Source organism: Kitasatospora sp. NPDC004240 (assembly GCF_053603215.1).
Genome location: NZ_JBSGFD010000042.1, coordinates 1 through 53,468, shown reverse-complemented (window position 1 = coordinate 53,468; position 53,468 = coordinate 1). Strand labels below are relative to the sequence as shown.

General features: G+C 75.4%; 40 protein-coding genes and 1 riboswitch. Of the genes, 22 read left to right on the top strand and 18 right to left on the bottom strand.

Translation table 11 applies throughout. The annotated features are described in order from the left end of the window. Both ACWEQL_RS14205 and ACWEQL_RS14200 read left to right on the top strand, forming a co-directional pair. A partial coding sequence (locus ACWEQL_RS14205) for a BTAD domain-containing putative transcriptional regulator (protein ID WP_452150514.1) occupies positions 1 to 2,774 on the top strand: 2,774 nt, incomplete at its 5' end. A gap of 304 nt (positions 2,775 to 3,078) precedes the next feature. Then, on the top strand, positions 3,079 to 5,157 hold the full coding sequence (locus tag ACWEQL_RS14200) for a hypothetical protein (RefSeq protein WP_452150513.1): 2,079 nt from the start codon (positions 3,079 to 3,081) through the stop codon (positions 5,155 to 5,157). A gap of 106 nt (positions 5,158 to 5,263) precedes the next feature. Here the strand turns inward: ACWEQL_RS14200 and fabG are convergent, their stop codons facing one another. The 3 genes from fabG to ACWEQL_RS14185 all read right to left on the bottom strand — a co-directional run bounded on the left by fabG (position 5,264) and on the right by ACWEQL_RS14185 (position 8,559). Continuing rightward, a complete protein-coding gene (gene fabG, locus ACWEQL_RS14195; RefSeq protein WP_452150512.1) occupies positions 5,264 to 6,022 on the bottom strand; it encodes a 3-oxoacyl-ACP reductase FabG in 759 nt (252 codons plus the stop codon). Positions 6,023 to 6,071: 49 nt separating this feature from the next. Next, a complete protein-coding gene (locus ACWEQL_RS14190) occupies positions 6,072 to 7,259 on the bottom strand; it encodes a thiolase family protein (RefSeq protein WP_452150511.1) in 1,188 nt (395 codons plus the stop codon). Between the two features lie 121 nt (positions 7,260 to 7,380). Beyond that, the gene (locus tag ACWEQL_RS14185; protein ID WP_452150510.1) at positions 7,381 to 8,559 is read right to left on the bottom strand and encodes an acyl-CoA dehydrogenase family protein; all 1,179 of its coding nucleotides are present in this window, start codon (positions 8,557 to 8,559) and stop codon (positions 7,381 to 7,383) included. Between the two features lie 194 nt (positions 8,560 to 8,753). On the opposite strand from ACWEQL_RS14185, the gene ACWEQL_RS14180 reads away from it, so the two are divergent. Further along, complete coding sequence (locus ACWEQL_RS14180) at positions 8,754 to 9,383, top strand: TetR/AcrR family transcriptional regulator (RefSeq protein WP_452150509.1); 630 nt, start codon at positions 8,754 to 8,756, stop codon at positions 9,381 to 9,383. Between the two features lie 4 nt (positions 9,384 to 9,387). Here ACWEQL_RS14180 and ACWEQL_RS14175 read toward each other — a convergent pair whose 3' ends face one another. From ACWEQL_RS14175 to ACWEQL_RS14135, 9 genes are all read right to left on the bottom strand, one after another. Further along, the gene (locus ACWEQL_RS14175) at positions 9,388 to 10,497 is read right to left on the bottom strand and encodes a nitric oxide synthase oxygenase (protein ID WP_452150517.1); all 1,110 of its coding nucleotides are present in this window, start codon (positions 10,495 to 10,497) and stop codon (positions 9,388 to 9,390) included. 328 nt (positions 10,498 to 10,825) lie between these two features. Then, on the bottom strand, positions 10,826 to 12,250 hold the full coding sequence (locus ACWEQL_RS14170; protein ID WP_452150516.1) for a sugar porter family MFS transporter: 1,425 nt from the start codon (positions 12,248 to 12,250) through the stop codon (positions 10,826 to 10,828). 144 nt (positions 12,251 to 12,394) lie between these two features. Next, complete coding sequence (egtD, locus tag ACWEQL_RS14165) at positions 12,395 to 13,366, bottom strand: L-histidine N(alpha)-methyltransferase (protein ID WP_452150508.1); 972 nt, start codon at positions 13,364 to 13,366, stop codon at positions 12,395 to 12,397. Between the two features lie 46 nt (positions 13,367 to 13,412). Then, positions 13,413 to 14,150, bottom strand: a complete 738-nt coding sequence (egtC, locus tag ACWEQL_RS14160; RefSeq protein WP_452150507.1) for an ergothioneine biosynthesis protein EgtC — start codon at positions 14,148 to 14,150, stop codon at positions 13,413 to 13,415. Beyond that, positions 14,150 to 15,496, bottom strand: a complete 1,347-nt coding sequence (egtB, locus tag ACWEQL_RS14155) for an ergothioneine biosynthesis protein EgtB (RefSeq protein ID WP_452150515.1) — start codon at positions 15,494 to 15,496, stop codon at positions 14,150 to 14,152. Before egtB ends, egtC begins: the two co-directional genes overlap by 1 nt. Then, positions 15,493 to 16,809, bottom strand: a complete 1,317-nt coding sequence (gene egtA / locus ACWEQL_RS14150) for an ergothioneine biosynthesis glutamate--cysteine ligase EgtA (protein ID WP_452150506.1) — start codon at positions 16,807 to 16,809, stop codon at positions 15,493 to 15,495. The genes egtB and egtA overlap by 4 nt, the downstream gene beginning before the upstream one ends. Positions 16,810 to 16,975: 166 nt before the next feature. Continuing rightward, entirely contained in the window at positions 16,976 to 18,136 is a 1,161-nt protein-coding gene (locus tag ACWEQL_RS14145) for a MalY/PatB family protein (protein ID WP_452150505.1), read from the bottom strand. 9 nt (positions 18,137 to 18,145) lie between these two features. Beyond that, the gene (locus ACWEQL_RS14140) at positions 18,146 to 18,589 is read right to left on the bottom strand and encodes an SRPBCC family protein (protein ID WP_452150504.1); all 444 of its coding nucleotides are present in this window, start codon (positions 18,587 to 18,589) and stop codon (positions 18,146 to 18,148) included. 9 nt (positions 18,590 to 18,598) lie between these two features. Further along, positions 18,599 to 20,386: a glycoside hydrolase family 15 protein gene (locus tag ACWEQL_RS14135; RefSeq protein WP_452150503.1), complete on the bottom strand. Its 1,788-nt coding sequence runs from the start codon at positions 20,384 to 20,386 to the stop codon at positions 18,599 to 18,601. A 185-nt stretch (positions 20,387 to 20,571) separates the two neighbouring features. Between ACWEQL_RS14135 and ACWEQL_RS14130 the strand changes: the two genes are divergently transcribed. From ACWEQL_RS14130 to ACWEQL_RS14075, 12 genes are all read left to right on the top strand, one after another. Next, positions 20,572 to 21,378, top strand: coding sequence for an SAM-dependent methyltransferase (locus ACWEQL_RS14130; protein ID WP_452150502.1), 807 nt, complete (start codon positions 20,572 to 20,574; stop codon positions 21,376 to 21,378). A 137-nt stretch (positions 21,379 to 21,515) separates the two neighbouring features. Further along, complete coding sequence (locus ACWEQL_RS14125; protein ID WP_452150501.1) at positions 21,516 to 23,519, top strand: putative bifunctional diguanylate cyclase/phosphodiesterase; 2,004 nt, start codon at positions 21,516 to 21,518, stop codon at positions 23,517 to 23,519. A 468-nt stretch (positions 23,520 to 23,987) separates the two neighbouring features. Next, positions 23,988 to 24,809, top strand: coding sequence for a glycosyltransferase family 2 protein (locus tag ACWEQL_RS14120; protein ID WP_452150500.1), 822 nt, complete (start codon positions 23,988 to 23,990; stop codon positions 24,807 to 24,809). Further along, positions 24,806 to 26,122, top strand: coding sequence for a glycosyltransferase (locus ACWEQL_RS14115; RefSeq protein WP_452150499.1), 1,317 nt, complete (start codon positions 24,806 to 24,808; stop codon positions 26,120 to 26,122). The genes ACWEQL_RS14120 and ACWEQL_RS14115 overlap by 4 nt, the downstream gene beginning before the upstream one ends. Before the next feature lie 5 nt (positions 26,123 to 26,127). Further along, the gene (locus ACWEQL_RS14110) at positions 26,128 to 27,414 is read left to right on the top strand and encodes a glycosyltransferase (RefSeq protein ID WP_452150498.1); all 1,287 of its coding nucleotides are present in this window, start codon (positions 26,128 to 26,130) and stop codon (positions 27,412 to 27,414) included. After that, positions 27,414 to 28,844: a lipopolysaccharide biosynthesis protein gene (locus ACWEQL_RS14105; protein WP_452150497.1), complete on the top strand. Its 1,431-nt coding sequence runs from the start codon at positions 27,414 to 27,416 to the stop codon at positions 28,842 to 28,844. Before ACWEQL_RS14110 ends, ACWEQL_RS14105 begins: the two co-directional genes overlap by 1 nt. Then, positions 28,841 to 29,773: a glycosyltransferase family 2 protein gene (locus ACWEQL_RS14100; protein ID WP_452150496.1), complete on the top strand. Its 933-nt coding sequence runs from the start codon at positions 28,841 to 28,843 to the stop codon at positions 29,771 to 29,773. The genes ACWEQL_RS14105 and ACWEQL_RS14100 overlap by 4 nt, the downstream gene beginning before the upstream one ends. Continuing rightward, the gene (locus tag ACWEQL_RS14095) at positions 29,770 to 30,603 is read left to right on the top strand and encodes a polysaccharide deacetylase family protein (RefSeq protein ID WP_452150495.1); all 834 of its coding nucleotides are present in this window, start codon (positions 29,770 to 29,772) and stop codon (positions 30,601 to 30,603) included. The genes ACWEQL_RS14100 and ACWEQL_RS14095 overlap by 4 nt, the downstream gene beginning before the upstream one ends. After that, the gene (locus tag ACWEQL_RS14090; RefSeq protein WP_452150494.1) at positions 30,600 to 32,702 is read left to right on the top strand and encodes a glycosyltransferase; all 2,103 of its coding nucleotides are present in this window, start codon (positions 30,600 to 30,602) and stop codon (positions 32,700 to 32,702) included. The genes ACWEQL_RS14095 and ACWEQL_RS14090 overlap by 4 nt, the downstream gene beginning before the upstream one ends. After that, positions 32,699 to 34,075, top strand: coding sequence for a glycoside hydrolase family 16 protein (locus tag ACWEQL_RS14085; protein WP_452150493.1), 1,377 nt, complete (start codon positions 32,699 to 32,701; stop codon positions 34,073 to 34,075). The genes ACWEQL_RS14090 and ACWEQL_RS14085 overlap by 4 nt, the downstream gene beginning before the upstream one ends. A 74-nt stretch (positions 34,076 to 34,149) precedes the next feature. Then, a complete protein-coding gene (locus ACWEQL_RS14080; protein WP_452150492.1) occupies positions 34,150 to 35,448 on the top strand; it encodes a carboxylate--amine ligase in 1,299 nt (432 codons plus the stop codon). Beyond that, complete coding sequence (locus tag ACWEQL_RS14075; protein ID WP_452150491.1) at positions 35,445 to 36,671, top strand: FAD-dependent oxidoreductase; 1,227 nt, start codon at positions 35,445 to 35,447, stop codon at positions 36,669 to 36,671. The genes ACWEQL_RS14080 and ACWEQL_RS14075 overlap by 4 nt, the downstream gene beginning before the upstream one ends. Positions 36,672 to 36,701: 30 nt before the next feature. Here the strand turns inward: ACWEQL_RS14075 and ACWEQL_RS14070 are convergent, their stop codons facing one another. Further along, a complete protein-coding gene (locus tag ACWEQL_RS14070; RefSeq protein ID WP_452150490.1) occupies positions 36,702 to 37,397 on the bottom strand; it encodes a GTP cyclohydrolase II in 696 nt (231 codons plus the stop codon). A gap of 162 nt (positions 37,398 to 37,559) precedes the next feature. Then, positions 37,560 to 38,336 carry a hypothetical protein gene (locus tag ACWEQL_RS14065; protein WP_452150489.1) on the bottom strand — a complete coding sequence of 259 codons (777 nt, stop codon included), beginning with the start codon at positions 38,334 to 38,336 and terminating at the stop codon, positions 37,560 to 37,562. Positions 38,337 to 38,496: 160 nt separating this feature from the next. On the opposite strand from ACWEQL_RS14065, the gene ACWEQL_RS14060 reads away from it, so the two are divergent. Next, a complete protein-coding gene (locus ACWEQL_RS14060) occupies positions 38,497 to 39,771 on the top strand; it encodes a hypothetical protein (protein WP_452150488.1) in 1,275 nt (424 codons plus the stop codon). Positions 39,772 to 39,803: 32 nt separating this feature from the next. Here the strand turns inward: ACWEQL_RS14060 and ACWEQL_RS14055 are convergent, their stop codons facing one another. Beyond that, on the bottom strand, positions 39,804 to 40,325 hold the full coding sequence (locus ACWEQL_RS14055; protein ID WP_452150487.1) for a DUF2199 domain-containing protein: 522 nt from the start codon (positions 40,323 to 40,325) through the stop codon (positions 39,804 to 39,806). Positions 40,326 to 40,647: 322 nt separating this feature from the next. Here ACWEQL_RS14055 and ACWEQL_RS14050 point away from each other — a divergent pair, with 322 nt between their 5' ends. Beyond that, a complete protein-coding gene (locus ACWEQL_RS14050; protein WP_452150486.1) occupies positions 40,648 to 41,517 on the top strand; it encodes an AraC family transcriptional regulator in 870 nt (289 codons plus the stop codon). 49 nt (positions 41,518 to 41,566) lie between these two features. On the opposite strand, the gene ACWEQL_RS14045 is transcribed toward ACWEQL_RS14050, so the two are convergent. Then, a complete protein-coding gene (locus ACWEQL_RS14045) occupies positions 41,567 to 42,217 on the bottom strand; it encodes a class I SAM-dependent methyltransferase (RefSeq protein WP_452150485.1) in 651 nt (216 codons plus the stop codon). A gap of 293 nt (positions 42,218 to 42,510) precedes the next feature. Here ACWEQL_RS14045 and ACWEQL_RS14040 point away from each other — a divergent pair, with 293 nt between their 5' ends. Continuing rightward, positions 42,511 to 43,419: an NADP-dependent oxidoreductase gene (locus ACWEQL_RS14040; protein WP_452150484.1), complete on the top strand. Its 909-nt coding sequence runs from the start codon at positions 42,511 to 42,513 to the stop codon at positions 43,417 to 43,419. A 68-nt stretch (positions 43,420 to 43,487) separates the two neighbouring features. Beyond that, a complete protein-coding gene (locus ACWEQL_RS14035) occupies positions 43,488 to 44,252 on the top strand; it encodes a VOC family protein (RefSeq protein ID WP_452150483.1) in 765 nt (254 codons plus the stop codon). On the opposite strand, the gene lnt is transcribed toward ACWEQL_RS14035, so the two are convergent. Together lnt and cobN are read right to left on the bottom strand one after the other, a co-directional pair. Further along, positions 44,228 to 45,766 carry an apolipoprotein N-acyltransferase gene (lnt, locus tag ACWEQL_RS14030; RefSeq protein WP_452150482.1) on the bottom strand — a complete coding sequence of 513 codons (1,539 nt, stop codon included), beginning with the start codon at positions 45,764 to 45,766 and terminating at the stop codon, positions 44,228 to 44,230. The genes ACWEQL_RS14035 and lnt overlap by 25 nt on opposite strands. 187 nt (positions 45,767 to 45,953) lie before the next feature. Next, positions 45,954 to 49,571 (bottom strand): cobaltochelatase subunit CobN, encoded by a 3,618-nt coding sequence (gene cobN, locus ACWEQL_RS14025; RefSeq protein ID WP_452150481.1) that lies wholly within the window; start codon positions 49,569 to 49,571, stop codon positions 45,954 to 45,956. Between the two features lie 275 nt (positions 49,572 to 49,846). Continuing rightward, a riboswitch (cobalamin riboswitch) is annotated at positions 49,847 to 49,932 on the bottom strand. 152 nt (positions 49,933 to 50,084) lie between these two features. Between cobN and ACWEQL_RS14020 the strand changes: the two genes are divergently transcribed. From ACWEQL_RS14020 to ACWEQL_RS14010, 3 genes are read left to right on the top strand one after another with little or no spacing between them, the layout of a single operon-like run. Then, on the top strand, positions 50,085 to 51,299 hold the full coding sequence (locus tag ACWEQL_RS14020; protein WP_452150480.1) for a hypothetical protein: 1,215 nt from the start codon (positions 50,085 to 50,087) through the stop codon (positions 51,297 to 51,299). Further along, the gene (locus ACWEQL_RS14015; RefSeq protein ID WP_452150479.1) at positions 51,296 to 51,922 is read left to right on the top strand and encodes a precorrin-8X methylmutase; all 627 of its coding nucleotides are present in this window, start codon (positions 51,296 to 51,298) and stop codon (positions 51,920 to 51,922) included. Before ACWEQL_RS14020 ends, ACWEQL_RS14015 begins: the two co-directional genes overlap by 4 nt. Further along, positions 51,919 to 53,439, top strand: a complete 1,521-nt coding sequence (locus ACWEQL_RS14010; protein WP_452150478.1) for a precorrin-2 C(20)-methyltransferase — start codon at positions 51,919 to 51,921, stop codon at positions 53,437 to 53,439. Before ACWEQL_RS14015 ends, ACWEQL_RS14010 begins: the two co-directional genes overlap by 4 nt. The last annotated feature ends 29 nt before the right edge of the window (positions 53,440 to 53,468 follow it).

Below are 53,468 nucleotides of genomic sequence, written 5' to 3'. Positions count from 1 at the left end.
CGATGACCATGCCGCCGAGCCAGGCGCCCGCGACCCAGGCCCCCGCCACGCCGGCCCCCGCCACGCCGGCCCCCACCACCCAGGACGCCGCCGCGCCCGCCGCCCACACCGAGGCCGCCCCGAGCGACGACTACACCGTCGCCCTCGCCGCCTCCACGGTCGGCGTGCTGCTCGCCGCGATCATGGTCGGCGCGGTCTCCCACAAGCGCGGCAACCAGCAGCGCGTCCGGCGCCCCCGGCACCGGATCAGCCTGCCGGCCGCCCCCGCCGCCGCCTTCGAGGCCGAGCTCAAGGCCCGCCAGGACGACACCGGGCTCGACCTGCTCGACCGCGCCCTGCGCACCCTCGCCCGCAACACCGTGCGCGGCGGCAAGCGGCTCCCCGCGATCGTCGCCGCCCGGATCACCCCGGGCCGGACGGTCGAGCTCCACCTGTCCGGGCCGGCCACGCCGATCGCGCCGTTCCGCGCCGCGCACGCCCCCAACGTCTGGTGGTGCGCCGACGACTCCGGCGACCTCCTCTCGGCCGCGCAGGCCCGCCGCACCAACGCCCCCTACCCGGCCCTGGTCACCCTCGGCTCGGCCCCGGACGGCTCGGTGGTGCTCGCGGACCTGGAGACCGTCCGGCTGCTGCACCTGTCCGGCCACCCCGACGACGCCCGGGACGTGCTGCGCACCCTCGCCATCGAGCTGGCCCACAGCCCGCTCGCCGACCGGCTGCACCTGCACCTGGTCGACCTGGCCGAGGAACTGCCGATCAGCGGCCCGGCCGCCGAACGGATCCATCGGCACGCCACCCTGGAGGCCGCGCTCACCGCGATCGGCCCCCGCAGCGCCAAGGCCCGGGCCACCCTGGTTGCCGCCGAGGCCAGCAGCCCCCGGGAGGCCCGCAGCAAGGGACAGGCCGACGAGTCCTGGATCCCCGAGATCGTGCTCTGCGCCCACCAGCCGGGCGGGGACGTCCCCGCCGAGCTCGGCCGGCTGCTCGACGCCCGGCCCCGGACCTGCGTCGCCGTGATCACCCGAGCCCCCGAGCGCGGCACCGGCCCGGTCGCCCGCTGGACCCTGCCCGCCACCGGCCAGGCCACCATCCCCGGGCTCCACCTCAACCTGGAGCTCCAGCGGCTGACCACCCGGCAGTACGAGCAGGTCGCCGAACTGCTGCGCACCGGCGACGACCTGACCCAGCACCCGGCACCCGCGTGGACCCTCGACGGCCCGGGCCCGGACCTCGAACCGGCTGAACTGCCCGCCGCCGTACCGGTGCTGGCCGCCGTCGGCGCCGGCTCGGGAGGCGGCGGAGGCGGCGCCGAGGGGCCGGAGGCGGCCGGTCCGCGCCTGCTGGCCCGGGTGATCGGCACCGGCGCGAGCCCGTTCGCGGGCACCGATCCGGCCGCGCCCGCCGTGTCCGCGGGGGCTGCGGGGGCCGGGACCGGGCCGGCGTCCCTGGGCCCGGCCGCCCTCGGGCCCGCCGCCACGGGGCCCGCGTCGATGGGTCCGGCGGCCATGGGTCCCGTTCTGCCCGGCCCGGCGTCGACCGTCGCCCGGTACACCGTCAACGGCCTCGGCCGGCAGGCGAACGGGTCCCGCGCCGAGGGATCCGAGCCCGGCGGGCCCGCGCTCGACGAGACCACCCGTGAGCTGTCCCTGCCGTCCGTCCCGGCCCCCGCGGAGCCCGTCCGGCCGGTGCAGCCGGTGCAGGCCCTCCCGCCGGTCACCGAGGCCCCGGTCACCGAGGTCCCGTCCGCCGAGCTCCCGTCCGCCGGGGCCCCGGCGGGCGCCGGCCTGCCGTCCGCCCCCGAGCGGCCCGCCGAACCGCTGCCGACGCACGATCCGGCGCCCGCGCCCACCGGCGCCGACCCGCGGATCCCGGCGCGCCCCGAGCCCGCCGCCGAGCCCGTCACGGCGCCCGAGCCCGGTCCGGCCGCCGCCGCGCCGGTCGGCCGGACCACCTCCGGCCGCAGCGACAGCGACGACCTGCTCGCCATCCTCCGCTCCCCGGAGGCGCACGCCTCGCGCACCGCGCCCCGGGTGCGGCTGCTCGGCCCGGTGGACGTGGTCGGCGCCGCCGGCCAGGTGGAGAACGCCGCGCTGCCCCGACTCACCGAGCTCGCCGCGTACCTCGCGCTGCGCCCGGGGGCCGACCACGCCGCGCTCGACCACGACCTGCACCCGGGCGCGGCCCATCTGGACCCGCACCCGACCGCCGCCGACGCGCGCAGCCCCCTGCCGGCCAAACTCGCCGACCTGGCGGCCTGGTTCGGCACCTCCCACGAGGGCCGGGCGTTCCTGCCCACCGACGACGCAGAGGGCTACACCTTCGCGCCGACGGTCACCTGCGACTGGGACGAGTTCCGCAGCCTCTACCGCCGCGGCATGCGCTCCACCAGCGCGACCGCCGACGCCGCCCTGGCGCACGCGCTCGCCCTGGTCCGGGGCGCGCCGTTCGCCGAGGCGCCGCCGGCCTCCTACGGCTGGGCGGAGGCGGAGCGGCAGGACATGATCGCCGCGATCGTCGACACCGCCCACGAACTGGCCGCCCGTCGCCTCCAGTACGGCGACCACCGCAGCGCCGAGGCCGCCGTCTTCCGCGGCCTCGCCGTCGCCCCGGACGTCGAACTGCTGCACCGCGACCTGTTCTACGCCTACGCCTCGGCGGGCGCCCGCGACCAGCTCGTCCGCGCGGTCAACCGCCTGGACGCGCTCAGCCGCCGCACCGGCCGCTCGCTGGACGCCGACACGGTGGCCCTGCTGCGCGACCTGCTGTCCGGCTGACCGGGCGCCACGGCTGTTCCCGACCGGGCAACGAGGAGGTTCCCGAGCGGCCGTCACCGTGGCCCGGACCGCCCCGCACCCCGCGATCCCGCGGCGTGCGGGGCGGTCCGCTTCCGGCCTCCGGGGAAGGGTGAGGGGGACTCAGGGACCGGCCGGGAGACCCCTCGGGGCAGGCCGCGCCACCCGGCCTGGATCGGGGGGACCGGAACCCCGTAGGGTGGCGCGAAACGGGTGTCGCCACGGCACCACGAGCAGTAGTGGGCAGCGGACGCCGCGGAGCGGCGGGGCGGGGCGGTGACCGGAGATGGCGGGAACGACGGCTGTTCCTGGGAGCCCCGACCCCACGCACGACGGAGCACCGGCGACCCCGCGCAACCCGTACGAGGAGCACACCCCCGGGCCCGCCGCGCTGTACGAGCCGCCCGGCCCGTACGACGCCCCGCCGCTCCCCGCGCCCTCCACCGGATGGACCGTCACCGGCATGCCCGCCGTGACCCTGCCGCCCCCGCCGCCCACCGCCCCCGCCACCCCGGCCGTGCCGCCCGCGCCGGTGCCGTCGACGGCCACCCCGCTGCCCTTCGTGGTGCCCGGGGGCGCGGCCGGCGCCTCGCCGTTCGGGGCCGGCTCGCGCGGGCGGATCCTGGTCGTCGAGGGCGGGTACGGCAACGCCGGCCGCCGCACCTGGGGACGCGGCGGGCCCAGCCAGGCGCCCGTGCTGTCGGCGATGCTCGCCGCCGTCCAGCCGCAGGTGCTGCTCGCCGCCGAATCGGTGGACGCCGTCCACCTGCCCGGCGCCAGCGACCCGCACACCGTGCTCGCCCACCTGCGGGCCGCCGCCCGCCACCCCGGTCCGCTGCTCATCCACCTCGGCGGCCACCTGCTGGCCGACAAGCGCGGCGGACAGCTGCACCTCACCCTGCGCGACTCCAAGCCCGGCAGTGTCCGTCAGGACGGCCTCGCCTGGCAGGCGGTCGCCGCCGAACTGCGCCACCGGCCCGCCGACTGGCAGACCCTGGTGATCGCCGACCTCAGCGCCGACCCGCAGGCCCTCCCGCTGCTCCAGGGCACCGTCTCGCCGCTCACCGAGGGCGTCCCGCTGTGGGCGGTGGTGAGCCCCGACCCCGAGCAGATCGGCACCTTCACCCGCGCGCTGATCGAGGCCCTGCACGGCGGACGCCCGGGCGGCGAACCGGTGCTGGCCCCCGAGCAGCTGCGCCAGCAGGTGTACTCGGTGCTCCGCCCGGACGTGGTCATCCTGGCCACGCACGCCCCCGACCGGCCGATCTTCCGCAACACCGCGCGCCGCGCGGACGGGCTGGTGCTGGACAACGTGCCCTTCGAGGGCCCGCGCCCGGGGGCCGCCCGGCCCCGCCCGGCCGGCCCCGGAGCCCCGGCCGGCCCGGTCGGAACGGGTGGTCCGAGTGGCCCTGGCGCTCCCGGCAGCACCGGTACGACGGCCCCGCCTCCGGCCGGAGCCCCCGCGGTACGGCTGGACAAGCCCTCGGCGCCCCCGGCCGCACCCGTCGCACCCGCACCCGCCGCCGCGCCCGGCCCGGTGGTGCCGGTGAGCCTGGTCAAGGCGGGGGTCCCGGCCACGCCGCCGCGCCCGGCCCGGCCGGTGAGCCTGCTGAAGGCCGGCGACCGGCGACCGGAGGACGCGGTGCCGGTGGCGGACGCCGTCCCGGAGCCGGCGCAGGAGCCCCCGGTGGACGCCGTCCCGGTGGCGGACGCGCTGCCCGAGGACGCGGCCCCGGCAGAGGCGCTGCCCGAGGACGCGTCGCCGCGGCCCAAGGTCGTGCTGGCGAAGGAGCCGCCCCGGGACGCCGTACCCGAGGACGCCGTACCCGAGGACACCGCCGCCGAGCCCGAGGAGGCGTCCCCCGAGGCGGCCCCCGCCCCCGAGGACACCGCGCCCGCCGCCGAGCCCGAGGCCCCCGCCGACCCGATGGCCGCCTACCGCGACACGATCGGCCGGATCGTCCGCAGCGCCGACGCGGGCGACCACGCCGCCGCCGCCGACCTCGCCTACGCCCTCGAACTGGAGGCGATCGGCGAGCACGGCGCGGTCTCCGCCCCGGTGCTGCAGGTCCGTCAGGTCCGCGCGCACGTCTGCCGGCTGGCCGGCCGGCTCGCCGAGGCGGCCGACATCTACCGCGAGGTCGCGCTGACCCTGCTGCGGGCCAAGGGCGCCGACGACCCGGAGACCCAGCAGGCCGCGACCAACGCCGAGGCCTGCTGGCGGGCGATCCCGGACCGTACGCAGGCCCTCGGCCTGGCCCCCGAGATCATCGAGCTGCGCGCCTACCTGCCCGGCCCCGAGGGCCGCAAGCTCCGCGCCGCCGAACGCCACCTCGCCCAGCTCGCCGCCGCCGACCGCGGCTGACACCGGTACGCGGTCGACCCCGGAGGGCCCCGACACACCGGAAGGCCCGCCGGCCCCGGTGACCCGTCAGGTCACCGGCCCCGGCGGGCCGTCGGCGTCGGAGGGCTCAGCGCGCCCCGCCGTTGACGTACAGGGTCTGGCCGCTCACGTACGAGGCGTCCTCGCTGGCGAGGAAGGCGACCACCGAGGCGATCTCCTCGGGCCGGCCGACCCGGCGCAGCGGGGTGCGGGCGGCGACCTCGGCCTGGTGGTCCTCGGCGGTGGCGCCGACCCGCTCGGCCGTGGCGGCGGTCATCGCGGTGGCGATGTAGCCGGGGGCGACCGCGTTGACGTTGACGTTGTACGGGCCCAGCTCGATGGCGAGGGTGGCGGTGAGGCCCTGGATGCCGGCCTTGGCGGCGGCGTAGTTGGCCTGGCCCCGGTTGCCGAGCGCGGAGCGCGAGCTGAGCGAGACGATCTTGCCGTAGCGCTGCTCCACCATGTACTTCTGCGCCACGTGGCTGCAGTTGTAGGCGCTGGTCAGGTTGACCGTCAGGACGGTGTCCCAGTCGGCCTTGGCCATCTTGAAGAACAGGTTGTCCCGGGTGATGCCGGCGTTGTTGACCAGGATGTGCAGCCCGCCGAGGTCGGCGACGACCTGGGCGAACACCTCGGCCACGGCGTCGTAGTCGGCCACGTCGCAGCCGTACGCGCGCGCGGTGCCGCCCTTGGCGGTGATCGCCTCGACGGTGGCGGCGGCCCGTTCGGCGGTGAGGTCGACGACGGCGACCGTCGCGCCCTCGGCGGCCAGCAGCCGGGCGGTAGCCGCGCCGATGCCCTGGGCGGCGCCCGTCACGACGGCGACCTTGCCGGTGAAACGAGTCATGACTGTGAGTTCCTTCGGTGGGAGCGGGAGGGGGGTCGGCCGAACGGGGTCAGACGGATTCGACGAGGACGGCGGTGCCCTGCCCGACGCCCACGCACATGGTGGCGAGGCCGCGCCGGCCGCCGGTGCGGCGCATCCGGTGCAGCAGGGTGGTGAGGATGCGGGCGCCGGAGCCGCCGAGCGGGTGGCCGAGGGCGATGGCGCCGCCGGAGGGGTTGACCAGCTCGGGGTCGAAGCCCAGCTGGTCGACGCAGGCGAGCGCCTGGGCGGCGAAGGCCTCGTTGAACTCGGCCTCCGCGACGTCCTCGACGCTCCAGCCGGTGCGGGCGAGGACCTTGCGAGTGGCCGGCACCGGGCCGAGGCCCATCACGTCGGGGTGGACGCCGGCCGAGGCGCCGGCGACGTAGCGGCCGAGCGGCTGGAGGCCGAGGTCGTTCAGCGCCTCCTCGCTGACCAGCACCAGGCCGGCCGCGCCGTCGTTCATCGGCGAGGCGTTGCCGGCGGTGACCGTGCCGCCGGGGCGGAACACCGGCTTGAGGCGGGCGAGCTTCTCCAGGCTGGAGTCCTCCCGGATGCCCTCGTCGGCGGTGACCACCACACCGTCCGGGCGCTCCACCGGGATCAGCTCGGCGTCGAAGTGCCCGTCCTTGCGGGCGGCGGCGGCCCGCTGGTGGCTGCGCAGGGCGAAGGCGTCCTGGCGTTCGCGGGAGACGCCGTGGCGGGTGGCGACCTCCTCGGCGGTCTCGCCCATGGAGAGCACGCCGTGCAGTTCGGCCATCCGGGGGTTGGTGAGCCGCCAGCCGAGCCGGGTGTCGTACGTCTCGATGCGGTGCGGCAGCGCCTCGTCCGGGCGGGGGAGGACGAAGGGGGCGCGGGTCATCGACTCGCAGCCGCCGGCCAGCACCACGTCGGCCTCGCCGGAGCCGATGGCGCGGGCGGCCAGGGTGACGGCCTCCAGGCCGGAGGCGCAGAGGCGGTTGACGGTGGCGCCGGGGACGCTGTCGGGCATCCCGGCGAGCAGCACGGCCATCCGGGCGGCGTTGCGGTTGTCCTCGCCGGCCTGGTTGGCGGCGCCCCAGTAGACGTCGTCGACGCGGGCCGGGTCGAGGGCGGGGACGTCGGCGAGCAGGGCGCGCAGGACCGTCGCCGAGAGGTCGTCGGGGCGGACGGTCGCGAGGGCGCCGCGCAGCCGGCCGATGGGGGTGCGGCGGGCGGCGGCGAAGTAGACGGGACGCACGTCGTCGGGCTCCTAGTCGAGTGGGTGTCGGGGGCGTGGACGAGGTCGGGGGCGCCGGGGCCGTCGGGGGTGGTGACGGCGCAGGCGGGCCGGGGGTGGAAGGCGGGGTCGGAAGACGGGGTCAGAAGGCGTTGACGCCGGTGAGCGCCCGCCCGATGAGCAGTTTGTGGATCTGGCTGGTGCCCTCGTACAGGGTCATCACCCGGGCGTCGCGCAGGTACTTGCCGACCGGGTACTCGTCGATGAAGCCGTAGCCGCCGAAGACCTGGAGCGCGTTGTTGGCGGCCCGGACGGCGGCCTCGCTCGCGTACAGCTTGGCGACCGAGGACTCGGTGGCGAACGGCAGACCCCGGTCGATGTGGTCGGCGACCCGCCAGGTGAGCAGCCGGGCGGCCTCCAGGTCGACGGCGGTGTCGGCGAGGAGCTCCTGCACCAGCTGGTGGGAGGCGATCGGGGTGCCGAACTGTTCGCGCTCCCCGGCGTAGCGGACGGCGGCGTCCAGGCAGGCCCGGACGATGCCCACGCAGCCGGCGGCGACCGACATCCGGCCCTTGGCGAGGGCGGCCATGGCGACGGTGAAGCCCTTGCCCTCCTCGCCGAGGCGCGCCGAGTCGGGCACCCGGACGGCGTCGAAGGAGAGCTCGGCGGTGGCCTGGCCGCGCAGGCCGAGCTTGCCGTGGATCTCGGTGCGGGTCAGGCCGGGGGTGTCGGTGGGCACCAGGAAGGCGGTGACGCCCCGGTGGCCGGGCCCGCCGGTGCGGGCGAAGACCAGGGCGACGTCCGCCCAGGTGCCGTTGGTGATGAACATCTTGGTGCCGGTGATCAGCCAGTCTCCCCCACTCTTCGAGCGGGAGGTGTCCCCACGCCGCTCGCGGACCGCGCGGGTGGCGAGGTTGGCGGCGTCCGAGCCGGTGCCGGGTTCGGTGAGGGCGAAGCAGCCGAGCGCCTCGCCGGAGGTGAGGGCGGGCAGCCAGTGCCGCTTCTGCTCCTCGCTGCCGTAGGCGTTGACCGACTTGGCGACCAGGCCGAGCGAGACCGAGACGATGCCGCGCACCGCCGAGTCGCCGCGGCCGAGCTCCTCCAGCACCAGGCAGTACGCCAGGTGGTCGCCGCCGCTGCCGCCGTACTCCTCGGGGAGGGTCAGGCCGAGGAAGCCCAGCTTGCCGAGCCTGCCGATGATCGCGCGGTCGACGGACTCGGCGCGGTCCCAGGCGGCGGCGTGCGGGACGATCTCGCGGTCGGTGAACTCGGCCGCCAGCGTGCGGACGGCGGCCTGCTCCTCGGACAGCTCCAGGTTCATGGCGCGGGCACCTCGCGGACGTGGGGTGACGGGGATGGTGAGGTGGGGCGGGCGGTGCGGCGGGCGGTGCGGCGGGGTGGCGATAAACTAGCACTGCAAGTTTTACCGGGACTGTAGCCCCGACCCCACCACGCTGTGAAGAGGCGCCTGCCACAATGGGCCGCCCGACCACCCGAGCGGAGGAACGCACACCGATGGCCCGCCCGCGCACGCCCCTGCTCAGCCGCGAGCGCATCGTCGCCACCGCTCTGCGGCTCATCGACGCCGAGGGGCTGGCCGCGCTGTCCACCCGCCGGCTGGCCACCGAGCTGTCGGTCAGCGGGCCCTCGCTCTACAACCACTTCGCCACCAAGGACGAACTCCTGGACGCCGTGGTGGACAGCGTGATCGGCGAGGTGGACCTCACGATGTTCCGCCCGGGCGCCCCCTGGGCCGAGGCCCTGCGCGACTGGGCCCGCTCCTACCGGGCCGCGCTCGCCGCCCACCCCCACATCGTCCCGGTACTTGCCCAGGGCCCCGGCCGCCGGCCCAACGCGCTGCGCCTGGCCGACGCCGTCTTCGGCTGCCTGGTCGACGCCGGCTGGCCGCGCGGCCAGGCCACCCGGATCGGCGCCCTGATGCGCTACTTCGTCACCGGCTCGGCCCTCGGCTCCTTCGCCGCCGGGTTCCCCGAGGACGCCGGTGTGTACGACTCCGCCGACTACCCCCACCTCGGCGAGGCCCACCGCCTCGCCGGCCACCGCGACACCGTCGACGAGGGGGCCTTCGAGACCGGCCTGGCGGCCCTCCTCGACGGGCTCGCGCTGCGCCACCAGGTGTTCTAGGGCCTCACCACGGCTCGCGGGCCACGAAGGCCGGGCGCAGGGACGGGTCGACCGGGTCGTAGTAGCGGTGGTAGACGGGGGTGAGGCCGCCGGAGACCGGGGGCACGATCCAGCTCCAGTCGGCCGGGGTGGGCCGGCCGAGGCGCTCCTCCTGGGCGACGTGCTTGAGGAACCGCTCCGACTCGGTGTGGTGGTCGGCGATGGTCACCCCGGCCTCCTGGAAGGAGTGCAGCACCGCGACGTTCAGCTCCACCAGCGCGCGGTCCCGCCAGAGCGTGCGCGGGCTGGAGGTGTCCAGGCCGAGCCGCTCGGCGACGGTGCCCAGCATGTCGTAGCGGTCGGCGTCGGCGAGGTTGCGGGCGCCGATCTCGGTGCCCATGTACCAGCCGTTGAACGGCGCGGCCGGGTAACGGATCCCGCCGATCTCCAGCGTCATGTCGCTGATCGCCGGCACCGCGTACCAGCGCAGCCCCAGCTCGGCGAACCAGCCGTGCTCGGGGTGGCTCAGCGCCACCTCCAGCGTGGTGTCGTCCGGCAGTCCGTACCAGCGCGGCTGCTCGCCGGCCCGCTCCTGCACCAGCAGCGGCAGCACCTCGAAGCGCTCCTCGCCGCCCTTCCAGCCCAGGTCCCGGGCGCGTTCGCCGAGCCGCCCGCCCGCCGGGTCGCCGGTCCAGCCGCCGTCCGGGGCGGGGTGGCCGGCGTAGCGGATCAGCTGCTGGTTGACGATCCGGGCGGCCGGGCGGCCCGGGCGGTCGGGGGCGAACACCGAGACCACCGGCCGGATCCGCCCGCCGTTGGCGGCCAGCCGCAGGTGCTCGAAGCACTCCTCGGCGATCGCGTCGGCCGAGGACAGGTGCCGCAGGTCGCGGACGATCAGGCTGCGCCAGTACAGCCGGCCGATGCAGCGGGCCGCGTTGCGCCAGGCCAGCCGGGCCCCGTACGCGAGCTCGGCGGGCGTGTGCCCGTAGGTGCCGGTGCGCTCGATCTCCTCGGCGATCGCGCGCAGTCGCGGTGCCGGGTCGCCGGCCGCGGGCTGCTCCCGGTGGAACTGCCGGACGAACGCGGCGGCCTGCCCGGGGTCGGTGAAGTGCTCCGCGGCGGGGGTGCCGGCCACGGGTGCGGCGGGTGAGGCGGGTGTGGGTGAGACGGGTGCGGCGGGTACGGGCGCGGAGTGCGCGTACGGGCAGGTGCCGGGGGCGCCTGCGGGTCTGCGGGTTCGGAGCCGGTTGAAGATCAAGGACACATCCCTCCTGGACCTCAGGAGTACCGGAGGTGCCCGACCCGCCGCACAGAGTGAACGATTCGGCCCCCGCACCCGCGCGGATCGCGCTAGGGTCCGTCTCCACATTCCCGCCCTCCGGGCGGACGACGGGCATGTGGAGACGGACCCTTCGGTGCGGGGGCCGTGAGCCCGGGGCCTCGGGACCCCGGTGGCCGTCGGATCAGCCCATGTCCTCCAGGCGGACGCCCTTGGTCTCCTTCATGAAGCGGGCCACGAAGACGATCGACAGCGCCGCGAAGACCGCGTACGCGAGGTAGGTGGCCGAGAGGTTCCAGCGGGCGAGCGACGGGAAGGACACCGTGATCGCCCAGTTGGCGATCCACTGGGCCGAGGCGGCGACGGAGAGCGCGGCGGCGCGGACCCGGTTGGGGAACATCTCGCCGAGCATCACCCAGACCACCACGCCCCAGGAGAGAGCGAAGAACAGCACGAAGGCGTTGGCGGCGATCAGCGCCACGGTGCCCTGGAGGTCGGGCAGGGTGACGTCGTCGCCGCTGCCGGTGGCCGAGGAGAACGCCCAGGCGCAGGCGCCCAGCGCGACGGCCATGCCGGCCGAGCCGATCAGCGCGAGCGGCTTGCGGCCGATCCGGTCGACCAGCAGGATCGCGATCACGGTGCCGAGGATGTTGATGACCGAGCCGATGAAGCTGATCAGCAGCGAGTTGCCGGTGTCGATGCCCACCGACTGCCAGAGGATCGACGAGTAGTAGAAGATCACGTTGATGCCGACCAGCTGCTGGAAGACCGAGAGGCCGATGCCGACCCAGACGATGGGCAGCAGGCCGAAGCGGCCGCCGAGCAGATCGCGGAAGCGCGGCCGGTGGTCGGTGTCGATCAGGCCCTGGATCTCGGCGATCCGCGCGTCGGTGTCGGCGGTGGCGCCCTCGACCTGGGCCAGGACGGTGCGGGCCTCGTCGAGGCGGCCGGCGGAGATCAGGAACCGCGGGGACTCCGGGATCAGCGAGGAGAGCGCGAAGTAGACCACGGCGGGCACGACGCAGATGCCGAGCATCCACTGCCACGCCTCCAGGCCGAGCAGCTGCCCGCGGGTGTCGCCGCCGGCGGCCTCCGCCAGGGACCAGTTGACCAGCTGGGATATCGCGATGCCGAGCACGATCGCGGCCTGCTGGAACGAGGCCAGCCGGCCCCGGTAGCGGGTCGGGGCGACCTCGGCGATGTAGGTCGGGGCGATCACCGAGGCGATGCCGATGGCCGCTCCGCCCAGGACCCGCCAGATGGCGAGGTCCCAGGCGGAGAACGGCAGCATCGAGCCGACGGAGCTGACGGCGAACAGCAGCGCGCCGGCCTTCATCACCCGGATCCGGCCGTACCGGTCGGCGAACCGCCCGGCCAGCGCCGCGCCGACCGCCGAGCCCAGCAGCGCCGAGGAGACGATCAGGCCGGTGACGCCGTCCCCGACGCCGAAGCGCTCCTGGATGCCGGAGACGGCGCCGTTGATCACGGAGCTGTCGTAGCCGAACAGGAACCCGCCGAGGGCCGCGGCGGCGGTGATGAAGACGACGAAGCCGAGGCGGTCCGAGGACCTGCCCCGGGTCTCCGCGGGCTGCTGGGTGACGCTCACGATCGTGACTCCTGGTACTCAACTCTGAGCTCGGTAGTCGCGATCGTAACCCCTCAATGTTCAAGACTTGTACGTGGGATGGCGCCCAGCGGCCTCCTGGTATTCGTAAGCTGAATGTTCAAACCTTCGGGCGGGCCGGGGAGGGGCTCAGCCCGTGGTGGCCAGCGAGAGCCCGAAGCGGCCCTCCTCGTCCGTCCACCACTCGGTCAGCCGCATCCCGGCCGCGGCCAGCTCCTCGGCGACCCGCTCCCGGCGGAACTTGGCCGAGACCTCGGTGCGCATCTCCTCGCCGGCGTCGAAGTGCACCGGCAGGTCCAGGGCGGGGATCTTGACGGTCTGGGCGCGCAGCGAGCGCAGCCGCATCTCGATCCACTCCCGCTCCGGGTCCCAGTGCGCCACGTGCTGGAACGTCGCGGGGTCGAAGTCGGCGGCCAGCTCCCGGTTCAGCACCTCCAGCACGTTCTTGTTGAACTCGGCGGTGACCCCGGCGGCGTCGTCGTACGCGGCGACCAGGACCGCCGGGTCCTTCACCAGGTCGGTGCCGAGCAGCAGGAAGTCGCCCGGGTCCAGGGCCTCGCGCACCCCGCGCAGGAAGACCGCGCGCTCGGCGGGCAGCAGGTTGCCGAGGGTGCCGCCGAGGAAGGCGACCAGGCGGGGGCCGCCGGTGGCCGGCAGCTCCTGCCCGGCGGTGAAGTCGGCGAGCACCCCGTGCACGGCGAGCGCGGGGTACTCGACGGCCAGCGCCTCGCCGGCCGCGACCAGCGCGCTCTCGCTGACGTCCACCGGGACGTAGGTGGTGAGGGTGCCGAGGTCGCGCAGCGCGTCCAGCAGCAGCCGGGTCTTCTCGGAGGAGCCGGAGCCCAGCTCGACCAGGGTGCGGGCCTTCGTCGCGGCGGCGATCTCGCCGGCCCGGGCGGTCAGGATGGCCCGCTCGGCCCGGGTCGGGTAGTACTCCGGCAGCCGGGTGATCTCCTCGAACAGCTCGCTGCCCCGGGCGTCGTAGAACCACTTCGGCGGCAGCGTCTTGGGATCGGAGGTCAGACCGTGGCGGACGTCGTGGCGCAACGCCTCGCTGAAGTGGTCGGCGGGCAGCAGGCGGGCAAGGTCGAATGTGCTCATGACAGGCGAGGCCTCTCGATTCAAAGGTTGAAGGAAAGGATCGATTTCAGAGCGGGCGTACGGTGACGCCCTCGGCGGTGGCGAGCAGCAGCGAACGGTCCGGCACCGGCGTCCAGGCCGGGTCCTCGTCGTACGGCTCGGAGGCGACGAGCACCCCGCGGCCGGGCAGGGCCCGGTGGTGCAGGGTGTCGCCCCAGGTGGTGGCGGCGACCGCGGCGCCGTCGGTGAGCAGCAGGTTGAGCCGCGCCTCGGTGTGCTCGGCGACGTCGGCGACCGTGCCGGCCAGCGCCTCGCCGAGCGGGGCGCCGGCCCGCAGCCGGTGCAGGATCAGGGCCCAGACCAGGGCGGAGTCGCTGCGGGCCTCCAGGGCCAGCAGTTCGGCCGGCGGCAGCAGCGCGGCCAGCCCGTCCAGCTTGTCCGGCCAGCCGGTGACCGCGCCGTTGTGGCTGAACAGCCAGCGTCCGGCGGCGAAGGGCGCGGCCGCCGCCTCGCCCGCCGCGCAGCCGTCGGTGGCCGAGCGGACGGCGGCCAGCAGCGCCCGGGTGCGGATCACCCGGGCCAGGTCGGCGAACGTGGCGTCCGCCCAGATCGGCCCGGAGCGCCGGTAGCGGGCCGGCACCTCGTCGCCGTCGGCGTACCAGCCGAGCCCGAAGCCGTCCACGTTGACCGTGCCGTACCGCTGGGCGCGCGGCGCCCAGGACTGCCGGTACAGCGCGAACTCGGGGGCCGTCAGCAGGTCACGCGGGGCGACCGGCTCCCCGAGGTAGGCGAGGTGGCGGCACATCAGGCACGCTCCCGGGGTTCGGGCTCGGCGCCGCGCGCGGTGCGGAAGCCGGCGAAGATCTGCCGGCGCACCGGGTAGTCCCAGTTGCGGAAGGTGCCCCGGCAGGCGACCGGCGCCACCGCGAAGCAGCCGCCGCGCAGCACCTTGTGCTCGGGCCCGAAGAAGACCTCCGAGTACTCCCGGTACGGCCAGGCCCGGAAGCCCGGGTAGCCGGTGAAGTCGCTGGCCGTCCACTCCCAGACGTCACCCATCAACTGCCGTACCCCGTAAGGCGACTGGCCCTCCGGGTAGCTGCCGACCGGGGCCGGGCGCAGATGGCGCTGGCCGAGGTTGGCGTGCTCCGGGCCGGGGGCGCCGTCGCCCCAGGGGAAGCGCCGGGAGCGGCCGGTGACCGGGTCGTGCCGGGCCGCCTTCTCCCACTCGGCCTCGGTGGGCAGCCGCCGCCCGGCCCAGCGGGCGTACGCGTCCGCCTCGTACCAGCTGACGTGCAGCACCGGCTCGGCGGGCGGCACCGGCTCGGTGACGCCGAAGCGCCGGCGCAGCCACACCCCGTCCTCCCGGTGCCAGAACAGCGGGGCGCTCAGGCCGGCCTGCTGCCGGTGGGCCCAGCCCTCGGGGGTCCACCAGCGCGGTTCGAGGTAGCCGCCGTCCTCGATGAAGCGCTGGTACGCCGCGTTGCTGACCGGGGTGGTGTCCAGCCAGTACGCGGGCAGGTCGACGAAGTGGGCCGGCCGTTCGTTGTCCAGCGCCCAGGGCTCGGTGTCGGTGCCCATGCTGAACGGGCCGGCCGGGATGAGCACCTCGGCGGGCAGCGTGGCCGCGTCCGCCGGGGCGGGCGGCGGCGCGGGGGCGGCCAGCACCGGCTCGCCGCGCCGCAGTTGATGGGTGATCAGCATGGTCTCGTCGTGCTGCTGCTCGTGCTGGGTGACCATGCCGAAGGCGAAGCCGGAGTCCAGCAGCGGGGCGCCCTCCAGCGGGCTGGCGGCGAGCAGGTCGAGCACCCGGCCGCGGACCTCCCGGGCGTACGCGCGGGCCTCGGCGGGCGGCAGCAGCGGCAGGCTCGGCCGCTCGGCGCGCGGGTGCTGGAAGGCGTCGTACAGCGGGTCGATCTCGGGGTGCAGCGGGTCGCGGCCGCCGACGTTGCGCAGCAGCCAGAGCTCCTCCTGGTTGCCGATGTGGGCGAGGTCCCAGACCAGGGGGGACATCAGCGGGGAGTGCTGGGCGGTGAGGTCGCGCTCGTCGACGCAGTCGGTGAGGGCGGCGGTCCGGGCGCGGGCGGCCAGCAGCTCGTCGGCGATCGTCTCGCGCAGCCGCTCCACGGACGGGGTCGGGGATGCTTCGTTCAGCACGGCGTGGCCTCCGGGGGAGTGCGGGTGCCGGAGCGGTGGGCGTCCAGCTGGTCGTCGGCCGGGCAGCGGCCCCTGGCCGGGTAGCGCTCGGCGAACTCGCCCAGCGCGGTGCGCAGCCGTCCGCCGCCGTCGGGCAGCCGGCCGAGCGCGGTGTCGGCGGCGGCGAAGCAGGCGAGGGCGGCGCGGCGCAGCTCGGGGTCGGCCGTCGCCAGGGTCGCGGCGCGGCGCCAGACGTCGCTGCGCGGCGCGCGGTGCCGCTCACGGCCGTCGCCGTCGGTACGGCCGTCGGCGTACTCCAGCGGGGCGAGCGCGTCCAGGGCGGCGTCGGCGGCCACCGGGTCGTCGAGCAGGGCGGTGACCAGGGCGGCGGGGACGACCCAGCCGTCGCCGGGCTGGGCGTCGATCATCCGCAGCTCCAGGTGGCCGCGCGGGCGCACCGGCGGGAAGAGCGTGGTGCGGTGGTAGTCGAGGTCGGCGAGGGTGGGCCGGCGCTCGCCGGCGCCGCGCAGCCAGTCGCGGAAGGTCAGTCCGGCGGGGGCGGTCCAGGGCAGTCCGTCGGCGCGGCGGATGCAGAGCACCTCGGCGTCCAGGACATAGCCGGCCCAGGCCTCGCGCGGGTCGCCGTGGGCCGGGCCCGGGGCCAGGGTGCGGCTGGGGTCCATCCGGGACCAGACGGTCTGCCGGGTGGACCGGTGGCCGGTCGGTCTGCCGTCCAGCAGCGGGGAGTTGGCGAAGGCGGCGACCAGGACCGGTCCGAGCAGGTGGGTCAGCTGCCAGCGGCGGGCCAGTGCGTGCGGGCCGCTCTCGGCCCCGGCGTCCAGGCAGACCTGCACGGAGGCGGTGCCCGTCATCATGATCCGGCCCCAGGGCCCGGCGGAGTCGAAGAAGCGCTCCATGGCCAGGTAGCGGGGGTGGTCGAGGACCATCCGGCGGGGCCGGGCGAGGGGGTCGGTCCCGGTGCCGGTGAGTCGCAGGCCCTGCGCGGCGAAGGCGGTCCGCAGGGCGGCGAGGTCGCGCCGGGTGGCGTCGACGCAGCCGGTGAGGCCGGCGGCGGGCGGGGAGCTGAGCTCTACCTGTCCGCCGGGTTCGAGCGTGAGGAGGGATCCGGAGGGGAGCGAGGTGCCGTCGGGTCCGCCGAGGGCCAGTAAATCGAGTGCCGCGCGTATGCGTTCGGGCTCGACCGGGTCTCCGGGACATCGGCCGTCGTGGACGAACCACTCGACCTCGACACCCACCAGGCGGGGCGGGCCGACCTTGAAGCAGACGCCGGAGACGTGGCTCAGCGCATCCGCCTCGGTCAGCGGCGTCACGTCGTCCTCGGGGGGCCCGGCGTCGGGTAGCCCCCTCTGCCGGTCGGTCGGACTGGGCGGTCGTACGGGTGTCACCGGACTCACCATCCTCGGGATCACGATTGCGGCCCGGTCTACCCTGCCCAGTCTGCTACGGACCATGCGCCGTCGCCGCGCAAAGGCTTGGTCAACGAGGATCGTGCCTGGTCGGGGGCGTTCGGAGCGGGCGAAGACGGCTGACGAGGGTGTCCAGGACGGGGGTCGGGAGGGCGTAGTTCAGCCGCAGCGACCCTTCTCCGCCAGGCCCGAAGTCGGCTCCGTCGGAGGTCTCCAGACCGTGCCGTTCCAGCAGCGCGGCCCGGGCGCCGGCGGGCGGCAGGCCGAGCCCGGCGGCGTCCAGCCAGAGCAGGTACGAGGACTGCGGGCGGGAGCGGACGGCCTCGCCCAGCAGCCCGGTGAGCCTGTCCCGGGCGGCGGCCAGGTGGGCCAGCAGGGTGTCCAGCCAGGGGCCGCCGTGGAGCAGCGCCGCCCGCTGGACGACCTGCTCCAGCAGCCCGCCCTCCCAGAGGCCGTAGCCGGCCATCAGGGCGGTCAGCCGGGTGCGCAGCGCCGGGTCGGGGACGAGCAGGAAGCAGCTGGGGATGCCGGAGGTGTTGAAGGTCTTGCCGACCGAGTTGAGGGTGACGGTGTGCGCGGCGAGCTCGCCGGCGACGGCCACCGCGACCGGGTGGCGGTGGCCGGGATGGGTGAGGTCGCCGTGCACCTCGTCGGAGACCAGCACCCCGCCGCCCGAGGCGGCGGCCCCGGCGAGGGCGCGGACCTCCCCGGCCGTCCAGACCCGCCCGGAGGGGTTGTGCGGGTTGCTGAGCAGCACGGCGCCCGGCCGGCGGGCGGCGAAGGCGTCCAGCGGCAGCCGGTAGCCGTCGTCGTCCACGCGCAGCGGCAGCGCCCGGTACGGCAGCCGGGCGGCCCGGCACAGCTGGGCGAAGCCGCCCCACTCGGGCGTGGGGAACAGCACCGGGGCGGCCGGGGCGAGCACCTCCAGCAGCAGCCGCAGCGCGGTGCGCGGGCCGAACGGCAGCAGCAGCACCCAGTCCGGGTCGACGGCGACGCCGTGCCGGCGCCGGTACCAGCGGGCCACCAGCTCCCGCCCGTCCGGGTCGGCCACCGTGTAGCCGTACGCGCGGTGCGCGGCACGGTCGGCCAGCGCCGCGGCGACCTCGGGCGGGCCGGGCAGGTCCATGTCGGCCAGGCCCAGGGCGAGCACCCCGGGGCGGCCGCCGGTGCGGGCCCATTTGGCGCTGCCGGTGCCGCAGCGGTCGAGGGGCCGGTCGAAGTCGTGGGTCACCCGGACCGCCTACCCCGCGAGGTGGGCCCGCAGACCGCGCCGCCCCCGGCGCATCATCAGCGCGTGGTTGGCCCGGAACACCGGGTGCGCGGGCCAGGCGAGCCGGCGCATCAGGGGCTTGCCGGGGCGGCAGTCCTCCTCGAACAGGGCGCGGGTGCCGGCGCCGTCCCCGGCGACCGTCCAGCGGGACCAGCCGGCCAGGTCGCCGCGCATCTCGACCTCCAGCACCCCGGCGGCCGGGTCGCGCCGGCTCTGGTGCAGGGTGAAGACCAGCCGGTACGGCAGCAGCGCCCGGACCACGACCTCGCCGGAGGCCTCGTCCAGCCGCCGCGCCGCGCGGATCTCCGGCCACCACCGCGGGTAGCCGGTCACGTCCGCCAGCGCCGCGTAGACGGCCCCGGGCGGGGCGGGCAGCCGCCAGACGCTGCGGAAGCGGTAGTGGTTGGGGTCCACGGGGCGAGTCTAGGACGTCGTTGGTTCGGCCAGGGTGAAGGCGGTGTTGACCAGTGCCACGTGGGTGAACGCCTGCGGGGTGTTGCCGAGTTGGCGGCGGGCGCGGGGGTCCCACTGTTCGGAGAGCAGGCCGAGGTCGTTGCCGAGGGCGACCACCCGGGCGAACAGTTCGCGGGCCTCGCCGGCGCGGCCGGTCGCGGCGAGCGCGTCGGCGAGCCAGAAGGAGCAGGCCAGGAACGCGCCCTCGCCGCCGGACAGGCCGTCCTCGGTGTCGCGCACGGCGTAGCGGCGCACCAGCCCGCCGTGGTCGAGGCCCTCCCGGACGGCGTCGACGGTGCGCACCACGCGGGGGTCGTCGGGCGGCAGGAAGCCGCTCTTCACCACGAACAGCGTGGCCGCGTCCAGCCCGCGCGCCCCGTAGTGCTGGACGAACACGCCGCGTCGCCGGTCGTAGCCGTTGGCGCAGACGTCGGCGTGGACGGCGTCGCGCATGGCCCGCCAGCGCGCGACCGGCGCGGGCAGGCCGGTGGCCTCGGCGAGGCGCACCGCGCGGTCGGCGGCCACCCAGGCCATCACCTTGGAGTGGACGAAGTGTCGGCGGGGGCTGCGCACCTCCCACAGGCCCTCGTCGGGCCGGCGCCAGTGCCGCTCCAGGTACTCCATCAGGGTGCGCAGCAGTCCCCAGACGTGGCGTTCCATCGGGATGCCGGCGAGCAGCGCCAGGTGCAGGGTGTCGACCACCTCGCCGTAGACGTCCAGCTGGAACTGGCCGACGGCGGCGTTGCCGAAGCGCACCGGGCGGGACTCCTCGTAGCCGGGCAGCCAGTGGGCGAGGGTCTCGCCGAGGACGCGCTCGCCGGCGACGCCGTACACGGCCTGGAGGTCGCCGGGGTCGCCGGCGATGGCCCGCAGCAGCCAGTGGCGCCAGGCGGCGGCCTCCTCGCGGAAGCCACCGCGCAGCAGGGCGGAGAGGGTCATCGAGGAGTCGCGCAGCCAGCAGAAGCGGTAGTCCCAGTTGCGCGGGCCGCCGATCCGTTCGGGCAGCGAGGCGGTGGGCGCGGCGACGATGCCGCCGGTGGGGGCGTAGGCGAGGGCCTTGAGGGTGATCAGCGAGCGCAGCACGGCCTCGCGCCACTCGCCGTGGTAGCGGCAGCCGGCCGCCCAGTCCTGCCAGTCGTGGACGGTGGCGAGCAGGGACTGCTCGGGGTCGGTGCGCGGGGGCGTGGGCCGGTGGGAGGGCTGCCAGGTGAGCACGAAGGGCACCCGCTGGCCGGCGGTGACGGTGAAGTCGGAGGCGGTGACCCCGTCGACGCCGTAGGTGTGGACGTCGGTCGGCACCCGCAGCCAGGCCGCGTCGGGGCCCGCCACGGCCACCCGGTGGCGGCCGGTGCGGCGCACCCAGGGGTCGATCCGGCCGTAGTTGAAGCGCAGTCGCAGTTCGCCGCGCATCGTCACCTCTCCGGCCAGGCCCTCGACGATCCGGATCAGCTGGGGGGCGCGCTGCCCGTCGGCACCGCGCCGGGGCATGAAGTCGGTGATCCGGACGGTCCCCTCGGGGGTGTGCCAGGTGCTCTCCAGGACGAGGCTGTCGCCCCGGTAACCGCGTGATGAACATTCCCCGGCGCCGGCGGGGGCGATCCGCCAGGCGCCGTGGTCGCGGTCGCCGAGGAGTCCGGCGAAGCAGCTGGGGGAGTCGAAGCGGGGCAGGCAGAGCCAGTCGACCGACCCGTCCCGGCCCACCAGGGCGGCGGTCTGCAGGTCGCCGATCAGCGCGTAGTCCTCGATGCGTCCGGCCATCGGGTCCATTCTCCGGCCGCGGGCCCGGGTCGGCAGGACGGGAGAACTCCGCTTGCACCCGTTCGGGGTGCGGAGGAGGATCTTTTGTGCTTGTAGTCTCATCAGTCTCAGCTGCCACTACAGGCGCTGACCCGGCACCGGACGGCCCGGACAAGCACCGGAATGCGGAGTGAGGAGTCCTGACGATGCGGCGACCGAACTGGGTACCGGAGGGCACGGACCTGGACAAGCCGAACGCCGCCCGGGTCTACGACTACTACCTCGGGGGATCGCACAACTTCGAGGTGGACCGCGAGATGGCCCGCAAGGCCATCGAGCTCTGGCCCGAGCTGCCCCAGATCATGCGCTCCAACCGGGCCTTCCTGCGCCGCGCGGTGCAGCACGTCGCCGAGGCGGGCATCACCCGCTTCCTGGACATCGGCTCCGGCATCCCCACCTTCGGCGCGGTGCACGAGATCGCCCGGGCGGTCCGTCCCGAGTCCGAGGTGGTCTACGTCGACCGCGACCCGGTCGCCGTCGCCCACAGCCGGCTGCTGCTCGCCGACGACCCGCAGTCGGCGGTGGTCCAGGCCGACCTGCGGGACGTGGACGACCTGCTGGAGCGGCCCGAGGTCCGGGCGCTGCTGGCCCCCGGCGAGCCGGTCGCGGTGCTGCTGGTCGCCGTGCTGCACTTCGTCACCGACGCCGAGGACCCGTGGAAGCTGGTCGCGGTGCTGCGCGACGCCCTCCCGCCGGGCAGCGCGCTGGTCCTCTCGCACGCCTCCCTGGAGGGCCGCCCCGACCAGGCGGAGAACCACCAGAAGCTGTACCGGATGACGCCGACGCCGCTCACCATGCGCACCCACGAGCAGATCGGCACGATGTTCGAAGGCTTCGAGCTGATCGACCCGGGCGTGGTGTACCTGCCGCAGTGGCGCCCCGAGACCCCGGAGGCGGTCGGCGAGCACCCCGAGCGGATGACCGGCGTGGCGGGCGTGGGGTTCAAGCGGTGAATGCCGGGCCGGTGGCGGGTGGCCCGGCACCTGGTGGCGGGGCGACCGGCAGCGCCGAGCGGTTCCACGAGGAGTAGGCCCGGCTGCTCTCCGCCGACCACGGCATCGCGGTCCACCCCGGCCTCCTCGGCCGGCTGGTGGCCCGTACCGCCGGGCTGCTCCACCGCGCCCAGCAGGACCACCCGTTCGAGGCCGGCCTGGCCGCCCAGGCCGGCGCCGAACTGGTGGACGCCCACTTCACCGACCCCACCGTGCTCGCCCGCGCCGTCGAGCTGCTCCAGGAGCACCCCGTCCCGGACGCGCGCGGCCCCGCCCTGTGCGGCGCCTTCGCGGCCGGCTGGGCGGCGGCGCTGCGCGAGCGCACGCTGCGCGAGCAGGAGGCCATCCGCACCGCCGCCGACGCCGCCCGCAGGGAGGCCGAACGGGCGCTGCGGGCCTCCGAGGCCCGCTTCCGCGCGCTGTTCGAGAGCGCGGCCATCGGCATCGGCATCGGCGACACCGACGGCAACATCCTGGCCGTCAACCGTGCGCTGGGGGAGATCTTCGGCGCCGGCCCCGACGACATGCAGGGCCGCCGGGTCGGCGACCTCGTCCACCCCGAGGACACCCCCGGGGTCTGGGAGGCGTACGAGGACCTGATCAGCGGCAAGCGCGAGTACTTCCAGTTCGACAAGCCGTACTACCGGCAGGACGGCGAGGTGGTCTGGACCCACCTGACGGTCTCGCTGATCCGCGACGACGAGGGGAATCCGCAGTACCAGGTCGCGATGCTGGAGGACGTCACCGACCGCTACCGCCTCCAGGAGCGGCTGCGCCACCAGGCCACCCACGACCCGCTGACCGGGCTGCCCAACCGGGCCGCGTTCTTCGAACGGCTGGAGAAGCTCTTCGAGGAGCCGGACCCGGGCGCCCGGTTCGGCCTCTGCTACGTCGACCTCGACGGCTTCAAGGTGGTCAACGACAGCCTCGGCCACGACACCGGGGACCAGCTGCTGTCCGCCGTCGCGGCCCGGCTGAAGGCCGCCCTCACCCCGCTCGGCCACCTGGTGGCCCGGCTCGGCGGCGACGAGTTCGTGGTGCTGCTGGAGAACAGCCGCGGCGAGCAGGAGGCGGTGGCCGCCGCCAAGACCGTGCTCAAGGCGCTCGCCGGGCCGGTCCTGATCGGCGATCACAAGCTGGCCGTCGGCGCCAGCGTGGGCGTGCTGGAGCGGCGGATCTCCACCACCACCCCCGGCGCCGCCGTCCGGGCCGCCGACCTGACGCTCTACCGGGCCAAGGAGGCCGGCCGCGGCCGCTGGACGCTCTTCGACCCCAAGGAGAACGCCCGCGCGGTCAGCCGCTACGCGGTCTCGGTGCGGATGCCGGCCGCGCTCGACCGGGGCGAGTTCTTCATCGACTACCAGCCGCTGTACGCGCTGGCGGACGGCCGGCTGGCCGCCGTCGAGGCGCTGGTGCGCTGGCGCCACCCGCAGCTCGGGGTGCTCGGCCCGGACGAGTTCGTGGCCACCGCCGAGGAGACCGGGCTGATCATGCCGCTCGGCCGCTGGGTGCTGGAGCAGGCGTGCCGTCAGGCCGCCGACTGGGTCGACCGGTTCGGCGCCGACGCGCCGCAGCTCAACGTCAACCTGGCGGTCCGTCAGGCCCGCAGCGCCGCCCTGGTCACCGACCTCGACCGGATCCTCGACGGCACCGGCCTGGCCCCGGACAAGCTGCAGCTGGAGATCACCGAGTCCACCGTGGTCGGCCCCGAGGACGAGGCGCTGCGCACCCTGCACGGGCTGGTCGGCCTCGGCGTCTCGCTCGCCGTGGACGACTTCGGCACCGGCTGGTCCAACCTCGCCTACCTGCGCGACCTCCCGGTCTCCGGACTGAAGATCGCCGGCTCCTTCGTGGGCGACCTGCACGATCCGGCCAAGGACGAGACCACCGGCTGGCGGATCGTCAGCGGACTGGTGTCGATGGCGCACGCGCTCGGGCTGACCGTCACCGCCGAGGGCGTGGAGACCCGGCGGGACGCCGACCGGCTGCGCTCGATCGGCTGCGACTGGGCGCAGGGCTGGCACTTCGGCCGTCCGGTGCGGCCCGGCGAGATCGCCCGCCGGATCGCCGAGGAGCCCGGGGGGCGCCCGGTCGGCGACTGAGCGCCCGCCCGTGCGCGTACGGGCCGGGCGGGCGCCCCGGCATGCCCGCGCGCAGGAGTGTCGGAGGGCGGCCGGGGCCGGCTGAGGGCCGGTCACCCCCCGGGCCCGTCCGGTCACCCCGCGGATCGACCGGAAAAATCCGGACAAACCCCCTTGACGTGGCCTGCGGAACCTGCGCACGATGAGGCCCTGGCACACACACCGCCCCACACAGCGGTGAGAGCACATCGGCCAGTTCTGCAAGACCGGCGCCTCCGGGCGCCCGGGAGCCGGCGGCGCGTACCGCGCCAGGCCGCTCCCCACCGTTCAGGCAGCCCGTTCCGGGCTTCCCTTTCCGGGGCCACGCCCTGCGCCTCGCTCGCGCACCGGGCCCGCCCCGTCACAGCTGGGGGCCGCGTCGTACCGCAGACGCCCCGACGCACCGCGCCACGACGCCGCCCGCCGCCTCCCGCCGAGAGGCCGTCCCCCATGAGCACCACCATGCCCCCCGACGCCCGTCCGTCCCAGGACCCCGACGGCCCGCCGCCCCGACGCCGGGCCACCGACCAGCGGCCGATGCGCCGCGCGGGGGACCGAACCGCCACCACGCGCAGCGTCAGCCTGGTGATCCCGGCGCACAACGAGGCCCGCAACATCCCCTGGGTGTTCGAGCAGATCCCGCGCTGCGTCGACGAGGTCATCCTGGTCGACGGATCCTCCAGCGACGCCACCGTGCCGATGGCCAGGCACTGCCTGCCGACCGTGCGCAGCGTGCAGCAGAGCGGCCCCGGCAAGGGCAACGCCCTGCGCACCGGCTTCGCCGCCGCGACCGGCGAGTACGTCGTGATGATGGACGCCGACGGCTCGATGTGGCCCGGTGAGATCCCGCACTACCTGCACTTCCTCGACAACGGCTTCGACTTCGTCAAGGGGTCCCGGTGCATCGCGGGAGGCGGCTCGCTCGACCTCACCCACATCCGCTCGTTCGGCAACCGCTTCCTGCTGGCGGTGGTCAACCGCCTGTACCGGGCGAGCCTCACCGATCTGTGCTACGGCTACTGCGCCTTCCGCCGCTCCTTCCTGGACGCGCTCGACCTGCGCTCCTCCGGCTTCGAGATCGAGGCCGAGATGATCGCGCACGCGCTGCGCTCGGGGCTGCGGATCGCCGAGGTGCCGAGCCTGGAACTTCCCCGCCGCAGCGGCCGCTCCCACCTCCACGCCGTCTCCGACGGCCGCCGGGTGCTGAGGACCCTGATCACCGAGCGTCCCGGCGCCCGGGCCTCGGCGACCGCCTCCGCGGGGGAGCGATGATGAATGGCTCCGACCGGCGCACCGCAGCTGCCTGCCCGCGCCTTGCCGCCCGCGACTCGCTCTACACCCCCGTCCGGGTCGTCGAACTGGACCTGGACGAGCCGAGCGGGCTGCGCCTGCCCGGTGGTCTCGGTGCCGCCGACCCGGACGGCCGCGTGTTGGCGTTGGTGCGACTGCACGGACACCCGCTCGGTCTGGTCAAGGCCACCGGCACAGCAGGCGACCCCGCCACGCTGCGCCGCGCGCTGGTCGACGCCGCTCACCGGGAACTCCGCGTTCCCGCCCTGTCCACCGCGACACCCGCGGCGCGTCCTGGTCGGGTCGGCCGCGCCCGGGTGCCCGCGGGCCCACCCACGGTCACCGTGATCGTCTGCACCCGCGACCGCGAGTCGATGCTGCCCGACTGCCTCGACGCGCTGGCCCGGATCGACTACCCCGGCCTGGAGATCGTCCTGGTCGACAACGCCCCCACCGGCGACGCCACCGAACGCCTGGTCCGCTCCCGCTACCCGGGCCGGATCCGCTACGTCCGGGAGCCGCTGCCGGGCCTGTCCCGGGCCCGCAACCGCGGTCTGGCGGCCGCCCGCGGCGAGATCTGCGCCTTCACCGACGACGACGCCCTCGCCGACGCCCACTGGGTGCACGGCCTGGTCGAGGCCTTCCGCTCCGACCGGCGGATCGCCTGCGTGACCGGGCTGGTGCTGCCCGCCGAACTGGACACCGAGGCCCAGCTGGTCATCGAGGAGTACAGCGGGCCGGGCCGCGGCTTCGCCGCCCGCAGCTGGTCGCTGCCCGCACCCCCCGACGACCCGCTGGTGCAGTTCTCCGTCGGCCGCTTCGGGATGGGCGCCAACATGGCCTTCCGCACCGAGGTGCTGCGCGCGATCGGCGGTTTCGACCCGGCCACCGGCACCGGCACCCCCGCCCGCGGCGGCGAGGACCTGCTGGCCTTCCTCCAGGTGCTCACCGCCGGCCACACCGTGGCCTACCAGCCCGACGCCCTGGTCTGGCACCGCCACCGCCGCACCATGGCCGCGCTCGCCCACCAGGTCAACGGCTTCGGCGTCGGCTTCGGCGCGTACCTGGCCGCGGCCGTCACCCACCACCCGGGCCTGCTCGCCGACCTGCTGCGCCGGCTGCCGTACGGCATGTGGCGCTGGCACCTCAGCCACCGCTCCGGCCCCGCCGGCGCACGGATGGACGGCGAGACCCTGCGACGGCTGCGGAAGCTGGAACGCAAGGGCTTCCTGTACGGCCCGTTCTGCTACCTGTTCACCGTCTGGCAACAGCGCCGCGACCGCAGGAGAGGCTGACCGCCATGACCGCCCCGACCGCCGTTCCCGCGCCCGCCGACCAGGCCGGGCCGACCGCCGCGGCGCCGCTCCTGCCGGCCGCCCCCGTCGAGGTGGCCGAGCTCGACCTCACCCGGCCCACCGAACTGCGCCGCCCCGGGCGCCGCGAGACCTTCGTGCCCACCGGCCGGGTGCTCGCGCTGGTCCGCCGCCAGGGCCGTCCGCTCGGCCTGCTCACCGGCGACGCCGTCCCCGGCGACCCGGCCGCGCTGCCCGCCCGCCTGGCCGCCGCCGCCCGCCGGGACCTCGACGGGCCCTCCGTCGCCCCGGCCCCGCGCTTCCCCGCCGACCCTCCGCTGGTCACCGTCGTGGTCTGCACCCACGACCGGACCGACCTGCTGCCCCGCGCCCTGGACTGCGTGCTCACCGGCCGCTACCCGCGCGTCGAGGTGATCGTGGTCGACAACGCGCCCTCCAACCAGGCCACCGAACTGCTGGTCCGCCTGCGCTACGGGCACCGCGTGCGCTACCTGCGCGAGCCCGTCCCGGGCCTGGCCCGGGCCCGCAACCGTGGGCTCGCCGTGGCCCGCGGCGAGATCTGCGCCTTCGCCGACGACGACCTCATCCTCGACGCCGACTGGCTGCCCGCCCTGGTCGAGGGCTTCCGCTCGGACCCCCGGGCCGGCTGCGTCACCGGGCTGGTGCTGCCCGCCGAACTGGACACCGAGGCGCAGGTCGCCCTGGAACGCTACTGCGGCTACGCCAAGGGCTTCACCCCCCGCCGCTGGTCGCTCGCCGAACCCTCCGACGACCCGCTGTTCCCGTTCGCCACCGGCCGGCTGGGCACCGGCTGCAACATGGCCTTCCGCACCGACGTGCTGCGCGCGATCGGCGGCTTCGACCCGGCCACCAGCACCGGCACCCCCGCCCGCGGCGGCGAGGACCTGCTGTCCTTCCTCCAGGTGCTCACCCTCGGCCGCAGCGTGGTCTACCGGCCCGACGCGCTGGTCTGGCACCCCCACCGCCGTGGCATGGAGGCGCTCACCGCCCAGGTCTTCGGCTTCGGCGTCGGCTTCGGCGCCTACCTGGCCGCCGCGGTCACCCACCGCCCGCGCCTGCTGGCCGACCTGCTCCCGATGCTGCCCCGCGGCGTCTGGCAGACCCTGCACCGCGGCGCCCGCCCCGACTCCCCCCGGGACCCGCTCCTCACCCACCTGCGGCGCCGCGAACTGCTCGGCCTGCTCTACGGCCCGCTCTGCTACGTCCGCAGCGTCCGGCTGCAACGCCGGGCCTCGACCCCGCCGAGGCCGTGATGTCCCCCCTCGAACTCGCCCGCACCCGGCTCCGGACGGCCGCCCCCCGGCCCTGCTCCTGCCCGGTCGCCCTGCCCTGCGAGTGCTCCTACCCCGCCCTGCTGCGGGCCCGGCTGCGGGCCGCGGCCGCCGCCGCCCACGCCGACCCGCTGCTGCGCAACGGCCACCTGCTGGCCGCCAGCGCGATCCTCTCGGCCGGCCTCGGTTCGGTGTTCTGGGTGCTCGCCACCCGCCACTACAGCGTGGAGACCGTCGGCCGCAGCTACGCCGCCCTCGCGGCCGCGACCTTCCTGGCCACCCTCGGCAGCCTCAACCTCGGCGACGCCCTGGTCCGCTTCGTGCCCGCCGCCGGCCGCCACACCCGGCGGCTGGTGGTGCGCTGCTACGTGATCAGCGCCGGCGTCAGCGCACTGTGCGCGGTCGCCTTCCTGCTGCTCGTCCCGCTGGTCGCGCCCGACCTACGCTTCCTGCGCGGTCCGGTGCTCGCGGTCGCCTTCATCGCCGCCACCGCCGGTTACGCGGTCTTCGTCCTCCAGGACGGCGCGCTCACCGGCACCCGCCGGGCCGGCTGGGTGCTCGGCGAGAACGCCGTGTTCGCGGTCGCCAAGGCCGTCCTGCTGGCCACCAGCGCCGCCCTCGCCGTCGGCACCGGCATCCTGGTCTCCTGGGCCGCCGCGATGCTGCTCTCCATCCTGCTCGCCAACGTGGTGCTGTTCCGCCGCGCGGTGCCGGACCACGAGGCGGCCGGCGACCCCGACGCCAGGCCCCCCGAGCGGGTGCTGCGCTGGGCCTCCGCCGACTACCTGGGCAACCTCTTCAGCTTCGCCAGCTACAGCGTGGTCCCGCTGATGGTGCTGCGCCAGCTCGGCCCCGAGGGCAGCGCCTACTACTCGCTGGCCTTCGTCATCGCCTCCACCCTCTTCGTCGCCACCTACAGCATGGGCCACTCGCTGGTCGTCGAGGGCGCCCGCGACCCCCACCGGCTCGCCGAGCACGCCCGCCACATGCTGCGCCACACCGGGATCCTGCTCACCGGCGCCGCCCTGGTCGTGGTGGCCGCCGCGCCGTGGATCCTCGGCGTCTTCGGCCCGGGGTACGCCGAGCACGGCACCACGGTGCTGCGTCTGCTGGCGATGTGCGCCATCCCGGTCGCCGTGACCAACGTGGTCATCCAGGTGGCCCGGGTCAGGCGCTCGCTGCGCTGGATGGTCGGGGTCAGGATGGCCTCCGCCGTCATGATCACCGGACTGGTCGCCGTCCTGCTGCCCCGCTACGGCCTCACCGGCGTCGGCCTCGCCTGGCTGATCGCCGAGTACGCCGTCGCCGCCCCGCTGCTGTTCGTCCTGCGCCGCTGGCTGCGCACCGCCGAGCGCGCCGAGCCGGCGCCCGCACCGGCGCCCGAACCGGAGGAAGGGAGCGAACCGGCATGAGCACCGACCAGGCCGCGCCCCGGCTGACCGTCGCGATCTGCGCCTACACCACCCGCCGCTGGGACGACCTGCGCGCCGCCGTCGCCTCCGTCCACGCCCAGGCCCGTCCGCCCGGGGAACTGCTGCTGGTCATCGACCACTGCCCCGAACTGCTGGCCCTGGCCCGCGAGGAGCTGACCGGTGTCCGCACCGTCGCCAGCACCCGCCCGCGCGGCCTCTCCGGCGCCCGCAACACCGCGCTCGCCACCGCCACCGGCGACCTGATCGCCTTCCTCGACGACGACGCGGTCGCCGACCCCGACTGGACCGCCCGCCTCCTCGCCGGCTACCGCACCCCCGAGGTGCTCGGCGTCGGCGGCCTGGTCCGCCCCTGGTGGCGCGAACGCCGCCCCGACTGGTTCCCGCCCGAGTTCGACTGGGTGATCGGCTGCTCCTACCGAGGACTGCCCGAACACGCCACCGCCGTACGGAACTTCATCGGCGCCAACATGTCCTTCCGGCGGGCCCCGGTGCTCGCCGCCGGCGGCTTCCGCGGCGACCTCGGCCGGGTCGGCACCCGCCCGCTCGGCTGCGAGGAGACGGAGCTGTGCATCCGCCTCGCCGCCCGCGACCCGCGCGCCGAACTGCGCTACGAACCCACCGCCGCCGTCCGCCACCGGGTGCCCCGCGAACGCGCCACCGCCCGCTACTTCGCCGCCCGCTGCTACGCCGAGGGCCGCTCCAAGGCCGCCGTGGTCCGCCACGACGGTGCCGCCGCCGGCCTCGCCAGCGAACGCGGCTACCTGCGCCGCACCCTCCCGGCCGCCCTGCTGCGCTGCCTGCGCCGCCGTCAGCCGGCCACCGCCGCCGCGATCTGCGCCGGCGTCACCCTCACCGTCACCGGCTACCTCACCGGGCGTGCCGGACAGTTGATCAGGGGCCGGCCATGACGGCCGTACCGGTCTTCCTCTACCACGCGGTCTCCGACGACCCGCCGTCCTGGCTCGCGCCGTACACCGTCACCCCGGCGGTCTTCCGCGAACAGCTGGAGCGGATCAAGGACAGCGGCCTGCGGGTGGTCCCGCTGCGCCGGCTGGTCGCCGCCCTCCACGGCGGGGCGCCGCTGCCCCCCGAGGCCGCCGTGGTGACCTTCGACGACGGCTACGCGGACTTCTACTGGACGGCCGCCCCCCTCCTCGCCGACCTCGGAATGCCGGCCACCCTCTACCTGACCGTCGGCGCCATCCACCCGCCCGGCGGGAGCGGCACCGGCAGCCTGCTCCCGCCGGCCCCGATGCTCAACTGGCGCCAGGTCGGCAACCTCGACGCGCTCGGCGTCGAGATCGGCGGCCACTCCCAGACCCACGTCGCGCTGGACACCGTCCACGGCCGGCGGCTCACCGAGGAGATCACCGGGCCCAAGCGGGCCCTGGAGGACGTCCTCGGCCACGAGGTCAGCGCCTTCTCCTACCCGCACGGCTACTCCAGCCCCGAGGTGCGCCGCAAGGTGCGCGACGCCGGCTGGACCTCCGCCACCGCCGTCGGGAACGCCTTCAGCTCACCGGCGGACGACCCGATGCGGATCTCCCGGCTGATGGTCCGGTACGACACGCCCCCGCAGGTGTTCGACGGATGGACCAAGGGACACGGCGCCCCGGTGGCGCCCTTCCCCGAGAGCGCCGCCACCCGCGCCTGGCGCACCTACCGCCGCCTTCGCGCGGCCATCGGCAGCCCCATCGGCGGGCCGCCGAGGTACCGCGGTCAGGAGGGATCACCGTGACCGATGCCCTGGAACGCGAAGGCGTCCGACCCGACCCACGGACACCGGCTACCGAAGGCGCCATCGAGCGCACACCCGCCCGCCGCCTCCCGAACGGCCTCCCGTCGAACGGCCACCTGCCGGACCGCCGTCCGCCGGGAAGCCGCCGGCCGGACCGCCGACCGCCGTCCGAGCGGGCCCGCGAACTGCGGGCCGCCGTGGCCGCGGCCGGATGGTCCGGCCGCGTGGTCGGGGGCGCCCTGCCGGCCGCACTCGTGCTCTGGGTGGTGGCCCTGAGCCGGGTGCGGCTCTCCCGGATGGGCGACCTCGGCCTGCTCCAGGCCCTGCCCCCGCTCTACTTCGCCGCGCTGGTCCTGCTCACCCTGGGCTTCGTCACCGCGCTGCGCGCCCCGACGATCCGCCACCGGTGGCCCGCCGCCTACGTGCTGGCGCTGATCCTGATGGTCCACGCGACGCCCAGCCTGCTCTACCCGACCCTGCGCTACGCCTGGGCCTGGAAGCACGTCGCGATCGTCGACGCCATGCTGCGCCACGGAGGGACGGTCCCGGGCGCGGCCAAGCTGGACGTCTACAACCAGTGGCCCGGCTTCTTCGAACTCCACGCGGTGATCCTGCGCGCCACCGGACTCGACTCCGTGCTGGGCTACGCCTCCTGGTACCCGGTGATCACCAATCTGCTGCTGCTCGGCCCGCTGCTGCTGCTCTACCGGAGCATCACCACCGACCGGCGACTGATCTGGGGCGGGGTCTGGCTCTACTTCTCCACCGCCTGGGTCGGCCAGGACTACTTCTCCCCCCAGGCCTTCGCCTACCTGCTGTACGTCACCGTGATCGCCCTGGTCATGCGCCAGCTGGCCGTACGGCGCGCGCCCGGGACGGCCGGACGGCCCGAGCGGGGCGGCCGGAGGCGGTCGACCGGTGCCCAGGCGCTGTCGACGGTCCGCGAGGTGCCGCCGCGCGGCGGCTGGCGGGCGGCGCCGTTCGCCCTGCTGCTGGTGCTGATCGCCGCGATCGTCTCCTCGCACCAGCTGACCCCGATCATGCTGGCCATGAGCCTGCTCCTGCTGTCCCTGGCGCGCCGCAACCGCCGGACCGTGCTGCCGGTGCTCGCCGCGGTGGTCGGGATGACCGTGCTCTGGGACGCCACCGTCGCCCGGCGGTTCGTGTCGGCGAACCTGAACACCCTGGTCGGCGCCCTCAACTCGCCGGACCACAACGCGGTCTCCGGCTTCGCCAAGCTGGGCGAGGCCGCCCCCGGCCAGATCCTGGCCTCGTGGGCCGACCGCGGCCTGACCGCGGCCGTCTTCCTGCTCGCCTTCGCCGCCGCGGTCCGCCACCGCTGGGTGCGCCGGGCGGGCCTGCTGCCGCTGCTGCTGTCCCCGATCGTGTTGCTGCTGGCCAACGCCTACGAGGGGGAGATGCTCTTCCGGGCCTACCTGTTCGCCCTCCCGGCCGCCGCCCTGCTCGCCGCGACCTTGCTCTGGGGCGACCGGGCGAAGGCCCGCCCCGCCGGAGCGGCGCCCGGAGACAGCGCCGGTGCGGCGTCCGGCGGCACCGCCCGCCGGGCGGTCGGCCCGGTACGGACGGCCGTGTGCGCCGTGATCCTGCTCGGCCTCCTCGCCGGAACGCTCTTCGGCTACTTCAGCAAGGAGGCGGTGAACTACTTCACCCCGGGGGAGGCCGCGGCGGTCCGGTACGTCACGGGCTCCACACCGGCCGGGTCCCGGGTCATCTCGCTCACCGCGAACGAACCGGGCGGCGAGATGCGCTACGACGACCACGACCGGCTCGTCCTCGGCGACTCCTCCGCCGACGACCTGAAGCGCCTGGCGGCCGACCCCGCCGAGGGCCTGCGGGCCACGCTGGAGCACCCCAACCCGTACGGCCCCGTCTATCTGATCCTCACCAGGGCCCAGCTCGCCGAGTGCGAGCTGACCGGACTGCTGCCGGTCTCCGCGGTACGGGGCCTGGTGGCCGCGGCCGCCGCCGAACGCGACCTGCGGCTGGTCTTCTCCAACGAGGACGCCGTCGTCTACCAGTACGTCCAGCCCGACGGCGGGGACACCGTACCCGCCCGGTCCGGAGGGAGCACGCCATGACCGTCCGACCGTGGACCCTGCCGCGCGCGCTGCCGGCGGCGGCGGGCTGGATCGCCCTCGCGGCCCTGCTGCTCCCCGCCGGGAACCCGCTGCGGGTCGTCCTGGTGGCCGCCTTCCTCCTGGCCGGCCCGGGCACGGCCGCCGTGGAATGGGCCCGGCCGGGACCGTCCTGGCTGTGCCGGGGGCCGGGCCGCTGGACGGCCGTGTCGCTGACCGTGGCGCTGAGCCTGGCGATGGCCACGCTCACGGTGGAGGCCCTGTTCCTCACCCACAACTTCACCACCGTCCGGGCCGTCCTGGCGCTCACCGTGCTCACCACCGTCCTGACGCTGCTCCCGCGCCGGGTCCCGGCCGTCCCCGGGACCGGCCCCAGGCGCCCGAAGCCGTTCGGGCGCGCGCGGTCCGAGCGCCGTTCCTCCGGGAGTCGTACGGCCGGGGGCGGCCCGTCCGAGGGCCGTACGGCCGAGCGCCGACCGGCACGGTGGCGGCTCCTCGCGGTGGCCGGCGTGCTGCTCCTGGCCTCCGCCTGCGGTGCGGCCAGCGGCGTCAGCGCCGGCGCCCGGTTCCAGCCCCGGACCGACTCGGTCGCGGGCCCGTCCGCGGACCCCACCGACGTCCTGGCGCCGACGGGGGCGGAGCAGCCGCCGGCGACCGGCCCGTGGCACCTGGCCTTCCGTGACGACTTCAACGGTCCGGGCCTGGACCGTTCCACCTGGGTGACCTGCTACGACTGGAACGTCCGCGGCTGCACCAACTCCGGCAACCACGAGGACCAGTGGTACCTCCCCGGGCAGGTCTCGGTCGCCGACGGCGTGCTCACGCTCACCGCGGAGCGCACGCCCACCCGGGGCAGCGACGGGAAGACCTACCCCTGGACCTCCGGGATGGTCTCCACCGGCCGCGAACAGTGGGACGGCACCCCGAAGAAGACCTTCACGTACGGCTACTTCGCCGCCGCGATCCGGACCACCGACAAGTCGCTCGGCATGTTCCCGGCCTTCTGGCTGCTCCCCGCCCCCACCAGGGGCGGACTGCCGGAGCTGGACGTGGCGGAGTTCATCAACACCGAGCGCTACGTCGACCTCAACCTGCACGCCGAGGCCGCCGACGGCACGAACATCGACGCCCACTACGCCCACGGCCCGGCGGACTTCGCCGCCGACTACCACGTCTTCGGGCTCGACTGGGAGCCGGACGCCGTCACCTGGTACGTCGACGGCGTCCGGGTCTTCCAGGTGACCGACCCCGCCGCCATCCCGCACACGCCGATGGAGCTGATCCTCAATCTCGCCGTCGGCTACCAGCAGTCACCCCCCGCCACCGTCGACGAGGCGCAGGTGAAGGTCGACTGGGTGGCGGTCTGGCAGCACTGACCCGGCCCGGGGGCCACCCCGTCCGAGGACGCCGGGACACCGGCGAGGCACCACACGAGAGAGAGTTGGATCCCGTGAACCGAACCAGCCCCGAGCTCGACCGGAAGACTCCGGTCCTGCTGGTCAAGGTGGGCCACTACCCACTCGCGCACGGTCCGGTCGGCGTGGTCCGCTCCCTGGGCCGGGCCGGAGTCCCGGTCCGGGCGATGGTCGAGGACCGGATGACCCCGACGGCGCTCTCGCGCTACCTGTCCCGGGCGATCGTCCGCCCCACCAGCGGCCGGGAGCCGGACGAGCACCTGGTCGGGACCTTCCGGGACGTCGGCCGGCAACTCGTCGGGGAGTTCGGCCGCCGCAGCGTCGCCGTGCCCACGGACGACGAGGCGGCCGTGCTGCTCGCCGAGCACGCCGACGACCTGGCGCCGTACTTCCTGTTGCCGCCGGTGCCGGCCGGGCTGCCACGACGGCTCGCCGACAAGGGCACGCTGCACACCACCTGCCTGCGGTACGGCGTCCCGACGCCGCGCAGCGCCACGCCGGGCGACCGGGACGAGCTGGTGAAGGCCGCCGCCGCCTGCGGCTACCCGCTGGTGCTGAAGAACCTGGCGCCGTTCACCCGGCTGAGCGACCCGGTGGTCGGGCACACCACGATCGTGCGCGACGAGGGCGAACTGCTCGATCACTGCCCCTCGCGGGGCCCGCTGTCGGTGCTCGTCCAGGAGTTCCTGCCGGACGAGCGGACCGAGCACTGGATCACGCACCTGTGCTGCGGCGCCGACGGCGAACCGCTGGCCGTGTTCACCGGACGGAAGCTGCGCTCGTACCCGACCTCCGGCGGCTTCACCACCCGTGCCGTCGCGGTGCCCAACCCCGAGCTGGCCGAGCTGGCCGCCGGGCTCTGCCGCGCCACCGGTTTCAGCGGCATCGCCGACCTGGACTGGCGGCTGGACCTGCGCGACGGCCGGTACAAGCTGCTCGACTTCAACCCCCGCACCGGCGCCCAGTTCCGCCTCTTCGAGACGGTGGACGGCGTGGACGTCGTCCGGGCCCTCCACCTGTCGCTGACCGGCCGCCCGGTGCCCCGCGGGCCGCAGCTGAGCCGCTACTACGGTGTCGGCCAGCTCGATCTGCTCTCCGCGGCCGTCGGGACGTGGCACGACCGCCGTCCGCCCGCCGACCTGCGGCCCCGCCGGTCCACCGAACGGGCCTGGCTCTGCCGCGACGACCCCGCCCCCGCGGCCGCGATGACGGTCCGCTTCACCGGCCAGGCGATCCAGCGGGTGGCCCGGCAGGTGTCCTCCCCGGTGGCGGCCCGGCTGCCGTTCCGGGGGTCCCCCCGAGAATCCGCCCGAGCGATAGGAGGCTCGTCATGATCGGAACCAGGAGTGTCCCCGTCGCCGTGGTCGGCGCGGGACCGTACGGACTGTCCGTCGCGGCACACCTGAAGAACCGGGACGTGCCGGTGCGCGTCATGGGCGTGCCGATGGGAAGCTGGCGGGCCCGGATGCCCGCCGGGATGTTCCTGAAGTCCACCCCCCGGGCGTCCTCGATCTCCGACCCGGCCGGCCGGTACGGCCTCGACGCCTTCCGCGCCGCCCAGGGCCTGCCGCCGGTGGGCGACCGCTACGTCATCCCGCTGGACGAGTTCGTCCGCTACGGCGAGTGGTTCCAGCGGCTGTGCGTGCCCGAGGTCGAGCAGACCGCCGTGCTCCGGGTCGCCCCGATCCCGGCCAGCGGGCGCGAACCCGGCGGGTACCGGCTCGAACTGGACACCGGCGAGGAGTTCACCGCCCGCGCCGTCGTCCTCGCCAGCGGCTTCCCCCCGTACGCGCGGATCCCCGCCGAACTGCTGCCGCTGGTCGGCGCCGGCCTCGCCTCGCACACCTCCGAGCACGCGGACCTGGCGAAGTTCGCCGGCCAGCGGGTCGCGGTGATCGGCGCCGGCCAGTCCGCGCTGGAGAGCGCCACCCTCATGCACGAGGCCGGCGCCGAACCCGTCCTCGTCGCCCGCGCACCCCGGCTGCTCTTCGGGGACCCGCCCGACAGCGACCTGCCGAGCGAGCGGCCCTGGCCCGTCCGGCTGGCCAAACCGGCCTCCCCGCTCGGCCCCGGCTGGTCCTTCGCCGCCTTCAGCCGGGCCACCGGCGCCTTCCGCCACCTGCCCGACGCCACCCGGGCCCACTTCGTGCGCACCATCCTCGGCCCCTCCGGCGGCTGGTGGCTGCGCGAGCGGATGACCGGCAGGTTCCCGGTGCTCACCGGCCACGAGCTGCTGTCCGCCGAGGCCGCCGACGGCCGGGTCCGGCTCCACCTGCGCGGGACCACCGAGCGGCTGGACGTCGACCAGGTGCTGGTCGCCACCGGCTACCAGGTGGACGTCGGCCGGCTCGACCACCTCGATCCCGTGCTGCGCCGGGCCGTCGCCCACCGCAACGGGGGCGCCCCGCGGCTCACGGCCGGCTTCGAGTCCTCCGTCCCCGGCCTGTACTTCACGGGCCTGTCCGCGGCCGACACCTTCGGCCCGCTGATGCGCTTCGTCGCCGGGACGGGCTTCGCCTCGCGGCGGATCACCCGCTCGCTCGCGGCGGGCGGGTAGGGCGCACCGCTCCCGGTCGGCCGGGCCGCGTCAGCCCACGAGGCGGGACAGCTCGATGGAGTGGCCGGTGCGCTCCACCTTGGCGCGGAGGTAGCGGACGTTGCTCTCCGACAGGTGGACCCCCGTGGGCACCCGCCGCTCGACGGCGATGCCGAGCGCGGCGAGCTGGGCGGCCTTGTCGGGGTTGTTGCTCAGCAGGTCGATGACGGGAACGCCGAGCGCGGTGAGCATCTGGGCGGCCGCGGTGTAGTCGCGGCCGTCCTCGGGCAGGCCGAGGGCGGTGTTGGCGTCGTAGGTGTCGAGGCCGGAGTCCTGCAGGGCGTACGCGTCGAGCTTGTTGTACAGGCCGATGCCGCGGCCCTCCTGCCGCAGGTAGAGCAGGTAGCCGCCGGTCCGCGCGATGCTCTCCACCGATTCGCGCAGCTGGGGCCCGCAGTCGCAGCGGTCGGAGCCGAACACGTCGCCGGTCAGGCACTCCGAGTGCAGCCGCACCAGCGGGGTGCCGGCGGCCCCGGTCGTCCCGGTGCCTGCCCCGGTCGTCCCGGTGCCGTCCGCGGCCCCGGCGCCGTCCGCGGTCCTGGCGTCGCCGAGGGCGAGGGCCAGGTGCTCGGCGCCGTCGGCGAGGCCGTGGAAGGTGAACACCTCGGCCTCGGTGCGGTAGCCGTCCGGGAACGTCAGGGGGATGCGCACGCGGGAGCGCACGGTGGCGGTGCCGGGCTGCTGCATGGAGGGGCCTCCGGTGGTCGTCGGGCCGGGCGGGGCCTTGACCGTACCCGGTCGTTCCAATTTGAACAACTGGGATGATCGAGGCCGTCCGGCCGTCGCTCCGAACACCGGTGTCCGCCCGGCTGTTCCCGGGCCCGGCCCGCCCCCCTGTGGCCCGACCCCCTACGGTTCGACGCGATGGGTCATCGCCGCGCGGATCGTCCGGGTGCGCTCGGCCAGCGCCGGGAGGTCGAGAGCGGTCCCGTACCGGCCGATGTCGCTGACGCTGCCGAGGGTGGTGCCGCTCTGGTCCGCCCAGGCGCAGATCGGGGTCACCTTCGGCGCAGTGCCGAGCGCCGCGCACTTGAGGTAGCCGCCGAGCGGGCCGGGGTCGAAGACGGCGTAGCCCCTGGGGGAGGGGTCGCCGGCCATCGGCGAGGGGGCGGCCTCGTTCCCGGCCGAGGCCCAGAGCAGGCCGTGCAGTTCCTCGACCGGACCGGCGAACGAACCGGTCGCACCGACCACGAGGATGTCCGCCTCCTCCGCGCCGGGCACCCGGTAGCCGGTCACGAAGTGCTCCCGGAAGCGCAGCATGCCGGGCAGGTCCGGGAACATCTCCCGGTCCATCGCCGCGAACCGGCCCTGGGGGTCGGGGTCCCGGGTGAGCTCGCCGATGCTCTGCGGCGGGTCCAGCCGGTACCGCGCCGGATCGTCCGGCCCCAGGACCGTCATCAGCGTCCCCGCCGCCACGAGCGCGCCGGCCGCACCGCCCACCCGTATCCAGGTCCGTCGCCGCACCCGCCGGTACCACGGCGGCACGGGGGCGTCGGGCTCCGTCCAACGGGCCTTCAGCCGGTCGGCGGCGGTTTCGACGGGCGGGTCGACGGGCGGGTCTGCGGGGGCGTCGGCGGTGTCCGATGCGTCGGAGGCGGGCGATGCGTCGGCGGGGGTGCTGATCATGAGGCGAACGATGGGGGCCGACCCGCTCCCGCGTCAAACGGGCTCCGTCCCGGCCGGGATCGCCGACCAGGACGGCGGACTCCGTGGGCCAGGTGAAGACTCCGCGCACATCGGCTGAACCGGCCTCCCCGTCGGGTCGGGTCGTCTACGTTCTGACTCCATGACCATGTCACGCAGGACGATCATCAAGGGCCTCGCCGCCACCCCCCTCGCCGCCTTCGCCGGGGCCGCGGTCGCGCCGGCCGCGGCCGAGGCGGCGACGATCACGCCGGGTCGGTTCACGCTCGCCGAGCGGCTGTCCAACGGCCACGGGACGTACGCCTCGCTCGCCGCCGGCCTGGCCGGCAGGCTGCCGAAGGTCACCGTGGCCGACGTGCTGGCCAACGCCAACCGGGACGCCGCGCGACTGACCTCGGCGCCCTCGGGGGTGCAGGCGTTCCAGGACGGCTTCACCTGGAACCCGGGGGACCAGGGGGTGGCGGAGTGGATGCCGCAGGGCGTCACCACCAGCGCGGACGCGCTCGGCTCCGGGGTGTGGGGCGGGAAGCGGGTGGTCCTGGTCTCCTGGTACTTCGACACCGACCCGGACGGGGACGGCACCCCCGACTTCGCGATCAACAAGGGTGTCCGGGTCTCCTTCGTGGACTTCACCACTCCGACCGCCCCCAAGTACCGGCACGTGCTGCTGGTGGAGCCGGTGAAGACCGCCTCCGGCGCGTACGGCTACGCGCCCGTGCAGCGGCACGCGGGCGGGATCCTCTGGTACGGCAACCTGCTCTACATGGTGGACACCACCAAGGGCCTGCGCGTCTTCGACCTCGACACGATCTTCGAGGTGAGCTCCGGCAAGCCGGACGTCTGCGGCCTCGACGCCGACGGCAAGTACTACGCCTACGACTACCGCTACGTCCTCCCGCAGAGCGGCGCGTACGACAACACCGGCACGCTGCTGCGCTACTCCTGCCTCGGACTGGACCGGGCCTCCACGCCCGACAGCCTCACCGTCAGCGAGTACGCGGTCGACCTCGCCAACCCCGTCGTCGACTACGCGGGCACCGGGTGGAACGGCGACGGTACGAAGATCACCACGCCCAAGGTGGTCCGCTTCGACCTCGACCACACCACCCGCAGGCTCGGCTCCACCACGGCCTCCGAGGCGGTGACCGTGAAGCAGGGCAAGATCCAGGGCGTGGTGTCCCAGCAGAAGAGGCACTACCTGGCCACCAGCAACGGCTCCGGCAACGGCTCCCTGCGCGCGGTGGCCTCGGGCGCCGACACGCCCTCCACCGTCGGCCGGCTGGCGGTCGGCTGCGAGGACCTCAGCTTCCACAGCTCGGCCACCACGACCTGGAAGTACGCCGAGTCGGTGGTCTGGAACCTCAGCGAGTACGCGGGGAGCCGTTACGTCTACGCGGTGCGCGCCGACGGCTCCTGAGCGGCCCCCGGGGTCGGGCGGCCCCCGGGGGTTCAGCCCCGCAGCAGCAGGGAGGCGAACTCCCGCACCCGCGCCATGGTGATGCCCTCGCGCTGCTCCACCGCGAGCGGGTGGTCGGTCGGCTCCAGCTCGACGAGCGGACGCAGGCCGACCGCCCGGGTGTGGACGTTGGTCTTCAGGTTGATCGTCGACTCCGGGTAGAGCGAGAGCTCGGTGGAGAGCCAGCCGAAGTACGGCAGCTCCTGCTCGCGCTCGGGGCTCTCCCACAGGTCGTGCATCCGGCCGAAGTTGGCCTCGCTCAGCGACACCCACACGCCCCACGAGAACGGCTCGCCGTCCGGGCTGTCGTGCACCGGGATCTCGATCAGCCCGTGCACGAAGAAGTGGCTGTCCTTGATGACGCACTGGTCGGGGGTCAGCTCGCTGTCCCGGCGCAGGTTGTAGCGGGACTTCCAGGCGGCGGGCGCGGGGGCGCCGTACGACATCGGGGGGCCGTCCTGCGCGGCGCCGCAGCAGGTGCAGGTGTGATCGTGCTGGTCATGCGGGGTGGACATGGCGTGCAGCTTAGGGCTTGTCTGACAATTCCCGCCAGGCGCGCGACGCTCCCCCAGCCTTCGGCCGGGAGGTGCCCCCAGGGCACGCACTCCCCCAGCCTTCGGCCGGGAGGTGCCCCCACCGCATGGACTCCGCCCCCAGCCTCCGGCCGGGAGGTGCCCCCACCTCCGCCTTGCGATGCACGCACCCCACCGCCGCGCGCTCATCCGACGCGAATTGTCAGACAAGCCCTGACCCGACCGTTCCGGGCAGAGGATGTCGGGTGCGGCAGGGTGGGTCCTCCCTACGGTGGTGATCGGTAAGGGAAGGACGGGGGCAGGGATGCTGGAGCGCCTCAACCAGGCCATGGAGCACATCGAGCGGCACTTGGACGGGAGGATCGACGGCGCCGAGCTGGCGCGGATCGCTCTCACGTCGGAGTACCACTTCCGGCGGATGTTCTCGGCGCTCGCCGGGATGCCGCTCTCCGAGTACGTCCGGCGCAGGCGGCTGACCGTCGCGGGCGCCGAGGTGCTCGCGGGGGAGCGGACGCTGCTGGAGATCGCGGTGCGCTACGGCTACACCTCCGGCGAGGCCTTCGCCCGGGCGTTCCGTGCGGTGCACGGGGTCGGCCCGGGGGAGGCCCGGCGGGCGGGGGCGGTGCTGACCTCCCAGCCCCGGATGTCCTTCCGGCTCATCATCGAGGGGAGTAGCAGCATGGAGTACCGACTCGTGGAGCGGGACGCGTTCCGGGTGGTCGGCCTGAAGGCTCGGGTGCCGCTGGTGCACGAGGGGGTGAACCCGGCGATCGCCGCGTTCATCCGGGGCATTCCGCCGGAGACGGTCGGGCGGATCGCCGCGCTGTCGGCGGGCGAACCGGGCGGGATCGTGTCGGTGGTCGCGGACTTCGACGCGAGCCGCGCCGAGGGCACCGAACTGGACTACTACCACGCGGTGGTGGCCGGTCCGGAGGGCGCGGTGGACGGGGACCTGGACGTGCTGGAGGTCCCGGCGGGCGCCTGGGCGGTGTTCGACGGTTCGGGGCCGTTCCCGCAGGCCCTGCAGTACCTGTGGCGGGACGTGTTCACCGAGTGGTTCCCGTCGAACCCGTACCGCAGCCGGCCGGGTCCGGAGCTGCTGCGGACGGCGCTGTCCGCGGACGGCTCGCAGGCCGAGGCCCAGCTGTGGATCCCGGTGGAGCGGGAGGTCTGAGCCCCGCCGTTCAGCTCGGACCGCCGTGAAGCCCGGCCCGCCGTGCCGCTCAGTCGGTGCGGCGGGCCAGCAGGTACGCCCGGCGGGTCTGCGCCTCGTCCGGGCCGGGCTCGCGTTCCAGGCGGGCCTCGACGGCGAGGCCGGCGGCCGTCAGCTCCGCGGTCACGTTCCCGACGTCGAGGAAGTGGAAGTCCACGTCCACCGGGTGGCCCCACCACTCGTCCAGGTGCCGGACCTCCGCGCCGATGTGGAAGGAGACCAGCGCCCGGCCGCCGGGGCGCAGGACGCGGCGCAGTTCGGCGAACGCCCGGCCGAGTTCGCCGGGTGCGAGGTGGATCACCGAGTAGAGGGCGACGGCGGCGGCGAACTCGCCGTCCTTCGCCGGGAGTTCCAGCAGGTCACCGACCCGGAAGTCGGCCTCCGGGTGCTCCCGCCGGGCCACCTCCACCATCCCGGGCGACAGGTCGACACCCACCACGTCCACCCCGCGCCCGGCCGTCCGCTCCACGAGCCAGCCGGTCACGTGGCCGGGCCCGCAGCCCAGGTCGGCCACCGAGTCCCCGGGCTCCACGTCCTCGACGAGCGCGGCGAGCAGCGCGCGGTCGAGCGGCTTGCCGGCGAGCTCGTCACCGATGCGGCGGCGGTACTCCTCGGCGACGGTGTCGTAGCTGCGACGGACGTGTTCCCTGGTGGTCGTCATACCGCCAGCATGGCACAGGAGTTGACCCGGCCCGCAGGGGTTTCTCCGTCCCCGGAGCAGCCCCGGAGCAACCCCGGAGCAGCCCCGGACGGCCAGGTGGGCCGGCCCGTCGACCGGGCCTCCGCCGTCACGGTCGGCGTGGAGCGGGACGGGCCCGCCGGTCCGGCGCCCGCCGGCCCCGCCACCGGCAGCGCCCGCCCCCGTTCGGCGCAGCAGCGGGCGGCCCGGGGCGGGCGGGGGCCGCATGCTGGGCCCCGGGGGTGTGCCGCCTACCCGAGGGAGTGCGATCAACGATGTCCAAGGCGTTCGGATTCGTCGACTACGGCGGGCCGGAGACCCAGGAGTTCCTGGACCGGCCGGCGCCGGAGCCGGCGGCGGGCCAGGTGCGGATCGCCGTCCGGGCGGCCGGGGTGAACCCGTTCGACTGGAAGCTCCGGCAGGGGACGTACGGGCGGGACCGCGAGCTGCCGGCGGTGATGGGCTCGGAGGCGGCGGGTGTGATCGAGCAGGTCGGGCCGGGGGTGGAGGGCTTCACCCCGGGCGACGAGGTGTTCGGGACCACCGCCGAGGGCGCCTTCGCCGAGCAGGCGCTGCTGATCACCCGGCTGACCGCGCTGAAGCCCGAGGGCGTGTCCTTCGCCCAGGCGGCCGCGCTGCCGGTGGCGGCGGCGACCGCGGACGACGGCGTACGGGACATCGGGCTCGGCTCCGGGCAGACGCTGCTGATCCTCGGGATCGCGGGTGGTGTGGGCAGCGCGGCGGCGCAGATCGCCCGCAGCCTCGGGATCCGGGTGATCGGGACGGCGAGCGACGCCAAGCGGGCCTTCGTGGAGTCGCTGGGCGCGACGCAGGTGCGGTACGGCCCGGGGGTGGCCGAGCGGATCCGGGCGGCGGCGCCCGACGGGGTGGACGGGATCCTCGACCTGATCGGCGGGGAGGACCTGCGCGACGCCGTCGGGACCCTGGCCGACCGGGGACGGCTGGTCAGCACCGTCGACCCGGCGACCGCCACCGAACTGGGCGGGCGGTACATCACCCGGAGCACCACCTCGCAGAGCCTGGCGGCGCTCGCCGCCCTGGTGGCCGCCGGCGAGCTGGACCCGCACATCACCGGCCGCTACCCGCTGGCGCACGCGGCGGAGGCGATGGCGCTGGTGGAGTCGGGGCACGTCCGGGGGAAGCTCGTCCTGGACATCGCCTGAGAACCCCAGAACCCCAGAACCCCAGAGCCCGGAACCGGACAGCACCACGGGAGAACGGAACCGACCCGATGAAGTTCGACGACCTGAGGACCGGCGGCCCCTGCTGGGTGGAGCTGGGCACGAGTGAGCCGACCCTCGCCAGGCGGTTCTACGGTGAGCTGTTCGGCTGGCGGCCCGAGACCGACGAGCGGCCCGAGGCCGGCGGCTACACCTTCATGAAGCTGGGCGGGGCGATGGCCGCCTCGGTCACCCCGCTGATGGGGCCCGAGCAGCCGACCGCCTGGACGGTCTCCTTCGCGGTGGACGACGTCGAGGCGGCGGCCGTCCGGGTCACCGCGGCGGGCGGGCGGCTGATCGTGCCGCCGTCGCCGGCGCTGGACTGGGGCCGCTTCGTGATCGCCGCGGATCCCTCCGGCGCGGTGTTCGGGCTCTGGCAGGGCGCGGAGCTGGCCGGCGCCGGGGTGTTCAACGCGCCGGGCGCGCTCGGCTGGGTGGAACTGCTGACCCGGGACGCCGAGGGCGCGAAGGCGTTCTACCCGGCGGTGCTCGGCTGGACGGTCAACCCCTCCGACTCGTACACCCAGTGGGGTCTGGAGGGGCTGGACTTCGGCGGGATGATGACCATGGACGACCGCTTCCCGCCCCAGGTGCCGCCGCACTGGCTGCCGTACTTCTCGGTGGCGGACGTGGACGTGACCGCGTTCCGGGCGGGCAACCTGGGCGCGGACGTGATGATGCCGCCCACCGACGTCCCCGGCGGGCCGCGCATCGCGGTCCTGCGCGACCCGCAGGGGGCGGCGTTCGGGGTCTACCCGGCGGGTACGGAGGGCTGATCGGCCGGCCGCGCCGCCGGCCGGTGGCGGCGGCGCAGTCCGAAGGCCGCCGCGCCGGCGGTGACCACGAGCGCGGCCTGCGGCACCACGTCGCCCAGCCGGTCGTACCAGGTGAGGGTGCCGGGCGCGGTGAGCGGCAGTCGTACGGTGAGCGCGCCGTGCGCGTCGGTGCCGAGCCGGGCGAGCTCGCGGCCCTGCGGGTCGAAGGCGGCGGAGACGCCGGTGAGCGCGGCCTGCACGGCGGGGCGGCCGGTCTCGGCGGCGCGCAGGGCGGCCAGCGAGGCGTGCTGCTCGGGGGCCCAGGTGGACTGGAAGGTCGAGGTCGAGGACTGGTAGACGAGCACCCGGGCGCCCTCGCGGGCGGCGGTGCGGGCCATGTCGGGGAAGGCCGACTCGAAGCAGATCAGGGTGCCGACGGGCAGCGGCGCGCCGGCCCGGCCGACGGCGGGCAGCGGGTGGAAGCCGGTGCCGGGCAGCCGGTTCTCGCCGGCCGCCCGGGAGATCCCGGCCAGCCAGCCGAGCGCCGGGCGCAGCGGGATGTACTCGCCGAAGGGCACCAGGCGGATCTTGCGGTAGCGGTCGAGGATGCCGTCCGGGCCGATCAGCACGGCGTCCTTGGAGATCCGGCCGTCGGCGGTCCGGGCGTCCTCGTTGACCAGCAGCTGCGCGCCGACGGTGAGGGACAGGGCGCGCAGCCGGTCCAGCACCGCGGTGTCGCGCTGCAGGTCGGTGGTGGTGCTGCTCTCGCCCCAGACGACCAGGTCGAGCGGCTGCCCGGCGAGGGCTTCGGTGGCGCGGGCGCTGGCCTCGAAGCGTTCCGCCGGGTCCTCGACCACCCCGGCCTGGACGAGCGCCACGGTCGCGTACCCGGCGGGGGCGGGCGCGGGGCGCAGGGCGAACAGCAGCGGGCCGGCCAGCAGGATCAGCACCGTGGCGCCGGCGGCCAGCGCGCGGGGGCGCCAGGGCGCGGCGGTCAGCGCGATCAGGACGCCGGTGTTGACGGCGACGACGGCGGCGCTGATCAGCCAGACCCCGCCGACCGAGGCCAGCGCCAGCACGGTGGGGTGCTGCCACTGGGTGGCGCCGAGCAGGGCCCAGGGGCCGCCGAGGGCGGGCAGCGAGCGGGCGTACTCGGTGGTCAGCCAGACGGCGGGGACGACGAGCAGCGCGGCGGCGGCCCGGGCGGGGGTCGGCGGCCGGTGCAGCAGCGCCCACACGGCGAGGCCGACGCCGGCCTGGAGGGAGCCGAAGAGCAGGGCGAGCGGCAGCAGGCCCGGGCCGATGGAGGGCACCAGCCAGTACATGGCGACCAGGATGAAGCCGGCGCCGAACCACCAGCCGCGCACCGCCGCCTCCCGCCCGCTGGGCGCGCGCTGCATCAGCAGCAGTCCGGGGACGAGGGCGATCCAGGCGAACCAGGCCTGGCCGGGAGCGGGGAAGGCGAGCACCGGGAGGGCGCCGGAGGCGAGCGCGGCGTACCGGGCGGGCTGGGCGAGGGCGCGTCGGAATGGCACGCTCCGATTGTCCGCTCGGGCCGGGCGGGTGAACAGGCCGCGCGCCGGTGGGCGCCGGGTTTCTCCGACGGCCCGCGCGCCGGCGGGGCCGGTCCTCTCCGGTGACCGCGCCCCGGCGTACGCCCCGGGAACGCCGACGGGCCGCGCGCCCGGCGGCACGCGGCCCGTCCACGACGGGAGGCGGGGATCAGCCCTCGCCGCCCTCCAGGTCGCCCTCGGTCTCCAGGAACGCCGCCTGGAGCTGCTCGATCAGCGCCGGGTCCGGCTTCTCCCACAGCCCGCGCGAGGCCGCCTCCAGCAGCCGCTCGCTGATGCCGTGCAGCGCCCACGGGTTGGCGCCGGCCAGGAACTCCCGGTTGACCGGGTCCAGCACGTACTCCTCGGTCAGCTTCTCGTACATCCAGTCGGCGACCACGCCCGTGGTGGCGTCGTAGCCGAACAGGTAGTCGACGGTCGCCGCCATCTCGAAGGCGCCCTTGTAGCCGTGCCGGCGCATGGCCTCGATCCAGCGCGGGTTGACCACGCGGGCGCGGAAGACCCGGGCCGCCTCCTCGGTCAGCGTCCTGGTCCGGACGGTCTCCGGGCGGGTCGAGTCGCCGATGTACGCGGTCGGGGCCTTGCCGGTGAGCGCCCGGACGGTGGCGACCATGCCGCCGTGGTACTGGAAGTAGTCGTCCGAGTCGGCGATGTCGTGCTCGCGGGTGTCGGTGTTCTTGGCGGCGACGGTGATCCGCTTGTACGCGGTCTCCATCTCCTCGCGCGCCGGCCGCCCGTCCAGCCCGCGCCCGTACGCGTAGCCGCCCCAGACCGTGTACACCTCGGCCAGGTCGGCGTCGGTGCGCCAGTCGCGGCTGTCGATCAGCTGGAGCAGGCCGGCCCCGTACGTGCCCGGGCGGGAGCCGAAGACGCGGACGGTGGCCTTGCGCTCGTCGCCGTGCACCGCCAGGTCCGCCTGGACGTGGGCGCGCACGTAGTTGTCCGCGTCCGCCTCCTCCTGGGCGGCGGCCAGCCGGACGGCGTCGTCCAGCAGGGCGACCACGTGCGGGAAGGCGTCCCGGAAGAAGCCGGAGATGCGCAGGGTGACGTCGATGCGCGGACGGCCCAGCTCCTCCGGGCCGATCGCCTCCAGACCGGTGACCCGGCGCGAGGCGTCGTCCCAGACCGGGCGCACGCCCAGCAGCGCGAAGGCCTCGGCGATGTCGTCGCCGGCGGTGCGCATCGCGCTGGTGCCCCACAGCGACAGGCCCACCGAGGGCGGGTAGGCGCCGTCGTTGTCGGCCCGGTAGCGCTCGACCAGCGAGGCGGCGAGCGCCTGGCCGGTCTCCCACGCCAGCTTGGAGGGGACGGCCTTGGGGTCGACCGAGTAGAAGTTGCGGCCGGTCGGCAGCACGTTCACCAGGCCGCGCAGCGGCGAGCCGGACGGCCCGGCCGGGACGAAGCCGCCGCGCAGCGCGTGCAGCACGGCGCCCAGCTCGTCGGTGGTGGCGGCCAGGCGCGGCACGACCTGGGTGGCGGCGAAGGCCAGCACCTCGTGGACGGCCTCCGGCAGGCCCTCGGCGACCTTCGCCACCGCTTCGGGCGCCCAGTCCGCGGCCTCCATCGCCTCGACCAGGGCGCGGGCCCTGGCCTCGGCGGCGTCGGTGGCGCCCAGGGTCAGGGCGGCCTCGTCCAGGCCGAGCGCCTCGCGCAGGCCGGGCAGCGCGCTGACACCGCCCCAGATCTGGCGGGCGCGCAGGATGGCCAGCACGATGTTGACCCGGTCGGTGCCGCTCGGGGCCTGGCCGAGCACGTGCAGGCCGTCGCGGATCTGGGCGTCCTTGACCTCGCAGAGCCAGCCGTCGACGTGCAGCAGGAAGTCGTCGAAGCCGTCGTCCTCGGGCCGCTCCTCCAGACCGAGGTCGTGGTCGAGCTTGGCGGCCTGGATCAGGGTCCAGATCTGGGCGCGGATCGCCGGCAGCTTGGCCGGGTCCATCGCGGCGATGTTGGAGTGCTCGTCGAGCAGCTGCTCCAGGCGGGCGATGTCGCCGTAGGAGTCGGCGCGGGCCATCGGCGGCACCAGGTGGTCGACCAGGGTGGCGTGGGCGCGGCGCTTGGCCTGGGTGCCCTCGCCCGGGTCGTTGACCAGGAAGGGGTAGATCAGCGGCAGGTCGCCGAGGACGGCGTCCGGGCCGCACTCGGCGGACAGCGCGGCGGTCTTGCCGGGCAGCCACTCCAGGTTGCCGTGCTTGCCCAGGTGGATGACCGCGTGGGCGCCGAAGCCGCCGTCCTCCTGGGCCGCCTCGATCCAGCGGTAGGCGGCGAGGTAGTGGTGGGAGGGCGGGAGGTCCGGGTCGTGGTAGATGGCGACCGGGTTCTCGCCGAAGCCGCGCGGCGGCTGGATGAGGACCAGCAGGTTGCCGGAGCGGATCGCGGCGAGCACGATGTCGCCGTCCGGGTTCTGCGAGCGGTCGACGTACAGCTCGCCGGGCGCCGGGCCCCAGTGCTCCTCGACCTGCTCGCGCAGCCCCTGCGGCAGCCCGGCGTACCAGCGGCGGTAGTCGGCGGCGGGGATGCGCACCGGGTTGCGGGCGAGCTGGTCCTCGGTCAGCCAGTCCTGGTCGTACCCGCCGGCCGCGATCAGCGCGTGGATCAGGGCGTCGCCCTCGTGGGTGTCCTCGTCGCCGGTGACGTCGAGGCCCGGCAGCCCGGTGCCGAGGTCCATGCCCTCCTCGCGCAGCCGCTCCAGCAGGCGCACGGCGCTGGCCGGGGTGTCCAGGCCGACCGCGTTGCCGACCCGGGCGTGCTTGGTCGGGTACGCGGAGAGCACCAGGGCGAGCCGGCGCTCGGCGGCCGGGACGTGCCGCAGCCGGGCGTGCCGGACGGCCACGCCGGCCACCCGGGCGGCGCGCTCGGGGTCGGCGGCGTAGACGGTCAGGCCGTCCTCGTCCAGCTCCTTGAAGGAGAACGGGACGGTGATCAGGCGGCCGTCGAACTCCGGCACGGCGATCTGGGTGGCGGTGTCCAGCGGGGAGAGGCCGTCGTCGCTGGCCTCCCACTGGGCGCGCGACCAGGTCAGGCAGAGCGCCTGGAGGATCGGGCGGTCCAGCGCGGCCAGCGCGCCCGCGTCCCAGGCCTCCTCGTCCCCGCCGGCCTGGGCGTCGGCCGGGCGGGTGCCGCCGGCGGCGAGCACGGTGGTGACGATGGCGTCGGCCTCGCCGAGGGCGGCCAGCAGCTCGGGCTCGGCGCCGCGCAGCGAGGCGCAGTAGTACGCCCTCACCCGCGCGCCCTGGTCCTCGACGGCCCGGCAGAGGGTCTCGACGAAGGCGGTGTTCCCGCTCATGTGGTGGGCGCGGTAGTAGAGCACCGCGATGCTCGGGCCCTCGGTCGTCCGGGCCTCGCGCTCCAGCGGGCCCCAGGCCGGCGCGGAGGCGGGCGGGGCGAAGCCGTGGCCGGTGAGCAGCACGGTGTCGGAGAGGAAGGCGGCCAGCTCGGCGAGGTTGGCCGCGCCGCCGTGGGCGAGGTAGGCGTGCGCCTCGGCGGCGATGCCGGCGGGGACGGTGGACAGCTCCATCAGCTGGGCGTCGGGGGCCTGCTCACCGGTCAGCACGACGACCGGGCGGGGGCCGGCCAGCAGCGCGTCCAGGCCCTCCTGCCAGGCGCGGCGGCCGCCGAGCAGGCGGACCACGACCAGGTCGGTGCCCTCCAGCAGGTCGGGCAGGTCCTCGGGCGTCAGCCGGGCCGGGTTGCCGAGGCGGTAACGGACCGCACCTTCGGCGGCGCGGGCGCTGAGCAGGTCGGTGTCGGACGTCGACAGCAGCAGGATCATGCGAAGGCCCTCCCGGCCTCGGAGCCGCCCCGAGCCGAAGGGCGCGCCGGCGTTGAAAGTGACGAGTGACAAGCGACTGACGAAGGAAGGAGTGCCGGAGCGTGGGCCCCTCCTGCCCGGTGGCGGGCAGGGAGGGCGATCGTCGACGGCGGGTCCGAGCGCCCGGAGGCGAGCGGGCGAGTCACGGTGGACAGGACCGCGAGCGCGGGCATGCGGCGGCGCATGGCTTCAAGCCTTCCTCGGGGTCCGCGCCCCGGGCCGGTGGAGGACGGCAGGAGTTCCTGGCTCCCGCGGCTCCCCGGTGTTCCGGTGAACCGCGGTCACAGTGGCGGGACCGCACCGGGTTTGCACCGGTTTCCTCCCCTGCGCCGTCGCTGGCGTGCGGGCGGCCGCGGGGCCGCCCGGCAGCATCGTACGGGGTCCGGACGGCCCGGGGGAGTGCCGGTCGGGCCGGTCGGGGGTGTGAGCGACGGTACGGAGGCAGCCCATCGGATCATCTGTATGCTCGCCGCCATGCCACCCGAACCCGACGCCGCCGTGCCGGGCGCCGCGCCGCCAGACCGGGCCCGTGCGGACGCCTGCCCGGGGGCCCTTCGTCTGCACACCGCCGCCGACGGCGCGCTGGCCCGGGTCCGCCTGCCCGGCGGGCTGCTGACGCGGGATCAGGCGCTCGCGCTGGCCGACGCCGCGCAGGCGCTCGGCGACGGCCACGTGGAGATCACCTCCCGCGGCAACGTCCAGTTGCGCGGCCTCGGTTCGGACTGCGGCGGCGAACTCGCCGGGCGGCTGCGGGCCGTCGGGCTGCTGCCCTCCGACACCCACGAGCGGGTGCGCAACATCGTCGCCTCGCCCGGTCCGGCCGGCGGCCACGCCGATGTGCGGGCCTGGGCGCGGGAGCTGGACGCCGGGCTCTGCGCGAGCCCGTGGGCGGCCGCGCTGTCCGGCAAGTTCCTGTTCGCGCTGGACGACGGACGCGGCGACGTGGCCGCGCTGAACGCCGATGTGACATTGATCGCAGGCCCGGACGGCACGGCCCTGCTGCGGCTGGCCCGTTCGGCCGCCGCCCGGCCCGTCCCGGCCGACCGGGCCGTGGACGCCGCGCTGGCGGCCGCCCACGACTTCCTGGCCGCGCTGCGCGCCACCGGCCGCCAGGCCTGGCACCTGCGGGAGGTGCCGGACCTGCTGCCGGCCGGCACCGTGACGCTGCCTGAGTTCCCCGGCGCGCCGCCGGTGCTGGGCGCGGTGCCGGGCGGCCTCTCGGTCGCCCAGGGCTTCGGGCCGGCGACCTCCGCCCAGTGGCGGGTGCTGGCCGACGCCGCCGAGGGCGAGCTGAGGCTCACCCCGTGGCGGGGGGTGGTGCTGCCCGGCGCCGGCGCCGAGCGGCTCGCCGACCTGGCCGCGGCGGGTTTCCGGACGGTGTCCGACCCCGCGTGGGAGCGGGCCACCGCCTGTACCGGGGCGCCGCAGTGCGCGTCGTCCCTGGCCGACGTCCGGGCCGACGCGGCCCGGGCGCTGGCCGCCGCCCCGACCGGCGGCCTGCCGGTGCACTGGTCGGGCTGCGAGCGGCGTTGCGGACATCCCGCCGGACGGTGGGTGGACGTGCTGGCGACCGGGCAGGGGTACCGGGTGACGGTGGAAGGCGTCCCGGCGGGGCAGCGCGCCGCCGTGGACGTGACGAACGAGGAGATGGCCGAGGCGGTCGCCGAGGCCCGGAGGACCACGAAGTGATCGAGTACGAGAAGGACGGCGCGTCCATCTACCGCCAGTCCTTTGCCACCATCCGGGCCGAGGCCGACCTGGCCGCGCTGCCCGCGGACGTGTCCCGGGTCGCCGTGCGGATGATCCACGCCTGCGGCATGACCGACCTGGTCGAGGACCTGGTGTACTCGCCCGGCGTGGTCGCCTCCGCGCGCGCCGCGCTGCACGCCGGTGCGCCGATCCTCTGCGACGTCAACATGGTGGCCAGCGGGGTCACCCGCAAGCGGCTGCCGGCGGACAACGAGGTCATCTGCACCCTCACCGACCCCTCGGTGCCCGAGCTGGCGCAGCGGATGGGCAACACCCGCAGCGCCGCCGCCATGGAGTTGTGGCTGCCCCGGCTGGAGGGCGCGGTGGTGGCCGTCGGCAACGCGCCGACCTCGCTGTTCCGGCTGCTGGAGATGATCGAGGCGGGCGCCCCGCGCCCGGCCGCGGTGATCGGGGTCCCGGTCGGCTTCATCGGGGCCGCCGAGTCCAAGCAGGCCCTGGCCGAGCACCCCGCCGGCCTGGAGCACCTGGTGGTTCGCGGCCGCCGCGGCGGCAGCGCGATCGCCGCCGCCGCCATCAACGCGATTGCGAGTGAGGAAGAGTGACGGAGCGTCAGAATGGCGGCACGGGCCGGCTGTACGGCGTCGGACTGGGCCCCGGCGACCCGGACCTGATCACCGTCCGCGCCGCCGACCTCATCGGCAAGGCCGATGTGGTCGCGTACCACAGCGCCCGGCACGGCCGCTCCATCGCGCGCTCGATCGCCGAGCGCTACCTGACCGGCGGCCAGATCGAGGAGAAGCTGGTCTACCCGATCACGGTCGAGACCACCGACCACCCCGGCGGCTACCGGGGCGCGCTGGACGACTTCTACGAGGAGGCCGCCGCCCGGCTCGCCGCCCACCTGGACGCCGGCCGGAACGTGGTCGTGCTCGCCGAGGGCGACCCGCTGTTCTACGGCTCCTACCAGCACATGCACAAGCGCCTCGCGCACCGCTACCCGACCGAGGTGGTGCCCGGCGTGACCTCGGTCAGCGCCGCCGCCGCCCGGCTCGGGCAGCCGCTCACCGAGGCCGAGGAGACCCTGACGATCATCCCGGGCACGCTGCCCGAGGAGGAGCTGACCGCGCGGATCGCCTCCGCCGACTCGGCCGTCATCATGAAGCTCGGCCGCACCTTCCCCACCGTGCGCCGCGCCCTGGAGCGGGCCGGCCGGCTCGCCGACGCCCGGTACGTCGAGCGGGCGTTCATGGACGGCGAGCGCACCCTGCCGCTGGCCGAGGTGGACGCCGACTCCGTGCCGTACTTCTCGGTGGCCGTGCTGCCCAGCAAGGTCGCGCCGCTGGAGGCCCCGGCGCCCGTGCCGGAGGGCACGGGCAGCGTCACCGTCATCGGCACCGGCCCGGCCGGCCCGCTCTGGCTCACCCCCGAGGCGCGCGGCGCCCTGGCCGAGGCCACCGACCTGGTCGGCTACACCACCTACCTGGACCGGGTGCCCGAGCGCCCCGGCCAGCGGCGGCACGGCTCCGACAACAAGGTGGAGTCCGAGCGCGCCGAGTTCGCCCTCGACCTCGCCCGCCGGGGCCACCGGGTGGCCGTGGTGTCCTCCGGCGACCCGGGCGTCTTCGCCATGGCCACCGCCGTCCTGGAGGTCGCCTGCGAGGAGCAGTACCGCGAGGTGCCCGTACGGGTCGTGCCCGGCATGACCGCCGCACACGCCGCCGCCTCCCGGGCCGGCGCGCCGCTCGGCCACGACTACGCGGTGGTCTCGCTCTCCGACCGGCTCAAGCCCTGGGAGGTCGTGGCGAAGCGGCTGCGCGCCGCCGCGGAGGCCGACCTGGTGCTCGCCCTCTACAACCCCGGCTCGCAGTCCCGCACCACCCAGGTGGGGCGCGCCCGCGACCTGCTCCTGGAGTACCGCGGCCCGGACACCCCCGTGGTGATGGCCCGGGACGTCGGCGGGCCGACCGAGCGGGTCCGCACCGTGCGCCTCGGCGAGCTCGACCCCGCCCAGATCGACATGCGGACGATCCTGCTCATCGGCTCCTCGCAGACCCGCCACCACCCCCGCGGCACCAACCCCGACGTGGTCTGGACCCCCCGCAGGTACCCGGAGGCGTGAGCCCCGTGCGCGGCGGGATGGTCCGCCTT

Bases quoted from the DNA above. Each gene is read 5' to 3' on its own strand.
- ACWEQL_RS14065 (WP_452150489.1), bottom strand. From the start codon at position 38,336: ATGATCAGCACCCCCGCCGACGCATCGCCCGCCTCCGACGCATCGGAC.
- ACWEQL_RS14130 (WP_452150502.1), top strand. From the start codon at position 20,572: ATGCGGCGACCGAACTGGGTACCGGAGGGCACGGACCTGGACAAGCCG.
- ACWEQL_RS14050 (WP_452150486.1), top strand. From the start codon at position 40,648: ATGCTGGAGCGCCTCAACCAGGCCATGGAGCACATCGAGCGGCACTTG.
- cobN (WP_452150481.1), bottom strand. From the start codon at position 49,571: ATGATCCTGCTGCTGTCGACGTCCGACACCGACCTGCTCAGCGCCCGC.
- ACWEQL_RS14085 (WP_452150493.1), top strand. From the start codon at position 32,699: ATGACCGTCCGACCGTGGACCCTGCCGCGCGCGCTGCCGGCGGCGGCG.
- ACWEQL_RS14060 (WP_452150488.1), top strand. From the start codon at position 38,497: ATGACCATGTCACGCAGGACGATCATCAAGGGCCTCGCCGCCACCCCC.
- ACWEQL_RS14185 (WP_452150510.1), bottom strand. From the start codon at position 8,559: ATGAACCTGGAGCTGTCCGAGGAGCAGGCCGCCGTCCGCACGCTGGCG.
- egtD (WP_452150508.1), bottom strand. From the start codon at position 13,366: ATGAGCACATTCGACCTTGCCCGCCTGCTGCCCGCCGACCACTTCAGC.
- ACWEQL_RS14135 (WP_452150503.1), bottom strand. From the start codon at position 20,386: ATGGCCGGACGCATCGAGGACTACGCGCTGATCGGCGACCTGCAGACC.
- fabG (WP_452150512.1), bottom strand. From the start codon at position 6,022: ATGACTCGTTTCACCGGCAAGGTCGCCGTCGTGACGGGCGCCGCCCAG.
- ACWEQL_RS14055 (WP_452150487.1), bottom strand. From the start codon at position 40,325: ATGTCCACCCCGCATGACCAGCACGATCACACCTGCACCTGCTGCGGC.
- ACWEQL_RS14180 (WP_452150509.1), top strand. From the start codon at position 8,754: ATGGCCCGCCCGCGCACGCCCCTGCTCAGCCGCGAGCGCATCGTCGCC.
- ACWEQL_RS14100 (WP_452150496.1), top strand. From the start codon at position 28,841: ATGAGCACCGACCAGGCCGCGCCCCGGCTGACCGTCGCGATCTGCGCC.
- ACWEQL_RS14070 (WP_452150490.1), bottom strand. From the start codon at position 37,397: ATGCAGCAGCCCGGCACCGCCACCGTGCGCTCCCGCGTGCGCATCCCC.
- ACWEQL_RS14200 (WP_452150513.1), top strand. From the start codon at position 3,079: ATGGCGGGAACGACGGCTGTTCCTGGGAGCCCCGACCCCACGCACGAC.
- egtC (WP_452150507.1), bottom strand. From the start codon at position 14,150: ATGTGCCGCCACCTCGCCTACCTCGGGGAGCCGGTCGCCCCGCGTGAC.
- ACWEQL_RS14110 (WP_452150498.1), top strand. From the start codon at position 26,128: ATGACCGCCCCGACCGCCGTTCCCGCGCCCGCCGACCAGGCCGGGCCG.
- ACWEQL_RS14040 (WP_452150484.1), top strand. From the start codon at position 42,511: ATGTCCAAGGCGTTCGGATTCGTCGACTACGGCGGGCCGGAGACCCAG.
- ACWEQL_RS14020 (WP_452150480.1), top strand. From the start codon at position 50,085: ATGCCACCCGAACCCGACGCCGCCGTGCCGGGCGCCGCGCCGCCAGAC.
- ACWEQL_RS14115 (WP_452150499.1), top strand. From the start codon at position 24,806: ATGATGAATGGCTCCGACCGGCGCACCGCAGCTGCCTGCCCGCGCCTT.
- ACWEQL_RS14095 (WP_452150495.1), top strand. From the start codon at position 29,770: ATGACGGCCGTACCGGTCTTCCTCTACCACGCGGTCTCCGACGACCCG.
- ACWEQL_RS14045 (WP_452150485.1), bottom strand. From the start codon at position 42,217: ATGACGACCACCAGGGAACACGTCCGTCGCAGCTACGACACCGTCGCC.
- ACWEQL_RS14035 (WP_452150483.1), top strand. From the start codon at position 43,488: ATGAAGTTCGACGACCTGAGGACCGGCGGCCCCTGCTGGGTGGAGCTG.
- ACWEQL_RS14075 (WP_452150491.1), top strand. From the start codon at position 35,445: ATGATCGGAACCAGGAGTGTCCCCGTCGCCGTGGTCGGCGCGGGACCG.
- ACWEQL_RS14105 (WP_452150497.1), top strand. From the start codon at position 27,414: ATGTCCCCCCTCGAACTCGCCCGCACCCGGCTCCGGACGGCCGCCCCC.
- ACWEQL_RS14120 (WP_452150500.1), top strand. From the start codon at position 23,988: ATGAGCACCACCATGCCCCCCGACGCCCGTCCGTCCCAGGACCCCGAC.